This window comes from Streptomyces sp. NPDC002784 (assembly GCF_053592135.1).
On sequence record NZ_JBSFVD010000003.1, the window covers coordinates 110495 to 167015 of the forward strand.

Below are 56521 nucleotides of genomic sequence, written 5' to 3' on the forward strand. Positions count from 1 at the left end.
CGACCACCTCGACGTCGGCGCCGAGCCGCAGCAGCTCACCGCAGGCATGCGGAATGCTCTCCGTCGGGATGACCGCCTCGCACCAGCCGTCGTCGCCGGCGGCCCTCGCGGTGGCGTCGACCGCCCGCACCACCTCCGGGGGCATGTTGTCGGGCAGGCGTTCACGGCCCCGAGGGGACAGCCGGACGGTGGCGGTACCGGTGTAGCGGCGGGCCTGGAAGTCGTCGAGGTACGCGCTCCAGTAGGCGCCCAGGTCGAAGTCACCGGGCCGGTCGAACAGTTCGTCGCTCAGGGCCGCGTCCAGGATCTGGGCGGCACGGTAGGTCGCGACGCCCTTCGGGGAGGCGGCCACGAGGTACCAGGTGCCCGATTTGAGGACCAGCCCGTAGGGGTGCAGACGGCGGTTCACCTCCTGCGGGGCGCGCCAGCGGTGGTAGCGCACGTCCACCGCGCGCCGGGTGAGCACCGCCTCGACGAGGAGCGGCAGCTGCGGTGCCCCTTCGGGTTCCCGGTACCAGCCGGGGGCGTCGAGGTGGAAGACCGCCGCGGTCCGCGCCGCCTCCTCGCGCAGTCCGGCGGGCAGCGCGGCCAGCAGCTTCAGCCGGGCCGCGGTGACCTCGCCCGCGAGGCCCAAGTCGGCGGCGGGACCGGGCAGTCCGGCGAGGAACAGGGCCCGTGCCTCGCCCTCGCTCAGCCCGGTCAGCCGGGTGCGGTAGCCGTCGAGGAGCTGGTAGCCGCCCCGGCGGCCCGGCTCCGCGTAGACCGGCACCCCGGCGGCCTGCAGACGGGTCAGATCGCGATATGCGGTGCGCACGGACACCCCCAGCTCCTCGGCGATCGCCTGCGCGGACAGGCGGCCCCGGGACTGGAGCATCAGCAGCACCGACAGCAGTCGGCCGGCGGACATGGCGGCATTCTCCCCCGGAAACCCTGACAGGTCCTGTCACAGTGCTGGCCTACCGTCGGTCCGCGGCCCGGCTGAGCGCGCCCGTGGCCGGCATCGCGTATCCCGCAGCGCACCGAACAGGAGCCCCGCCGTGCCCTCGACCGACCTCGTCGGCCTGCCCGCCGTGATCGAACTTCGCCAGTACACGCTGCGTCCCGGGCGGCGCGAGGAGCTCATCGAGCTGTTCGACCGGGAGTTCGTGGAGTCCCAGGAGGAGGTGGGGATGATGGTGCTCGGACAGTTCCGGGACCTCGACGACCCGGACCGCTTCGTCTGGCTGCGCGGCTTCTCCGACATGCCGGCCCGCCACCGAGGGCTCACCGACTTCTACGGCGGCCCCGTCTGGGCCGAGCACGGCCCGCGGGCCAACGACACCATGCTCGACTCCGACGACGTCCTGCTGCTGCGCCCCGGGAAGGCCGGGTTCTCCTACGACCCTTCCGGGCGGCCGCCGGTGGGAGCGCCCGCGCCGGACCGGTTCGTGTCCGCCACCGTGTGGTCCTTCCCGCCCGGCCGGCAGGACGGCGTGGCGCTGGTCCGGGACGGCATGCTGCCCGCGCTCGCGGAAACGGGTCCCGCGCCCTTCGCCTTCCTGACCAGCGAGGACGCGCCGAACACGTTCCCCCGGCTGCCGGTCCGCACCGGCGAGAACATCGCCGCGCTCTTCACCTCGTACCCGGACGAGGGCGCGCACCACAAGCACCGGGCCGAGGTGCGGGCGCACGCCCGGGTACGGGACGAGATCCTCCCCGCGATCGAGCGGGAACAGTCCGCGGCCCCCCAGGAACTGAGGCTGGCGCCCACGGGCCGCTCGCTCCTCGCGTGACTCCCCGGCAGCCCGTTATTCAGGACGTGGGCCCCGGAATTCGGCTTTCACCGCCGGTTCGGAATTTCCCCGAACCCCGCTCGCATTGTGGGGATTGCAAATCGAATGAGGCCGGGCAGGCTCCGCAGTTGCCCGCCCGGTCTCATGCGGCGCAGCCGGGGGTCAGGCCGCCGCGCGCCCCGCCTTCAGTGCCGCGGCGATCTCCACGGTACGGCGGGCCTGGTGCCGGGCCGCCTGCAACTGGACGTCGCCCGGCGCGCCCGCCCCGGCCACGTGGGAGGTGCCGTAGGGGTTGCCGGACTGGAACTGGATCGGGTCGGTGTAGCCGGGGGGCACGATGATGCCGCCCCAGTGGTAGAAGGTGTTGCCCAGGGCGAGGAGGGTGGACTCCTGGCCGCCGTGGGCGGTGTTGGAGGCGGTGAAGGCCGAGTACACCTTGCCCGCGAGCTTGCCCTGGAACCACAGGGGCCCGGTCGTCTCCATGAACGCCCGGAGCTGGCTGGCCGGGTTGCCGAAGCGGGTGGGTGTGCCGAAGAGCACCGCGTCGGCCCACTCCAGGTCGTCGTGACCGGCCTGGGGGACGTCGGCGGTGTCCTGGAGGTGCTGGACCCACTCCTGCCTGAGGTTGATCACCTCCTGCGGAGTCGTCTCCGCGACCTTGCGCAGGCGCACCTGTGCGCCGGCCTTCTCCGCACCCTCGACCGCCGCCTGAGCCAGCGCGTGTACGTTGCCCGTGGCGCTGTAGTAGATGATCGAGACATTCACGGATTCCGACATCGGTTGCCTTCCTTGGTCACCTGGCTAGTGTTTCCGTTCATCAGGTACGACGACACAGCCCCGCGAAATGTGAGGCGGGCGCCCGCCTCACATTCCGGGGCCCTGTGTCGTCGGACCGTAGGGGGCGGAGCGACCGAGGGAGTCGGCGACACCATGACAGACGCATCCGGGTCCGAGGACGTCCGGCCCGACGATCCGGGCCTGAGCGCGATCATGAGCGAGCGGCGGCAGCTGCTCAATCTCACCTACCGGCTGCTCGGCTCGCTCACCGAGGCCGAGGACGTCGTCCAGGAGACGTACACCCGCTGGTACGCCATGTCCGCGCCGGAGCGGGAGGCCGTCGAGTCGCCCGGTGCCTGGCTGACGACCGTCGCCAGCCGTATCTGCCTGGACCTGCTCGGCTCGGCACGGGCCAGGCGGGAGCGTTACGTCGGTGAGTGGGTGCCGGAGCCGCTGCCCGCGGACACGCAGTGGATCAGCGGGCGGTGGGGCGGCGGTACGGCGGTCGACCCGGCCGACCGGGTCACCCTCGACGAGTCGATCAACATGGCCTTCCTCGTCGTCCTGGAGTTGATGACCCCGGCCGAGCGCGTGGCGTTCATCCTGCACGACGTCTTCCGGTACTCCTTCGCCGAGGTGGCCGCGATCGTCGGCCGCAGTGAGCCGGCGTGCCGGCAGCTGGCCTCGTCGGCGCGCCGCCGGATCCGCGCCTCGCAGACCTCCGCGGCCCCGGCGGCCCGGAGCGCCGACATGGTGCGGGCCTTCAAGGCGGCCTGGGAGGCGAAGGACATCGACGCGCTGATCGGGCTGCTGGCCCCCGACGCCACCGCGACCGGTGACGGCGGCGGCCTCGTCCAGGCGGTGCTGCGCCCCATCGAGGGCGCCGAGCAGATCGCGCGGTTCTTCGCCGGGCGGATGGACGTGGTGCCGGATCTGCGGCTGGCGGAGAGCACGGTCAACGGCCAGCCCGGTCTGGTCGCCGAGGTGGACGGCGTGCCGGTGTCGGTGCTGGCGTTCGATGTCGCGAATGACCGGATCAGGCAGATCTGGTCGGTGCTCAACCCCGACAAGCTCCGCTTGTGGCGGGAGAGTTGACGTCTATGGCGTCGGGTCGCCGCACTTCTGGGCCATCAGCAGGTACTCGTGCGAGCGGTTGGTGCGCATCGGGTCGTCGTCGTCCTTGACGGGCCAGTCGTAGAGATGGACGCGCTCGTCCCCGAGGGTGAGATGGCGGCCGAGCACGCGTGCGGCGTCCCAGGCCAGCGGGACGAACCGGTCACCGATCCGCCGGTTCTGGACGGCGATGACGGCGTAGGCGCCCGGCCGCATCACCCCCGCGACGGCCGCGAAGGCCTCGTCGAGTGCCGTCAGATAGGTGTCGTAGTCGCGCAGCGCGTACATCTGGCCCGGGTCGGGGTCGTCGAGGTCCAGGGCGGTGCCGAAGTACGGCAGGTCGCACAGGACGAGGGCCACGCTGCCGGGGTCGAGCGGCGGCTTGCGGGCGTCGCCGCAGAGCATGCGCTGGTCCGGGTAGCGGGCGACGCGTCGCCGTGCCTCCTCGGCGCGGGCCGGGTTGATCTCCAGGCCGACCCCGAGCCGCCCCTCCGCGGCGCAGGCCACGAGGGTGGTGCCCCATCCGGCGAAGGGGTCGAGGACCAGATCGCCGGGTGCGGTCAACTCGGTGATCAGCGGGCGCAGTTGGCTGACCAGCCCGCTCTGTCCGGCGACCTCCTCCCGGGCGAACTCCGGGTCCTCCTCGCCGAGCAGGCGCCAACTGGACATCCCCATGGGGTCACGCAACCTTTCCGGTGGATCGGGTTTCGGACACGACCGGTTCGGGCTCGGGCGGCAGCGGGTGCACCGCGGCCTGTGGCAGCCGGCGTTCGAGGCGCAGTACACCGAGCGCGGAGCCCGCCACGCCCGCCGTGAGCAGGAGCCACATGCCGGTGGCCGACAGGGAGAGCAGGGCGGTGAGCACGGTGGGCGCCAGCGCGATGGGCACCGCCCAGGACAGCTGGTAGACGGCGAGATGACGGCCCCGGGTCTCCTCCGGCGCGGCCTGCGCGACCAGCGCGGAGGCCGTGGCGCCGTGCAGCAGCTCGCCCGCGGTGAACAGGGCGGTCGCGGCGAACACTCCGGCGATCAGGGCCGCCCCGGTCGACAGCCCGCCGAGCACGGCGAAGGTGACGAAGGACAGCCCGAAGATGCCCGCGCCGAGCGCCACCGCGCGGGTTCTGCGGTACCTGAGCAGGAGCCGGGTGACCGGGATCTGGAGCACGGCGATGCCGACCGTGTTGACGGCGTACACGATGCCCACCAGCGAGACGGGCGCGTCGAGTTCACTGGTGAGGTACACCGGCAGCGCCACGGCCAGCACCATGTAGGCGAAGGCCGTCGGGATGTTCAGCAGGGTCAGGCTCAGGAAGGGCCGGTTGCGGGCCACCATCCGGTAGCCGCCCTTGCGGGAGATACGGCCGCCCGCCGGCCGGGCCGGCGCCTGGGGCCGGATCGTGCTCATCAGCCCGGCCGCGAGGAGATAGCCGGCGGCGGCGCCGAGGACGACGACGTAGAACCCGGAGTCGTCGAGGGCGAGGGCCGCGCCCGCGAGGAGGCCGCCCAGGCCCATCCCGGCGTTGCGCAGGCTGCGTTGCAGGGCGAGCAGCTTGTCCCGCTCGGCGCCCCGCACGATCTCCGCCACGAAGGACTGGATGGCCGGCGGGTAGGAGGTGTCGCCGAGGGCGACCGGCAGCACGACCGCGAACATGGCCAGGCCGTTGTCGACGAAGGGATAGGCGCAGAACGCCGAGGCGCGCAGCACGTATCCGCCGACCAGGACGGTCCGGGCGCTGAAGCGGTCGATGAGCACACCGGCGACCGGATTGCTGATCAGGCCGATCACCGAGGCGGCCGTGACGATGGCGCCGACCTCGGTGAGCGGCAGGCCGGTGACATGGTGGAAGTACAGCAGCGACAGCGGCAGGTACATGCCGCTGCCGGTCGCGTCGACGACCATGCCCGCCATGTACTTGAAGCGGACGGACGACAGGTACCGCCGCATCACTCCTCCTCCCCGGCCGCCGGCACGATCTTCGTCTCCGCGACGATCCGGGCGCCCAGGGCCCGCAGTCTGCGCTCGCACTCGGCGCGGGTCGGCGCCGAACCCACGGCCGCCGTGAGGAAGTCCGCGGAACCGGCGGCCGGGGGGATCACCTGCCCTTCCTCGGCGAAGAGCCAGAAGCCGCGCACCCACTCCTCGTCCGGCACGGAGGGCAGCGAGCGCACCAGCCCGGGCCGCTTCATCGTGAGCACCTGCCCCGACATGCACCGCGGCCGCAGCAGACCGCGCCCGTCCACGGCGCCCTCGGCCGCGGGCAGCGAGAGCCCCGCCTCGGCACGGGTCACCTGTACGGCGAGCTGGATCCCGAAGAGGATCTCGAAGACCTCCCGGATCTTGGCGCCGCCGGACCGGCCCGCGATCTCGCACAGCACCAGCCGGTCGTCGGGCGTGTGGAAGACCTCGGCGTGGAAGGCGTGGGTGCGCAGCCGGGAGCCTGCGGGCTTCAGCGCCGCCAGGGTCCGCTCGACCAGCGTAAGGAGCCGGGGGGTGAGCGGGTCGGCCACGTCCAGGGTCAGGTCGACGCGGGGGCCGGGGTCGACGCCGAAGGAGGCCAGGTCGTACTGGTACTGCGAGGGCCAGGCGGCCACCGTGCGGCCGTCCACCACCAGTCCGTCGACATGGCACATCCGCCCGGGGACGTACGCCTCGATCAGCAGGTCGTCCCGCGGCCCGCCCCGGTAGGCCCGCGCGAGCCGCGCTTCCAGCTCGTCCCGGTCGGCGACGATGCTGAGACCGATGGAGTTGTAGCCCTCGCGGTGCTTGAGGACGACCGGGAAGCCGTGCAGGGCGGCGAAGTCGCGGGCCTCCTGGGCGCTGCCCGGCACGGTGTGCGGGGCGACCTCGATGCCGGCCTGCCGGGCCAGCCTCTTCATCAGGGCCTTGTCGCGGAACGGCCGGATGTCCGCGCTGTGGGCCCCGTCGAGCCCGAGGCGCTCGCGCAGCCGGGCGGCCAGGGCGATGTCCGCCTCGTGGTGGGCGATGACGTGCGTGATCCGGTGCCGCTCGGCGAGGGCGAGCGCGCGGGCGGGCACGGCTTCGTCGTCGAGGGTGTCGAAGAGTTCGAGGTGGGTGAAGTCGTGGTCGAGGTCGCCGGGGAGCTGCTCCCCGGCCGACTCGATCTTGTCGCGGGCGGCGAGGACGACGAGGTCGCCGGGGTAGGGCGTGCGGTCGTCGAGGCCGGGGGCGTCGCCGCTCAGCCAGCGGCGGTAGGGGAAGGCGGCGAGGGGATTGCGGTGCAGGACGAGCACGCTCATGCCGTCGTCACCGTCCCGTCGTTCACCGGGGCAGCCTGGGCCAGGCCGGGCCGCCCGTCGGGGTCCTTCAGCCGTACCTTCAGCACGGTCCCGATGAGTTCGGCGCCGCGCCGGATCGCGGCGGTGGTGTCCTCGCCGGTGACGGCGACCAGGCCGAGGCGGTCCCAGTTGTCCCGCAGGGGCCGTACCGTCTGCCCCGGCCGGGCGCTGATTCGCACCGCGAGCACATCGGCGAGGGCCCGCGTCTCGGCCACGCCGTCGACGGACTCCACGAGGTCGCCGGGCCGTCCGACCACCGACCGTACGGCGGCTCCGCCGTGTGCCTCGGGCCGGTCGGGAAGCGCGTCGGCGAGGCCGAAGGGGGCCCCGAGGGCGAGCTTGACGGTGTCGATGCCGTAGACGCTGTGCACCAGGTCGGTGATGGCGTCGCCGGCGATCCGGTTGTGGCTCTCGACGACCCGGGGGCCGTGGGCGCCGATCCGCAGCTCGGTGTGGCAGACGCCGTCCTCGATGCCGAGCCGGTCCAGGAAGGCGACGACGGCTGCCCGTACCCGCTCCTCGGCCGCCGCGCCGAGCCGGGCGGGGACCGCGTGCCCCAGTTCGGCGAAGTGCGCGGGGTCGGTGAACTTCTCGGTGACGGCGACGACCACATGGCGGCCCGCGGAACTGAAGGACTCCACGCTGTACTCGGGGCCGTCGAGGTACTCCTCCATCAGGAAGTCCTGCAGCAGCATCAGCGTGGAGACCCGGTCCGTCCTGGTGCCCGCCAGCCGGCGCACCCCGGCCCAGACGCGGTCGGCGTCGGCGGGGCCGTCGAGGCGGTGGACGCCGATGCTCGCGGTGGCGTCGGTCGGCTTGACGATGAAGGGCCAGCCGTGGCGCTCCCCGAAGGCGTCCAAGTCGGCGCGTTCGCGCAGGGGTTGGGCGTGCACGGCGTCCGGGGTGCCGGCCAGGTGGGCGCGCATGGCGGCCTTGTCACGGAAGCGCCGGGTGACCTCGTAGCCGGTGCCGCCCAGGGCGAACAGGTCGTTGACGCGGGCCGCGTTCTCCAGGCCCGGCTCGGTGATCGAGACGGCGGCGGTGAAGCCGGGGGCGTCCCACAGCCGCTTGGCGACCGGCTCCACCAGGTCCCAGCGGGTGTAGTCGAGGACCTCCACGTGGTCGGCGAGGCGCCGCTGCTCGGCGGTGACCTTGGTGGGGTGCTGCAGCAGCAGGACGTGCAGGCCCAACTCCTTGGCCTTGGCGACGGTTTCGTCCGTGGCGCCGACGAGGAGCAGGCAACGCTCGGGAGTCATGGGTCGGTGGGGCTCCGTTCCGGTGGGCGGGGCTGGGCGTCCGTGCGCCTGTCAGTCCGACGAGACAGCGCGGCGAACTGTGAGGTGCGGGCTCGCCGCGCACCGCTCAGGACGTCGGGGCGTCCGGCGTGCCGGGCACCTCCCGCGCCTCGGGCCACCAGCTGAGGTAGCGCTCTCCGCTGTCGGGGAAGACGGTGACGACGGTGGCGCCCGAGAGGTCGTACCGGCGCGCGAGTTCCAGGCAGCCGTACGCGGCGGCGCCGGAGGAGGCGCCGACCAGCACTCCGGTGGCGGCCGCGAGGGCGCGGGTGGTGGCCGCGGCGTCCTCGTCCTCGACGGCGATCACCTCGTCGATCAGCGTGACGTCGGTGACCGGGCTGGTGAATCCGCCGTTCAGGCCGGGGATGCGGTGGGGTCCCGGCGCTCCGCCGGACAGCAGGGGCGAGCCCGCGGGTTCGACGGCCACGACGTTCAGCCGCGGGTTGTGCTCGCGCAGCCGGCGGGCGACTCCGGTCAGGGTGCCGCCGGTCCCGACGGCGCACACCAGGTGGTCGACGCGGCCGCCGCTGTCCCGCCAGATCTCCGGGCCCGTCGTCTCGTAGTGGGCCCGGACGTTGTCGGCGTTCACGTGCTGCGCCGCGTACCAGGAGCCGGGGGTCCCGGCGTGCAGTTCCTCGGCGCGCTCCACGCAGCCGGCGAAGCCGAGGGTGTGGTCGGTGAGTTCGATGCCGGCGCCCAGGATGCGCAGGGTCAGCAGGCGCTCCCGGGAGGCGTTGTCGGGGAGCACGATGCGGCAGCCGTAGCCGCGGGCCGCGGCCAGGGCGGCCAGGGCGATGCCGGTGTTGCCGGAGGTGGACTCGATGACGGTCCCGCCGGGGCGCAGGGTGCCCGCCCGTTCGGCGGCGCGCAGCATGAACAGGGCGGCCCGGTCCTTGATGCTGGACAGCGGATTCGCCGCCTCCAGCTTGGCCAGCACATGGGCGTCGTCGGGCAGCCCGGCGAGTTGCAGCCGCAGCATCGGGGTGTTGCCCACGAGTTCGTCGAGTGAGCTGACGACACTGCCGGTCGACAAGTCGGTCACGGGCCCCTCCGGATCGGCTCTGCTCGATACACCTGCCGGGGGCTGCGTACGGCCCCCTCCGTGAGCACATGCTCGCCCAGAATCCGGCGCTCCGGGTCCGCGCGGCCACGCGGCCCATGGTTCGGGTTGCCGCACTGCATCGACTGCGGGGGTCGCTCGCGCCGTCGCTCCTGGCGTGGATACGTACGTTCGTGCCGGAGGTCGAAGAGCCGTCCGAGCACGGGGGTACGTAGATGAAGAGCCAGGAAGACGTCGGCGCATGCCTGCCTGACCTGCTGACCGCTCAGGCCCGGGCCCGTCCGGGCGATATCGCCGTGGTGCACGAGGGCGAGTCGCTCACCTTCCGCGAACTGGCCGACCAGGCCGATGACGTGGCGCGATATCTGCACCATCTCGGCGTCGGCGCGGACGACTGCGTGGGGCTCTTCGTCGACCCCTCCCTGGACCTGCTGATCGGCGCCTGGGGAGTGCTGCGGTCCGGCGGGGCCTACCTCCCGCTCTCGCCCGGCTATCCCGAGGAGCGCCTCCGCCATGTCACGCGGGACGCCCGGATGAGCGTCGTGCTCACCCAGGACGACCTGCGCGGCCGGCTGGCGGACGTGCTCGCCTCCGACGCCGTCGTCATCTGCCTGGACGACGTCCTGGAGTTCAGGAAGCGCCGCTCCGGCACGGACCCGGCCGGGTTGCCGGAGGGCCCGCGGCCCGGGGACCTGGCGTACGTCATCTACACCTCGGGCAGCACCGGCAAGCCCAAGGGGGTGGCGATCGAGCACCGCGCACTGGCGCATCAGATGCGCTGGCTCGCCGACACGTTCTCGCTCGGCGCCGACACCACCGTGCTGCACAAGACGCCGATCGGTTTCGACGCCGCGCAGTGGGAGCTGCTGGCCGCCGCCTGCGGCAGCCGGGTCGTGGTCGGGTCCGGCGGTATCCACCGGGATCCGCAGCGCATCATCGAGGCCGTCACCCGGCACGAGGTGACGGCCCTCCAGTGCGTGCCCACCCTCCTGCGGGCCCTCGTCGACACCGACGAACTCGACCGCTGTACGTCGCTCACCCACCTCTTCAGCGGCGGCGAGGCACTGTCCCGGGCACTCGCGAGGCGGCTGACGCGGGCCCTGCCGGACACCGCACTGGTCAACCTGTACGGCCCGACCGAGTGCACCATCAACACCTCGGCCCACCTCGTCGACCCCGCCGCCCTCGACGAGGGCCCCGAGACCCTGCCGATCGGCCGGCCCGTGACCGGCCTGCGCTATCACATCCTGGACGCCGACGGCTGTCCCGTGGCGCCGGGTGAGACGGGTGAACTGCACATCAGCGGAGTGCAGTTGGCGCGCGGCTATCTGCACCGGCCGGAGCTCACCGCCGAGCGCTTCACGACGCCCGGCGGCCGGGAACGGCTGTACCGCACCGGCGATCTGGCGCGCTGGAACCCGGACGGCACCGCCCAGTTCGCGGGCCGCGTCGACAACCAGGTCAAACTGCGCGGCTTCCGCATCGAGCTGGACGAGATACGGCTGGCCGTCGAGGCCCACGACTGGGTGCGCAACGCCGCCGTCCTGCTGCGCACCGACCCGCGCACCCGGGCCCAGCACCTGGTCGCGTGCGTCGAACTCAGCCCCCGCGAGGCGGCGTTGATGGACCAGGGCGAGTTCGGCGAACACCATGTGTCGAAGGCGTCCAGGCTCCAGGTCCGGACCCAGCTGTCCGACCCGGGCGTCCGGGACGAAGCCGATCTGCGCGGCCGCCCCTCCTTACCCCTGCCCGGCGCCACCGCCGACCCCGAGGCACGGCGCCGGGCCTTCGCCCGCAAGACCTACCGCTTCTACGAGGGCGGCCCGCTGAAGGTCACGGACGTCCTGTCGGCGCTCGGCCGGCGCCCCCGGGGAACCGGGTCGCGCCGCCCGGAGGAGCTGGCGCTGCCCGAACTCGGCGCGGTCCTGCGCAACTTCGGGCAGCACCTCAGCGCGGAGCGGCTGCTGCCGAAGTACGCGTACGCCTCCCCCGGATCCCTCTACGCGGTACAGCTCCACCTGGAGCTCAGCGGCATCGAGGGTGTGGCGCCGGGCCACTACTACTACCACCCGGTCCGGCACGAGCTGGTGCTGATCCGCCCTGCCGCGGCGGACCGGGCCCGGCACCGGGTGCACTTCGTCGGTCGCAGAGCGGCGATCGAGCCGGTGTACAAGAAGAACATCCAGGAGGTCCTGGAGATGGAGGCCGGGCACATGGCCGGCCTGTTCGACGAGGTGCTGCCCGCCCATGGCCTGGCCCTGGCCGAGGCCCCGCACGACACCGGCCTGCCCCGCCTGCTGGGCTGCGCCGAGGACGACTTCGGCCTGGGCTCGTTCGACCTGGTGCCCTGGACGCCGGAACCCGAGCACCGCGCCCTCGACATCTACGTGCAGTTCCCTCCGGGCAGCGAGGCGGGGCCGGCGAGCGGGCAGTACCTGTACCGGGACGGCGAACTGCACCGGGTCAGCGACGCGCTGGTGCTCAAGCGGCATGTGATCGCCATCAACCAGGCCGCCTACGACCGTTCCGGCTTCGGCATCACCCTGGTCAGCCGGGCCGCCGAGCAGGGCCGGGAGCGGCTGGGTTATCTGGACCTCGGCCGGGAACTGCAGCGCCTGATGTCGAACACCGTCCAGCTGGGCTTCATGCCCGCCGGGTACAGCTCGCGCACCGGCGACGACCTGCCCGCCGCCCGCCGCATGACGGCGATCCTGCGGACGGCCCGACGGCCCACCGGGCCCTCGTACTTCTGCGTCGGCGGCACCATCAGCGAGGAACAGCTCCGCCACGAGGGCATGCACGAGGACCAGGTGCACATGAAGGGGCCGGAGGAGCTGATCCGGGACGATCTGGTCGCCTCCCTGCCCGAGTACATGCTCCCCAGCCGGATCCTGGTGCTGCCGGCCCTGCCGCACACCCCGAACGGCAAGCTCGACACCAAGGCCCTCGAAGGGGTGGTCGACCGGACGGCGGCCCGGGCCCGGCCCGTGGTGGAGCCGCGCAACGGGGTCGAGGCACGGCTCGGCGCGCTGTGGCGGACGGCCCTGCGGCGGGACTTCGTCTCCGTGCACGACGACTTCTTCGCGCTCGGCGGGAACTCGCTGATCGCGGTGGGCCTGGTCAAGCGGATCAATGAGACCTTCGGCTGCGCCCTGCCGCTCCAGGTGCTGTTCGAGGCACCCACGGTGGCGAAGCTGGCCGAGGCGGTGAGCGTGCGCGCCGCGGCGCCCGCCTCGCGGATCACACCGCTGCGGTCCGAGGGCAGCGGGCCGCCGGTGTTCTGCTGGCCGGGCCTCGGCGGGGTGACGATGAACCTGCGGCTGCTCGCGGCCCGCGCGCCCGGCGGGCGGCCGGTCCACGGGATCCAGGCGCACGGCGTCAACGAGGGCGAGTCGCCGCTGGGGTCCGTCGAGGAGATGGCCGCCGCCGACGTGGCGGCCCTGCGGCGCGTCCAGCCGCGGGGCCCTTACACGCTGTGGGGCTACTCCTTCGGCGCGCGGGTTGCGTTCGAGGCGGCGGGGCAGCTGGAGCAGGCCGGGCACCGGGTGGAGCAGGTACTGCTGCTCGCCCCGGGATCGCCGCGGCCGGCCGTCGCCCCACCGCCCTCGCCGGTGGCCGACTTCGCCGATCCCGTCTTCACCACCCTCCTCTTCTCCGTCTTCGCCGGCACGGCCCGCGGCCCGGCCGTCGAGGAGTGCCTGCGCGAGTGCGCGGACGAGGAGAGCTTCGCGCGGTTCGTCGAGCGACGGTTCCCGCAGCTGGACAGCGGATTGATCCGCCGTGTGATCGCCGTGGTACGGCGTACGTACGGCTTCACCCGTGACCCGGCCGCACGCCACGTGGCGGCGCCCGTCACGGTGTTCCGGGCGGCCGGCGACGAACCCTCGTTCCTGGAACGCTCACCGGGGCGTACGGCGGCCCCGCCCACGATCGTGCAACTGGAGACCGACCACTACGGGGCGCTGCGCGAGCCGGGCGTCGACGAACTGGTCAAGGCGCTCCGGCGCGCCACCCCTCGACCCGCGACCCCCTGGACAAGGACGGCCTGATGCCTCACGTGACCATTCAGCACTTCCCGGCGACCCTCACCGCCGAGCAGCGGCTCCAGCTCGTGGAGCAGGTGACGGCCGCCGTGCAGGAGGCGTTCGGGGTGGAGGAGCGGGTGGTCTCCATCGCCCTGGTCCCGGTCCCGCCGCAGGACTGGGACGCCCGGGTCCACCAGCCCGAAATCGCGGGCCGCCGGGAGGAGTTGGCGAAGGAGCCGGGCTACTGAGCCACGGCGACGGTTCTAGAGTTTCGAGCCAGGATCACTGGGGTGAGCGCCTTCTCGGTTGCGTCTGCCGGGGGCGTTCACCAAGGATCTGAGGGGACGGCAACGGCCGGGTTGCGGGGAAACGGGGGAAAGGATGATGACGTCATGAACGCGGGCAGCGGACAGACCCGGGACACCCTGTCCCCCGCCGACACACCGCTGGAATCCCTGCTGCGGATCGCCGACACGCTCGGCAGCCTCGAACGGTACGCCACCGAGACCGCGGGCCACCTGCTGCTGGTGGAGGGCGCCGACACCGGGGCCCCAGGCCGGATCCGGTACATCGACGGCCCGGAGACCGTGCAGGACACGATCGGTGACGCCCTGTGGCGGGCGAAGCGGGAGATCCTCACGGCCCAGCCGGACGAGCCCGGCCCCGGAGCCGCACTGGACCTGCTGCACGCGGCCGTCCGCGACCCGCTGGCGCGCGGCGTCGCCCTGCGGACGCTCTTCCAGCACAGCGCCCGCTTCTCCGAGCCCACGAAGAAATACGTGCAGCAGGTCATGGCCCAGGGCGACGTGGCGGTGCGCACGCTCCCGGAGTTCTTCGACCGGCTGATCCTGATCGACGGCGAGATCGCCTTCATCCCCGGCGGTGAACACCCGCACAGCGCGGCACTGATCCGGGACGCCGCCGTCGTCGCGTTCCTGCGGGGGGTGTTCGAGAAGGCCTGGGTACGGGCCGAGCGGTTCCCGTTCCGCCCGGTGCGGGCGGCGGACGCGGCCCGCGAGGTCGTACCCGACGTCCGCCAGGCCATCAAGGCGCTGCTGGTGGAGGGCCGTTCCGACAAGGCCATCGCGCGCCGCCTCGGCATGAGCCTGCGGTCCGTGCAAGGACACATCGCGTCCCTGCGCGAGCAGTACGGCGCCCAGCACCGCTTTCAACTCGGGTACCGGATGGCGCACGGCGAGATTATCGGCTCCGGAAATGGGTGTACGCCCGGCACCACTTCGTAACCCGACCTTGACATGGGTCTATTCGATAAACATACTCAAACTTGACATGGCCGACGTGGAATTATTCGCGACATCATTCGACGCCCCGTCGGAATTCATCCGATGGACCGAAGCGCAACCAACCAAAATGCATGGCATTGAACCCCCTTTGGCGGAATTCCGAGCGCTGGGCCCATTGGAAGCGACGGTCGCCGGCCGGCCGGTGGATCTCGGGGCGCCGAAACAGCGCAAGTTGGTCGCGTTACTCGTCAGCCGCCTCGGCCAGCCGGTACCGGTGGACGTGATGCTGGAGGCCCTGTGGGCCGACAGCCCGCCGCCGTCCGCGATGACGTCCCTGCAGTCCTACGTCGCCAATCTGCGCAGGGCGCTGGAACCGGGCCGGGCGCCGCGCACCCCGACGCGGGTCCTGCACACCAACGACCGCGGCTATCTGCTGGACGGCCACGTCGTCGAGGTGGACGTCCACCTCTTCGAACGGCGCGCCAAGGCGGGCTGGCAGGCCTGGAACCGGGGTGACCCGCAGGAGGCGTTGAGCGAGTTCGAGGCCGCGCTGGCGTTGTGGCGGGGCGAGGCCTACACGGAGGTGTCGCACTCCGTCCATGTGGCGGCGGAGGTGGCGCGGCTCGGGGAGTTGCGGCTGTCGGCCGTGGAGGGCCGCTGTGCCGCGCTGCTGGCCGTCGGGGCCCACGAGGTCGCGGTCGCCGAGCTGGAGGCCTTCATGCAGGCCCACCCGCTGCGCGAGTACGGCTGCGAGCTGCTGAGCCTGGCCCTGTACCGAGCCGGACGGCAGGCGGACGCCCTCGCGGTGCTGCGGACCAACCAGCGCCGGCTGGGCGACGAGTTGGGCATCGATCCGCGGCCGGCGCTGCAGCATCTCGAACGCGAGATCCTCAGCCACGCCCCGGCGCTGGACTGGCGTCCGCCACCCGCCCCGGCCCCGACGGCCCCGCGCAGGCCCCCGGCCGCCCCCAGGCTCCCCGCGCCCGCGCCGCCGCCGCGGCCCGTGCCGGAGACGGACGAGGAGATCTTCGTCGGCCGTGAGGAGGCGCTGCGGCACCTGACCGCGGTGTGCGCCGAGGCGGCACGCGGGCGGGGCCAGGTGGTGACGGTCTCCGGTGAACCGGGCGTCGGCAAGACCGCCCTGCTGCGGCGCTTCGCCCAACTCATCACTACCGCACCGGTGTTGTGGGGTGCCTGTCCCGGGCATGTGCCCACGCCGCCGCTGTGGCCCTGGCAGCAGGTGCTGGGGACGGCGGGCACGCACCTTCCGCGCCGCCCGGTCCCGGGCCCCGTGGCAGAGGTGCTCGACGGACAGACGCGGCAGCCCCTGGACGGCGCCGACGAGGACGCGGTCACCTTGCGGCGGTTCGAGGCGATCGTGCAGTACCTGACCGGGGCGTCGCACGCCCGGCCCCTGGTGATCGTGCTCGATCACCTCCACCGGGCCGACCCCGGCTCACTGCGGCTGCTGGCCCACCTCGCCGAGTCGGTGCGGACGAGCCGTCTGCTGGTGGCGGTGGCCTACCGTTCCGACGAGGCGGCGGCCCTGGCCGGGACCTCGGCCGCGCTGGCCCGCACGGAGATGACGCAGGTGGAGCTGGACGGCCTGACCGCCGCGGAGACCCGGACCCTGACGCACGCGATGCTCCGGCGGGAGGTGAGCGGGGCCGCCGCCGAGGAGCTGCGGTACCGCAGCGGCGGCAACCCGTTCTACCTGCGCGAGCTGCTCAAGGCCAGCGACGGCGAGGAAGGCCGGGGCCGGGCACCGGCGGTGCCGGGGCCGGTCCGCGAGGTGGTGCTGGGACGGGTCGCGCACCTGGGCCCGATCGCCGCGGAGTTGCTGTCGGTCGCCTCCGTCGCCGGCCGCGCCTTCGCCGTCGACGTCGTCGCGGAAGCCGCCTCGCTGGAGATCGAGGCGGCGCTGAAGGCCGTCGACGCGCTCGTGGCGGCCGGACTGATCGGCGAGGACCCGCAACGGCTGGGCTGGTACTCCTTCACCCACGCGCTGACCGCCGAGGTGCTGTACCAGAGCATCGGGCGGCTGCGCCGGGCCCATCTCCTGCGCCGGATCCGCGCCGCGGCCGTACCGCCGCACACGTCGACATGATTCGGCCTGCCCGCACCCCTCGCACCCGGTCCGGGGAAGTCGAGCGGGAGTCCAGCGCGCCTTGAGGCCGGCTTGGCGGATGCGCGGGCTCCGCTCGGGACCGGCATATGCCCGCTCGCACCCCTGATCGCCGGAACGCCGGGAAAGTGCCTAGTCGGCCGCTCGTCCCCGCCGCCCGAGCGGTCCCGGGCCGGTGCCGCGCGCCGGTCCGCGCCCAGTCCACGCCAAGTCAGCGCCAAGCCGGTCGACAGTCCGGCCCAAGTCGCATGGACAACACTGGTCGGCGTACGCACCGGAATGATCCGGCCAAGCCAGACACCGTGTGGGCACTGCCCCGTCGACCGCTGCCGAGCGACCACTCCCCTGCCCGGGGTTGCCCTCCCCCTCGACGCACCTCACCTCGCGTCGGCATTCCACCGGGCCGGGGTCGAAGGAGCCTCGCGTTCCGGTCACGGGACGACCCACTGGAGAAGGACTCGACGACGTACGGGGGAGAACATGAAGTTTCAGGTCCTGGGCACGTTGTGCGCCGAGATCAACGGGACGTCGATCGTCCCGACGGCCGGCAAGCCCCGGCAGATGCTGTCCCTGCTCGCCCTGTATCCGGGACGCGTGGTGCCCGTCTCCACGCTCATGGAGGAACTGTGGGGGAGCAAACCACCCCAGAGCGCGCTGGCGACCTTACAGACGTACATCCTTCAGCTGCGCCGGCGCCTGGGCAGCGCCATGGGGCCCGACACGCCCGCCAAGGAGGTCCTCGCCACCCGGCACGGCGGCTATGTGCTGGCGATTCCCCCCGACTGCGTCGACGTGCACGCCTACGAGCGCCGGGCCGCGGAGGGCCGCTCGGCGTTCGAGGCGGGCGACGACACCGTCGCGGCCGACCGCTTCCGGCAGGCGCTCACGCTGTGGCGGGGACCGGCGCTGGTCGACGTACGGGTGGGGCCGGTGCTGCGGATCGAGGTCATGCGGCTGGAGGAGAGCCGTCTCGGGACCGTCGAGCGGCGGATCGACGCCGATCTGCGGCTCGGCCGGCACACCGAACTCATCCCTGAACTCACCGAGTTGACGGCACGCTACCCGCAGCACGAGGGCCTGCACTCGCAGGCCATGGTGGCGCTGTACCGCTCGGGCCGGCAGGCGTCGGCCCTGGAGGTCTACCGGACGTTGCGCATCCGGCTGATCGAGGGCCTGGGCGTGGAGCCGTCCCCGCGGGTGCAGCGGCTGCACCAGGCGATGCTGGTGGTCGACCCCCAGCTGGACGTCGTCGCCGGACCGCGCCGCAGCTCCACGTTCGACCTCTACACCGCCTGAGACCTCGGGCCGCGCCACCGCGGCCGGTGCCCGGGGCACCGGCCGCGGTACGCGTCCGGCCCGCTCAGTCCCGCTTCACGGCGCAGATGACCACACGGTTGATGATGGCGTCCGCCGGGATGTCGGCGGGATCCTTGGCGGTCACCTTCGTGACCTCGAACCCGCACTCCTCCAGCCAGCTCCGGTACGTCGACAGCTTCTGCAGACCGCCGCGCCCCACCACACAGCCGAGGATGTAGGCCGGGAAGAAGTCCGCCTGGAGGTCGTCGGGGTCCGTGATGTCCTCGGGGTACACGGGCGCGAGGACCACGACCTGCCCGCCCGGCTCCAGGGCCCGGTGGGCGTTCCTGAGGATGGTGAGGACCTCGTCCTTGTCGTACATGTCCACGAAGTGCTTGAGCAGCACCACGTCATAGCCGCCCGGGAGGGACTCAAGGACGTCACCGGCCACGAACGAGCACTGCTCCGTCACCCCGTGCTCCTCGAAGGTCCGCAGGCACGCGGCCTCCAGGGCGGGCTGGTCGAAGGTGGTCACCCGCAGGCCGGGCGAGCCCTTCAGCTGGCAGGTCATCACGGCCCCGAGGCCGTTGCCGCCGCGCGCGTCGAGCACCCGCGCCCCGGCCGGGACGTCGAAGCTGCGGAAGAACCAGGGATAGACACTGGCCGTCTCGTTCTGCGCCAGCGGCCCCCACGCGGAGCGCACCTCCGGGACCACGGCCGCCGCCTCGAACATCGTGCCCTCGAAGCCGTAGAGCTCCTTGAGCCCGACCGCGCTGCCGGTCGAGATGGACTCGGGCAGGTAGTACAGCTGCCGCATCATGCCCGTCTTGATCATGCCCATGAAGGTCAGGACGCGCTGGAGGTCGGCCTCCGGGACGTCCGCGAGCGCGGCGAGGGTGTAGCCGCCGGTGGTCTCGTCCAGGGCGACGAAGCCCTCCTTCAGCGGCAGTTGCAGCACCTGCTCCACGGCGTCGGGCTTCGCGCCCACGGCCGCGCCGAGCTCGGCCGCGGTCAGGGCGCCCTCCTTGCGCAGGGCGTCGACGATGCCGAGCTCGAAGCAGGCGTACAGGGTCATGAACCGGGTCGGTCCCACCATGTACTCGCGCATCCGGGCCAGTACCGCTTCAGGGTTGGACACAGCGTTCCCCTCGGATCGACCTGTGGGGCCAGGCCCCGCTCCAGTGCTGCTACCGAGTATCGGGAGCGGATCTGGAGCGCCGGTAGAGCGGTGCTGTGGTGCGGCCCGGGTCCGGGTCACCTGCCGTAGCGGCGGTCCCGGACGGCGTACGAACGCAGCGCGCGCAGCAGGTCTATCTCGCGGAAGGCCGGCCACAGGACCTCGACGAAGTGCACCTCGGCGTAGGCGGACTGCCACAGCAGGAAGCCGGACAGCCGCTGTTCGCCCGAGGTGCGGATGATGAAGTCCGTGTCGGGGCCCGCCGGGGAGTAGAGGTTGTCGGAGATGTGCTGGAGGTCGAAGTTCTCGGCCAGTTCGCGCGGGTCGCCGCCGGCGGAGATGTGCTTGTCGAAGGCGGAGCGCACCGCGTCGATGATCTCGCGGCGCCCGCCGTAGCCGACCGCCACGTCAACCTTGAGGCCGCCGCGGCCGGTGGTGCCCGCGACGGCGTCCTTCAGGGACCGGGCGGTCTCCCCCGGCAGCAGGTCCAGCGCGCCGATGACGTCGATCCGCCAGTCCTCGTCGGCCGCGCAGATGCTCGCCACGGTCTCCTCGATGATCTCGAGCAGGGGCCCGAGTTCGGCCGGCGGCCGGTGGAGGTTGTCGTCGGACAGCATCCACAGCGTGACGTGCTCGATGTCGGCGGCGTCGCACCAGCGCAGGAAGTCGCCGACCTTCGCGCCGCCCACGCGGTAGCCCTCACGGACGTCGTCGTGCCCGGCGCCGCGGGCCCAACGGCGGTTGCCGTCCAGCATGATGGCGACATGCCGTGGTCGTGGCTTGCCCTCCAGCTTGCGCGCCAGCCGCCTGACGTACAGGGCTTCCAATGCCGACCGAAGCGCCCTCAAGGCCACGTGCCATGTCCCTTCGTCCCCACCAACCGCCAATGGGGGCCACCGTATCCCCCGTCGGGGAGCTTCAGCCATCGACGCTGTTCAGGCGGCGGTGGGCGGGGCGGAAGGGGGCGGGCTCAGGAGGTGCGGTAGGCGACGCGGCGGGCCATGTCCGCCAGTTCCGTTCGCCACACCTCGTCCAGGGGGGCGTCGGCGATGGCCTTGCGGCCCCGTTCGACGAGGCCGTCGATGTGCCGCTCGACGTCGCGCGGGACACCCGTGTCCACCAGACGGCGGCGCACTTCGTCGGGGGTGTGGCCCGGCTCGGTGATCAGGGTGTGGATGTGCTCGTCGCGCTGCATCGCCCAGCCGAGCAGCAGGGTCATCTTGTGCTGGGTGAAGTCCAGGCCGGTGGGCTTGCCGGTGTCCGCGGAGTCACCGAAGGCGTCGAGCAGATCGTCCCGCAGCTGGAACGCCTCGCCCACGGCCTCGCCGTACTCCTCGAAGGCCGCGGCGAGATCGCCGCGGCCCGCCGCGCCCGCGCCCACCACGAGGGGCCGGTGGATGGTGTACCGGCCGGACTTGATGCGGGCGATCAGGCGGGAGGTACGGGGGTCCGCGCAGAACTCGGCCGCCGCGTGGACGTCCATGTACTGGCCGATCATCACCTCGGAGCGCAGCCGGTGCCACTCCGGGAGCGCCGGGCCCGGTGCCCGCGCCATCAGCTCATCGCTGTAGACGAGCGCCAGGTCGCCCACGAGCAGGGCCACCCCCTCGCCGTACCGGCGTGACTCCCCCTGCCAGCCGCGGCTGCCGTGCAGGCGCGTGTACGTGGTGTGGACGGTGGGCACGCCGCGCCGGGTGCCGGAGTCGTCCAGGACGTCGTCGTGGACGAGGGCGGACAGGTGCAGCATCTCCAGGGCGGCGCCGGCCGCCACGATCCCGGGGTCGTCGGGGTCGCCGCCGGCGGCGAGATAGCCGGTGACGCAGAAGGCGGGCCGGATGCGCTTGCCGCCCGAGGCGATCAGCGCGGACAGCGCGTCGATGGGGACGACCGTCCCCTCGTGCACCCCGGCCCACAGATCGCGCTCGGCGGCGAGGAGGGACCGCAGCCTGTCCTCGACACGGCGGAGCAGGTCCGCGCGGAGAGCCACCGCCTCCTGGGCGGTGCCGGTGCTGATGTCCGAAGTCACGGATATCTCCTGGGGGTTCGGATGAAGGGCATGGGAGCGGGCCGCGCAGGGTGAATCTGGAGTTCCCCTTTAGCGCCGATCGACCGCGGATACAGAACGTTGACACCCCGAACCGCCCCGTGGAAATCTCCCAGTGCGCCCGGGGCCGAATTCGAGATCTTCAGCCGCGACTTTCCGCTCTTCCCACGAGCCTTCGCCTCGCCCACGGCTGTGCAAATCCACTGGGACGGTTCACGTCATTCAAGACGGCCGACGGACAACCCGCCTCCGAAAGGAATCGCATGGATTCTCACGCCTGCCCGAAGAATTCTCTCCAGGAACCAGGCGGGGCGATCGAATCCGGCCTCTGCGCCTCGCGTGTCCGGCAGTTGGAAGGCGACCTGCGCGCGCTGCCCGGTCTCTACCAGGAGAGTCTGCACCACGTCTTACCGACGTCCCGCCGACCGCACCACACCCGGGTCTCGGGGAGCCGGAGCCGGGACCGCCTGAACATGTCCGCGCTCGACGCCCGGCACAACATCCTCGCCGTCCTGGAGTCGTGGGCCCGGTACGTCACCGACGAACTCGGCGGTGCCGCCCCCGCCCGCTCGGTGCCGGACCTGGCACGTTTCCTGCTGCGCCACCTCACGTGGCTGACCGGGCAGCCGCCCGCGGCCGATTTCGCGGACGAGATCGACGCGCTGCGGCGGGAGTTGCTGTGCACGATCGACCCGGAGCCCGGCGAACCCCAGGTGGCCACCCGGGAGTGCGTGGTGGCCGACTGCGCCGGAAGGATCACGACGTCACCGCGGCCGGCCGGGGACCGGACGAGCATCCGGTGCTCAGCGGGGCACACCTGGGAGATGCACGAGTGGATCACCCTGCGCCCGCTCATGGAGCGGCGGCGGAAGGCTGTCGGCGCATGACGAAACCACCACGCCACCGGCTGGTGCCCACCAAGGTGGCCGCGCTCGCCGCGGGGGTGTCCGAAGCGACGATCCGCAAGTGGGTGAGCCGCGGCAAGATCACCCGCTACGGCTCCCCCGGCCGCTCCGAGTTCGACATCGACGAGCTCACGGAGATCGCCCTGCGCCGCCGGAGCTAGGTGCCGTCGTGGCGGCCGGGCCTTGGTCTAGTCCTCCGTCCAGTCCTTCGCCGGCCGGCCCGGCGTGGGCAGGGGGCGGGACAGGGCGCGGTCGACGAGCGGGCCCGCGGCGCCGGTGTAGGCCGCCGGTTCGAACAGGTCGGACAGTCGGGCGTCGGCGAGGGCGGCCGACGCCCCGCCGTCCTGCCGCAGCAGCTCCGCCAGCGGCTCGCCGGTGCTCGCCGAACGGGCGGACGCCTCGTTCAGCAGATCGCGGGCCCGGGCCTTGCCGAGGACGGGGGCCAGTACGGCGGCGATCCGCTCGGAGATGATCGCTCCCCCCGTCATACGGGTGTTGGCGCGCATCCGCTCCGGATCGACGGACAGGTGGGAGACGAGTTCCACCGTCTGGTGCGCGGCGCCCCCGGCCAGCCGCAACAGGGCCCGCAGGGGCTCCCATTCGGCGTGCCAGGCACCGGCGGACCGTTCGTCCTCGCTCGGCAGACAGCTCAGTACGGTCGCGGCGAGCTGGGGCGCCTGCAGTGCGGCGGACCTGACGGCCGTGGCGAGCACGGGGTTGCGTTTGTGCGGCATCGCCGAGGACGCGCCCCGGCCGCTGGGCGCCGGCTCGTGCACCTCGCCCACCTCGGTCCGGGTCAGCGACAGTACATCGACGGCGATCTTGCCGAGGGCTCCGCACAGGAAGGCGGCGGCCGTGGCCGTGTCCACCACGGGCGTGCGCAGCACATGCCAGGGCAACAGGGGTGCGGACAGGCCCAGTTCGGCCGCGAAGAAGTCCGTCAGATCCCGGACGTAGGTGGCGGGGTCGGCTCCGGGCGCGTGGGCGAGGTAGCCGGCCAGGGTTCCGGCGGCGCCCCCGAGCTGGACGTCGGCGCTGAGCGCGTCGAGCTTGTGGACCGCGTCCAGGACGAGATGGCGCCAGCCCGCCGCCTTGAGCCCGAAGGTCGTGGGCACCGCGTGCAGGGCCAGGGTGCGGCCCGCGATCAGGGTGTCCCGGTGCTCCCTGGCGAGCACGGCCAGCGCCTGCTCGACGCGTTCGAGGTCGGCGCGGATCAGCCGCACGGCCCGGCTCACCACCAGGACGGTCGCGGTGTCGAGGATGTCCTGGCTGGTGGAGCCCCGGTGCACGTAGCGGGCCGCCTCCGGGTCCCGGTCCGCGACCAGCGCGGTGAACTCCCGGACCAGCGCCACCACGGGGTTGGCGGACTCGCGTGCCTGCCGGGCCAGGGCGGCCAGGTCGAGCCGGTCGGCCCGGGCGGCCTGAGTGATGACCTGTGCGGCGGCCACGGGCACGGTGCCCAGGCGGGCCTGCGCCCGGCTGAGTGCCGCCTCGGCGTCCAGCATGGCCTGGAGCCACGCCCCGTCGTGCACCGCCTCCACGACGGGGGTGGCCGCCCAGACCGGGGACAGCAGACCGGCGTCGCCGGTGGGACCGGTGTCAGTGGGCATGGGTGAGTCCTTGGTCGGTGGGCGCTTCCTGTCCGCCGCCGGATGTGGCTGCTTCCTGTCCGCCGCCGGATGTGGCTGCTTCCTGTCCGCCGCCGGATGCCGTGGTCTTGTGGTCGGCGCAGGCGAGGGCCGCGCGGGCGATGGCGTCGGAGTCGGTGAGGGTCACGGAGTTGACGCCGGGGCGGATGCCCGCGGCCGTCACCCAGTGCACCGACTCGGTGGGCACGCCGAAGGCGAAGCGCCGCGGATGGGCCCGTCCGGCCGCGTCGATCAGGCGGAACGGCCGCCCGGTGACGGCGAGTCCGTCGCTCTCGTACGCGCCGCCGGAGCGGGTGCGGATGCGGTAGGCGGCGCACTGTCCGGTGGCGAGCAGCCGGCGCAGCAGCCGATCGCCGGTGCGGCGCAGGGTGATGTCGGGCAGGCGGGCCTCGATCAGGGCGTCCGCCCGGACCTCGGAGCCGGGCACGAGCGGGGAGGCGGCGGTGTACCCGGTGCCGTCGACGGCGACGCACAGGCCGGGCCCGATCACGTGCAGCACGCCGGCCTCGATCAGGGCGATCATCTCCTCGACGCGCCGGGCGGGCGGTCCGATGGAGAGGAACGCGTTGAGCGGGGTGTACCAGGCGTCCAGGTCGGCGCGGTACGACTCGCCGTGCAGGCCCCCGTGGTCGACGGCGAGCCGGACCTCGTTGCGCAGGTCGCGCAGGACGTCCAGGGCGGCCTTGAGCGGGCCGCTGACATTGCCGCACCTGGCTTCGGCGACGTCCTTGCGCAGGTGGTCGAGGAGCCAGTCGGTGAAGTCGCGGCGGCCGGTGAACTCCCGGTCCCGGTAGGGCCGGGCGAGCAGTTCCCAGTCCCAGCGGTACTTCTCGCTGATGCCGTACGCCGACAGCACGGCGTCCTTCTCCCGCTCCCCCGGTCCGGCCGCCAGGAAGTCGTCCTGGAGCTGCCGTGCCCGGGCGATGTGCCCGCGTGAGGTGAACAGCGTGCGGTAGTAGACGGCCTCGACCTCGCGGGAGATCAGGGGCCACAGATCCTTCCGGAAGTCGAGTCCGGAGCGGGCGTGGGTGCGGCGCAGCTCCGCGACGCGGTCGGCGGTGAGCAGCAGCGGCTCGTGCCGGCCGTGCGGGCCCTTCTCGTTGTCGCCGCGGGCCTGGTACGGGATGCCGCGCCGGGACCCGGCGTACAGGTGCGGCTCCCGGCCGCTGGGGTGGTAGACGAGCCGTCCTCCGGTGCGCGAGAAGGAGCCGCCGCGGCCGGCGGTGAGCTCGGCCATGTGGTCGAAGAAGTTCAGCCCGAGCCCGCGCAGCAGCACCCTGGTGCCGGGGGCCAGCACGTCGAGGTCGACGTCGGCCGGGTTGGCGGGGGCGATGTGGATCAGCCCCGCCCGGCGCGAGCGGGCGCCGAACTCCCGCTCGGCGGTGTCGGCCCGGGCGGGCAGATGGCCTTGGCAGAGGATCACGGCGTGCAGGCCCGCGAGGACGGAGCCGTTGTCGAGGACGAGCCGCTGCAGGGTGGGGTCCTCGGCTTCCGGGTCGTCGTCGAGGGAGACCGCGAGGGCGGTGTGCGAGGTGACGCGCAGCCCCGGGGGCGCGTTGTCGACGACGTGCCGGTACGCCCAGCGCAGGTACCGGCCGTAGAAGGCGCGGGTGGGATAGGTGTCGGGGCCCAACTGCCGTGCCTCGTCGAGGACATGGGGCGGGCAGTCGTGGCGCAGGCGGCCCGCGAGGAGCGCCTCGGCCCACTCGTGGAGGCTGGGGCCCGGTTCCAGCGGGCCGCGCAGGTCGACGGAGGCGTCGGTGAACACCGATATCTGTCCGGCCACGGTGTTCATGAGCAGATGGCGGGACTGGTCGGTGCGCCACACCTTCCCCGCGCCCGGCGGGTAGGGGTCGACGACATGGACGTGGACCGTGCTGCCCTCGGGCATCGCGCGGGCGTTGGCGCACAGCCGTTCGACCACCGAGAGGCCGCGCGGCCCGCTGCCGATCAGGCCCACCGTGCAGTGTCTCGCTGTCATGGTTCCTGCTTCCGCCGGTGTCTTCACCACTCGACCAGCGCGAATCCCGCGGCCATGCCTCCGCCGAAACCGGCGAGGAGGATCAGGTCGCCGGTTCGGAAGGCCTCGGCGCGGGCGGCTTCCGCGAGGGTGATCGGGATGGAGGCGGCTCCGGTGTTGCCGTAGTGCGTCAGGGTGCGGTGCATGGTGGCCCGGGGCAGGGCCAGGGAGGCGAACAGGGTGTCGAGGAGGACGCCGTTGGCCTGGTGCGGGACGAAGTGGGCGATGTCGTCGGGGGCGATGCCGCTCTCGTGGAGGAACTGCTTGGTCAGCAGGGGCAGTCGGTCCTCGACGAAGCCGCGCACCGCGCGGCCGTCCATCCGGAAGTACTGCAGTCCGGCGTCCAGGGCGGCCCGGTCCAGGGGCAGCCGGCTGCCGCCGGCCGGCACCTCGATCAGGTCCGACAGCTCCCCGAAGGTGTGGGTGGCGAGCGCGCGGACACGGCCGCCCCGGCCGGGGCCCAGGACCATCGCGCCGGCGCCGTCGCCGAACAGCACGACCGTCCTGCGGTCGGCCGGGTTCAGGATGCGCGAGTACACGTCGGCGCCGATGACCAGGGCGTGTCCGCCCCGTCGGGCCAGGATCCCCTCGGCCGCGGCGAGCGCGAACACCTCGCCGGAGCAGACGGCGTTGACGTCGAACGCGGCCGCGTCGACGGCGCCGAGCAGATGCTGCACCCGGGCGGCGGTGGGCGGCTGGGGCCGGTCGGGTGTGGAGGTGGCGACGACGATCACCGTCAGCCGGTCGGCGGTGATGCCGGCCGACCGCAGCGCGTCCCGTCCGGCGGCCGCGGCCAGGTCCGAGGTGGCCTGCCCGGGGGCGGCCCAGCGGCGTTCGCGGATGGCGGTCTTGCGGACGACCCACGCGTCGTCGACGCCCGCCGCGGCTCCGGCCTCGTCATTGGAGACGACCCGGTCCGGCACATGAGCACCCGTACCGAGCACCCCGACTTCGGTCATGCGCCCGTCTTCCCCTCGATCGGTCTGGATACGGCACGGCCGGCTAGCGCGTCTCGTAGATCCGCTTGTGGTCGCGCACGGCCGCCAGCCGGAAGGGTCCCGTGGTCTCGGCCGGGGTGCGGTGGTCCCCGCCGTCGGCGGGGAAGGAGTGCTCGTGCAGGGCCCGGTAGCGGGCGTAGTCCACGGCGGTGCGCCGGTCGATCGCCGCGCGGTGCGCCTCGGTGCGCAGGTGGTCCCGGTATCCGGGTACGGCGGTGCCGGCGAAGAACTCGGCGACGCTGCCGGAGCCGTAGCTGAGGAAGCCGACGGCCTGCCCGGTCAGGTCGTCGGCCTGGTCGAGCAGTGCGGCCAGGGCCAGGTAGACCGAGGCGGTGTAGCTGTTGCCGATGACGTTGTTGTAGGCGGTGGTCAGTCCGAGGTCGCGGATGACGCGGTCCTCGTCGACGCCGTGCCCGCAGTAATTGAGGAGCTGGCGGTGGGCCTTGTACGCCATCTTCGTGAACGGCTGGTGGTAGCAGAACGCGGCGAACTCGTCGAGCGCGCGCCCGCCCTGCTCGGTGTAGTCCTTCCAGCTGCCCTGCACCGCCAGGAGGTAGGCGCCGATGGACTCCTGTCCGTCGACCAGGGCGGCCTCGCGGTAGTTCGGCCGCCAGAAGTCCATGACGTCGGCGGTGAACACCCCCGAGGGCTCCTCGATGCGCACCAGCGCGGGGTCGGCGCCGACCAGCATGGCCACGGCGGCGGCGCCCTGGGTGGCCTCGCCGGGGCTGTCCAGCTCGTACTTGGAGACGTCCGCGGCGATCACGAGGACCCGTTGCGCCGGGTCGCGGCGCACCAGGCCGATGGCGAACTGGAGGGCGGCCGTCGCGCCGTAGCAGGCCTGCTTGAGTTCGACGACCCGGGTGGCCGAGGGCAGTCCGAGGAGGGTGTGGACGTAGATCCCGGCGGCCTTCGCCTGGTCGATGGAGGACTCCGTGGCGAGGATGACGGTCCGGATCCCGTCGCTGCCGTGCCGCTGGAGGATCGGCGCGGCGGCGGTCGCGGCCATGGTGACGATGTCCTCGTCGGCGGCGGGCACGCTCATCGACCGCTGGCCGATGCCGTGGTGGTACTTGCCGATGTCGGTGCCGTTGTGCTCGGCGAGGACGGTGTGCGCGAGGACGAACTCGGCGGTCGCGAACGACAGATCGTGGATGCCGGTGGCGCGGTCGTCGGCCATGTGCCTAGACACCTGCCTTCGCTGTCTCGTGGGCCCGTTCCATCTGCACGTGGGCGCGCATGAGTTCGCCCGGGTTCGTCTGCGCGGCGAGCAGGGAGAGCTCACCGCAGAGCACCGTGGCCGCCGCGATCACGGCGAGGCGGCGGGCGTTCTCGCCGGGGGCGCGGTCGGCCAGGCAGCCGAGGCGGGCGAGGTTCGTCTCGACGAAGTCGAGTCCCTTGCCGTTGCCGACCGAGCCGACGATGAGGTTGGGCAGGGTGCAGGCGAAGTAGAGGGCGCCGTCGCGGTCCTCGGCCATGACGACGCCCTGGGAGCCCTCGACGATGTTCGCCGCGTCCTGTCCGGTGGCCAGGTAGAAGCCGAGCAGCATGTTCGCGAAGTGGGCGTTGGCCGAGCGGATGCCGCCGGCGAGCAGGGTGCCGAGCAGGTTCTTGCGGATGTTCAGCTCGACGATCCCGGCGGCCGTGGTGCGCAGGACGCCCTCGACCACGTCGCGCGGGACGAGCAGTTCGGTGACCACGTTCTTGCCGCGGCCCAGGATGCCGTTGACCGCGGTGGCCTTCTTGTCGGTGCAGTAGTTCCCGGAGATCGATCCGTAGGCGATGCCCGGGATCGTCTTCAGCAGGTGTCCGAGCAGCGCGTCGGAGGCGAGGGTGGCCATGTTGTGGCCGGAGGCGTCGCCGGTGCTGAACTCGAACCGGATGAACAGCAGGTTGGCGTTGATCTCGTGGCGGACGCCGATCAGTTCGGCGTAGCGGCTGCCGGTGCGCACCACCTCGCGCAGCTCGTCGATGCGGGCGTCGATGGTCCGCGCGGCCGTGAGCGCCGTCTGCGCGTCCAGCGCCTCCACGAGCACCGAGCGGGTCATGCGCTCGTCGACGAGGGTGGCGACGATGCCCCGCTCGCAGAGCATGGAGACCTTCGCGCCGCGGCCCACGGAGGGCCACAGCGGTGACTCGTAGGTGGCGAGCGGGACCGGGGTCTCGGTGGTGGCCACGTTCCCCGAGATCCGCAGGGGGCCCACCCAGCGCATCGGGACCCCGGCGATCGCGTTGTCGGTCATGGTGTGTTTCCCGTCATCTGGTGGCGGACGTCAGGCTGCCGGAGCGGCGGGCGAGGGGCCGGGTGTCGATGCCCCGGTCGGCGCAGAAGTCGCGCAGTTCGCCGTGGATCAGCAGGTCGCAGTGGGTCAGTGCGGCGGGGGTGGGGGCGCCCAGCACGGTCTGGAGGGCGGCCAGTTGGTCGAGCCAGGTCCGGATCCGTGCGATCAGCGCCGCCACTCCGTCGTCGAGGAGGGTGCGCAGGAAGGTGCCGGAGACGCCGACGCCGGACGCGCCGAGCGCCAGCGCGCGGGCCACGTCGAGGGGGTGGCGCACCCCGCCGGAGGCGAGGACGGGGATCGGGGCGTCCTGCGCGTCCAGCAGACAGGCGGCGGTGGACTGTCCCCAGCCGTTGAGGTAGGCGTAGTCGGCGAGTTCGCGGCGGCCGTTCTCGATGCGGGCGAAGTCGGTGCCGCCCCGGCCGCCGAGGTCGGCGATCCGTACGCCGAGGCTGTCCAGCAGGCGCACGGTCTCGCGGCTCAGCCCGAAGCCGACCTCCTTGACGATCACCGGGACGCCGGCGCCGGCCGCGATCCGCTCGATCTGCGGCACCCAGGACGCGAACGAGCGGTCCCCTTCCGGCATCACGGTTTCCTGCACGGTGTTGACGTGGATCTGCAGGGCGTCGGCGCGCAGCAGGTCGACGGCGCGGCGCGCCCTGTCGACGGAGGCCGTGGCGTTGACGTTGGCGATGACGAACCCGTCCGGGTTCTCCTCGCGCAGCACGCTGAACGTCCCCGCGCAGCCGGGGTCCTTGAAGTAGGCGCTCATGGAGCCGGACGCGATGGGCACGCCGGTCTCGCGGGCGGCGATGCCCAGGTCGCGGTTGATGGCGCCGGTGCGCTCGCTGCCGCCCGTCATGGCGTTGATGTACAGCGGCACCGGCCAGGACAGGCCGGCGAAGGTGGTGGCGAGGGAGACCTCGGGCCGGTCGAGTCCGGCCAGGGCGTGGTGGACGAAGGAGATCTCGTCGAACTGGTTGCGCCCGCTGTGCTGTTGCTGCTGCTCGACAGCGAGGCGGACATGGTCGTCCTTGCGTTGACCGATCATGGCTGGTTTCCTTCCGCGGCGGGACGGATCGGCAGGGGCGTCACCCCGGCCGAGGCCCACCGTTCGCGCAGTAGGGCGATGTCCCGTGGGGCGGCGGCGTCCAGCAGCGCGATGCCGCAGTCGCCGCCGCCCGCGCCGGAGGGCTTGGCCGCGCCTCCGACGGCTTCGGCGGCCTCGCACAGCGCCGTCAGCCGGGGTGTGAAGACACCGAGGGCGGCCTCGTCGTCCAGCAGCGCCAGCTCCCGGCGGGCCTGCCGGACGCGGGCCATGAGCTCCGGTCCGTCGCCGCGCTCCAGAGCCTCGGCCGCCGCCTGCACGCAGTCGGTGGTGGCGCGGACGAACCGCCGGTGGGCGGCGGTGCCGCGCCAGGGGCGCCGGTGCAGCTCGGACACCAGGGACGCCGTCGAGGCCGGGTCTCCGGTCCAGCCGACCTCCAGGGAGAGCTCTTCGGGCGGCGGCAGCGGCCGTACGTCGAAGCCGGGCCAGGGCGCCCGCAGGGCCGCCTCGACGCCGTGGTCGCGGGCGAGGTCCCGTACGACGGCCCGGTCGGGCGCCCGGTAGGCGATCCAGCCGCCCCAGGTGCTGGCGGCGAGGTCGCCGCCGGAGCCCTTGGGGTCGAGCCGGGCGGTGGCGAGCAGGGCGAGCCGGAAGCGTTCCTCGTCGGACAGGGTGAGTCCGCAGTACGCGGCGACGGCGGCCACGGTGGCCACGGTCACCGCGCCGCTGGATCCCAGGCCGTACTTGGTGCCGCGGTCGTGCAGGCCGCTGACGACGGACAGGCCGAACTCCGGTGCCGCACGGCCGCGTTCGGCCAGCAGGTCGGCGACGGTCTCGATGGCGGACAGCACATGGGCGAGCCCGGTGTGCGGGCCGAGCCGGCCCTCCCGCCACCGCAGGCGCGCCCCGGCCGGGCCGAGGTCGGAGGTGATCCCGACGCCCGGCTCGGCCGGATCGGTCACCGTGACGGTGACGTACCGGTCGACCGCGACGAGGATCGCCGGGGTCCCGGGCTCGACGACCGCGTACTCCCCCGCGATGAACAGCTTGCCCGGAGCGCTCCGCCGGATCACCGGCCGTCCTCGCCCGACAGGCGCGCCCCCGGGCCGGGTCCGGCGATGTGCACCGAGCCGTCGGGGGCGGCCGCCCGCACCGCCTCGGCGACGCGGGCGGCGTCCGCGCGGCGGCACAGCACCTTGACGTTGGGTCCGGCGTCCATGGTGGCGTAGGCCGGGACGCCGTCCTGGCGGAGCCTCAGGACGGCGTCGAGGACGGTCAGGCTGGCCGGCGCCAGATAGCGGACCGCCGGACGGGCCGCGAGCATCGTGGCGTGCATGCCGAGGGCGTTGCGTTCCGCGATCTCCCCGACCGCCTCGATGTCACCGGCGAGCAGGGCCGTCCGCATCTCGGCCAGGTCGGCCTTGCTGGACAGCGCCCACGGCTCGTAGAGCGGGGAGGTGTCCACGGTGCGCCGCATGGCCGTCCGGCTGGAGACGGGCTTGGGGCCCGCGTCGACTACGGCGACCACCAGGGCCGGGTCGAGACCTCCCGTGGGCACGGGTTCGGCGTAGGAGCCGAGGTCGGCCTCCTGCCCGGTGCCGGAGCCCGCGTGCCACACCGCGAAGCCCCCGAAGACCGACCGGGACGCCGAACCGGAGCCGCGCCGGGCGAGCCGGGACAGGGCGGTGGCGTCGAGGCCGAGCCCGTACGCGGCCGCCGCGGCGACGGCGAGGGCGGCGAACCCGCTGGCGGACGAGGCGAGGCCGGCGCCGGTGGGAACGGTGTTCTCGCTGTCCACCACGGCCCGCTGCGTGCTCCCGGCCCGGGCCCGCACCAGGTCCAGGAAGCCGACGACGCGGCGCAGCGGCTCGCCCTCGGCGGAGCTGCCGTTGAGGGTCACCACGTCGTGCCCGGCGTCGGGGTCGAGGCGGACGGAGGTGGTGGTGGGAAAGACGTCCAGGGTCATCGACAGGCTGTCGACGCGGGGCAGGACCAGGTGCTCGTCCCGCTTGCCCCAGTACTTGATCAGCGCGATGTTCGGGTGCGCGACGGCGGTGGCCCGTCCCGCGGTGCGCCGCTGCCGCTCGGCGGCGAGGGGCGTGGGGAGGTCAGCGCGCATACTCGCCCGGCCCTCTCAGCGGTACGACCCAGGTCTGCACGGCACCTGCCGCGTACAGCTCCTGGGTGACGTCACCGGCCTGCTCCCCGCGCGTCAGGGCGAGGACGCAGCCGCCCAGGCCACCGCCGGTGATCTTGGCTCCGAGGCTGCCCGCCGTGAGCGCGGCCTCCACCAGGGCGTCGATGCCGTTGGTGCTGAGTCCGGCCGCGCGCAGCAGATCGTGATAGTCCGTCAGCCGTGCGCCGAGCTCCTCCGGTCTGCCGTCCGCGAGGGCGTACCGGGCCTCCTCGGTGAGCCGCGAGGCGCGGTCCACGAACCTCTCCCGCGCTCCGGCGTGCTGCGCGAATCCCTCCCGCAGCAGCTCGACCGCGTCCTTCGTACGGCCGACGACACCGCTGTCGGCGATGACGAGCAGGCCGTAGCAGCCGATGGCCAGTTCCTGCGCCTCGCCCTTGTGGAACAGCAGCGGTCCGGCGGCGCCCACCGTGCGGGCGTCGACGCCGCTGGAGCGGCCGTGCGCCATGTTCTCGGCCGTCTGGACCAGGTCGAACGTCTCGTTCTCCGTGATCTGGCGGTCGTAGAGGTCGGCGAGGGCGTGGACGACGGCGCGGGCGCAGGCCGCGCTGGAGCCGAGTCCGCGGCCGTGCGGGATGGCCCCGTCGACGGTCACCTCCAGGTGCGGGCTGCCGTCCACGCCCGTGGTCGCCATGAACTCGGTGATCAGCCGGCGCAGCCCGTCGGACGCCTGCGTGACCATCGGCCGGGACGGGGAGCCGGTCATCGTGAAGGACACCCCGCCCGGTCCGTCGGTGACCCGGGCGGTCGCGGTGACCGTCAGCTGCGGTACGGGAACGGCGAGCGCCGGAGCCCCGTAGACGACGGCGTGTTCCCCGAGCAGGACGGCCTTGGCGTGGGCGCGGCCGGTGCCGACGGAACCGGCCCGGCGGTCGGTCGGCGCCCCCTCCGCCGACGTGGACACAGTCACAGCACTCAACTCCCTTGTCGTTTCCGCGGTCAGCGGGGCTGGGGGACCATGAGCAGGCGGCGGGGATGGAGCGTGGTCTCCGGCGCGGTGCGGATCTGGTTGCCGGGCTCGGTGGCGAGCTTCCATTCCCGGGTCACGCCGTCGAGGATGACCTGGAGTTCCTGCCAGGCGAACATCTCCCCGACGCAGCCCTTGGAGCCGATGCCGAAGGGGATGTAGGAGGCGTCGACCTTGCCGGGGTTGAGGGAGATCCAGCGGTCGGGGTCGAACCGGTGCGGATCGGCGTAGCACTCCGGGTCGCGGTGCAGCAGGTACGAGCTGAACACCACGTTCGTGCCCGCGGGCAGCGCGTGGTCGCCGAGGGTGACGTCCGCGAGGGTCTTGCGGCAGGAGATCCACACCGGCGGATAGAGCCGCAGGACCTCCATCAGGAACCGCAGGGTGTAGCCGGGCGCGTCGTGCGCCTGGGCGGTACTGCCGCTGTGCGTCAGGTCCTTGAGGAGCCGCTCCTCGGCCAGGGGGTTCCCGGACAGCACGTACAGCGCCCAGGACATGACGGAGGCGGTGGTGACCGTGGCCGCGGTCATCATCATGACCACCTCCTCGCACACCTGCTCCGGCGTGAGGAGAGGCTTGCCCGTCTCGTCTCGGTCCGCGAGGAGTGCGGCGAGGTAACCGCCCGTGCCCTCGGGCCGGTTCGGCAGGTCGTCGATGCAGGAGGCGAGCAGGTCCCGGAACTCCTGGCGCGCCTGGGACAGGCGCTGGGACGCCCCCGGCCGCGCCGCCCGGGCCGCCGAACTCCCGTACAGCGGCTTCCTGATCATTTCCCAGGCCAGGGCGGACAGCCGCTCGCCGAGTGCGGCCGTCGTCCCCGGAGCGAGTCCGGGGATGAGCGTGCTCACCGAGATCGTGCAGGTGATCCGGCACATCTCGGCCTGCACGTCCACCACTTCGCCCGAGCGCCAGGCGCAGACGACGTCACGGACGATCTCGCGCATCGTGGGGACGTACTCGTCGACCTTCGTCGACCGCAGGAAGGGGTGGGCCAGCCGCCGGTAGTGCCGGTGCATGGCCTCGTCCTCGGAGAGCATGCCGACCCGGCTGAGGTTCCTGGCCTTGCGGAAGAGTTCGCCCTTGCCGTAGTTCTTGCTGTCGCTCACCAGGATCCTGCGGACCAGCACCGGGTCCCGGACGAATACGGCGTCGACACCGTCGACGGTCAGGCGGCGCAGCCGGCGGCCTCTCAAGAGGCTCTCCATCCGGCTGAACCGGAATTCCGGGCCGCTCTGCTCACTCATCGCCGTCATTCCTCCTACACCTTGTCGCGCGCGGCGATGTAGGCGGCGTTGAGACGGCTGACGGGGCGCCAGCGGTAGTAGGACTGGAGCTTGTAGTACTCCTCGCCGGAGGACGTCACGGCGGCGTAGACCATCTTGGGGTCGTCGACGCCGTACGGAACGCTCTTCACGAAATGCTCGATCTTGGTGCCGAGCCGCGCGAAATACGCCATCGGGTCGTCGGTCTTCACCCCGTAGGAAATCCGCTCGATGTCCGGGGAGTCCCAGTTGTGGGTGGTGTAGATGCCGAACGACTTCTCGCAGAAGGCGAACATCTGCTCACTCGGGCTCGGCAGGCCGAGGTCCCGGTGCATCGCGAGGACGGTCTCCTTTTCGTAGCATTCCGCGGGCGCCCTCAGGTAGGCGTTCATCGTGCGGCTGCGGTAGTCGATGCCGATGACGTCCACCTTGTCGGCCAGGCCGTACCGGGTGAAGAAGTCGAGGCTCCCGGCCAGGCTCGGGGGCATCGACGGCAGACCGGTGAGCCGGTCCAGGGTCTCGTGCTCACCCGCCGGGAAGTACACCCAGATCTTCTTGAACCCGGTCGTGACGCCGAAGTCGATGCCGTAACTGTCGATGGGGCACAGCTGCTGGAGGTCCGGGAGCAGGCCCGCGATGGGGTGCTCCGGCTTTTCCATCAGGCCCTTGGCCAGGGCGACTTCGTAGGGGTCGGTCTCCTTGGGCAGCGTGAAACGCGCGTCGAGATCTCCTTCGTGCCGTGCGTTGGTGGCCACCCTGAACGCGATCACCGCCTCGGCGAGCTGTTCTTCGAACGCGGCCAGAATGGGCCGGACGACCTCGCGCGAAGCGGTCACGTCCAGCAGGCCGGCTGACTTCTCGATGGCGGAGAGGAAACCCTCCACCGAGACATCGACTGCACCCGACATCATTGCTCCCAAGAGTTCCGTCTCGGATCCTGTGGTCCTTGCTCACTTGCGCCTGTTCTTGAGCCGGTCCGCCAGCGCGAGGCGCTGCACCTTCAAGGTCCCGGTGCGCGGGAGTTCGGCCTCGGGGATCTGGACCGGGTCGGCCAGCTGCGGGAAGTCGGCGACGGCCGCACGCCACCGGTCCAGGTCGAGCGGCCGGTCGCCGTGGGTGCACAGCACCGGGACGGCCTCGGCGTCGGGGCCGTGGACCACCACCAGCTCGCTCAGTTCGGGCATCTTGTCGAGGACCAGGTCCTCGACCTCCAGGGAGCTGCGCACCCCGGGGATCATGTCGACCTCGCGGTCGAGCATGTGCAGACAGCCGAACCTGGTGAAGTAGCCGACGTCTCCGGTCGGCCACCAGTCGCCCTCGCGGTTGCTGTCGTAGCGGTCCTGCTCTCCGAAGTACGTCTTGGCGAGGCCGGGCCAGGAGACCTGGATGCGGCCGGGGTTGAGTTCGGTGGGCCGGGTGCCGTCGCGGCTGACGACGCGGACCTTCGCCGAGCCGAGCGGCATTTGCCAGCCCACGCAGCGGCCGTTGGCCTTGTGGGCGGAGTGCCGGAAGTAGGCGCGGCCGACGGCGGGGCCGACCTCGCTCTGCCCGTAGATCTGGAAGAACAGGGCGCCCGGCCGGTCGGACGACTTGAGCAGCCGGCTCATCGTCCGCGGGTGGATGGCGTCGAAGGTGCTGCTGAAGTACTTCACCGAGGCGAACGGCCTGCGGGGGTCCTCGGCCAGACCTTCCCACGCCATCAGCGAGTTGGGCAGCGCCTCGATGAGTCCGGGCCGGTTCTCCAGGAGCAGTTCGGCGACCGTGTCCGGGTCCGACTCGTTCATCAGCAGCACCGGCATCTCCTTCAGGAGGGCCAGGGCCATCGCGGCGACGTTCCGGGAGTGCACGAAGGGGATGGCGATGGCCACGTTCTCCCGCTGCCGCATGAGGGAGAGCAGCCGCCACTGCGGCTTGAGCCGGATGCCCTGGGTGCGGGGCGTGTGCACGACCAGCTTGGGCACTCCGGTGGTGCCGGAGGTGTGGGTGATCACGGCGGCCTCGTCGATGGGCCGCACGACAGGCTTGACCCGGGGTGCCTTGGCGAGCCGGGACAGCGAGACGGTCCCTTCCCGCTCGCCGTTGACGACGATCACTTCCCGGGTGAGGTCGGCCAGGGGCAGCTCGGCCAGCGCGTCGAGCTTGTGCTCGTCGGTGAGCAGGTTCGGCCGGTGGACCCGCTGCAGCAGGGCGCCGACCGTCACCGCGTCCAGGCTGGGCGAGAGCAGCACGGGCACCGCGCCGATGCGGGACGTGGCACAGGCCAGCACCCACACATCGGCGTTCGCCTTCTTGTGGATCACCACGTGTTCGTCGGGCCGCACCCCGGCGGCCCACAGCCGCGCGGCCAGGTCGTCGACGATGTCGGCGAGCTGAGCCGTCGTCAGATGGCGGCCGGTCTCGGGCAGTACGTCCAGATCGTGGTCGAGCGTGAGCGGCGTCGAGTCGTTGACGGCCGCGGCCATGGCCGGCAGCAGGCCGATGTGCAGACCGCGCTTCTGGATCGATCGATAGGCCACGGAGCCCTGCATCGGGGCTGCCTCCTTCGGGGGGAGTGGGTGGATGGCGTCGCTCAGCGGGCGAGGACCAAGGTGGCGGGCGGCGCCGAGTGGAAGGAGACGCTCGTGAATCCGGCCTTGGTCAGCCACTCCTGGTAGTCGCAGCGGCGCCAGGTGCTGCCCTGCTTGCTCTTGAGGAGCATCTCGGCGGCGAAGATCAGCGGGAAGGCCGGGCCGCCGCGGTCGTCGTCGACGACGTAGTCGTTGACGACGAGGGTGCCGCCGGGCTTGAGCGCCTGCCGGAGCCGGGTGAAGACCTCGACGTTGCTCTCCGGCCCCTCCTGGTGGGCGATGTGGGAGTACACGGCGATGTCGAACTCGGCGGTGCCGAAGTCGGTGCTGTGGAAGTCGCCGTCGACGGTGGTGAACCGGTCGGCCACGCCGCGCTCGGTCAGCAGCCGGCGGGCGATGGCGTTGATCGGCTCCCAGTCGAGCTGGGTGGCGCGGGCCTCGGGGTTGGTCTCCAGCCAGATGCCCGAGTAGACGCCCGAGCCGCCGCCGACGTCGAGGACGGAGATCGCACCGGCGTCGGCCAGCCCGAGCAGTTCGGCCGCGAGCGTCGCGGCGGGCATCGACTGGGCGGCGATGGCCGTGACGATCCCTTCCCAGTGCGGGTTGTTGGCCACCTCCACGACCGACTTGGCCACCGGTCCCCCGATGCGGACCACCTCGGCGAGGTCGGCCAGGCTGCCCATGTGGGTCAGCTTCAGCTTGGCGAAGCTGCTCAGCGAGGCGGGCTTGCCGTCGACGAGGTAGGCGGACGCCTCGGCGCTGTTGCGGTACCGGCCGCCGGACAGCTCGACCAGGCCCACGCTGACCAGCCCGTCGAGCAGGGTCTGTGCGCCCCGCTCGGAGATCCGGGCCCGGTCGGCGAGTTCGGCGGCCGTGTCCGCGCCGTTGTCCAGGTGGGTGAAGAGCGAGTGGGTCGCCGAGGCGGCGAGGATGCCGGTGGCCCAGTAGCCGTTGATCAGCCGCATGACGGTGTCGGGCGACGGCTGCGGGTTCGTCATGCTGCCCCTCCCAGGGTCCGGCCGGACGCCGGTCGCAGCGCGCCGCGCAGCGCGCCGGCGACCCGTTCGACCTGGTCCGGGGTGAGTTCCGCGTGCATGGGGATGGCGAGGTTGCGGGCGAACAGGTCCGCCGAGACCGGGCACTTCTGGTCCGACCGGAACACCGGCTGCACATGGGTCGCCCACGCGCCCTGTCCGCAGCCGATGCCCTGCCCGCGCAGTTCGGCGGCGACCGCCGAGCGGTCCACGCCGGCGTCCAGCGTCACGATGTACGACTGCCAGGCATGGGTACGGTCGCCGGGCACGTGCGGCAGCGTCAGGAGCTCCTCGTCGGCGAGGAGTTCGCCGTACTGGGCGGCGACGGCGTTGCGACGGTCCAGCAGCTCCTCCACCCGGCTCAGCTGCACCTGGAGGATCGCCGCGGCGATGTCGGAGAGCTTGTAGTTGTAGCCGATCTCGGTGAACTCCGGGATGGGCAGGCCGACGACCTTCCCCAGGTCGAAGATGCTGCCGATGCCGAAGGAGGACCGCAGCCGCGCGTCCGCCCCGATCCGCGGGTCCCGGGCCAGCAGCGCGCCGCCCTCACCGCTGGTGGCTCCCTTGCGCCCGTGGAAGGACAGACAGGCCACCTCGGCGAGCGCGCCCGCCGGGCGGCCCTGGTAGGTGGCGCCGACCGCGCAGGCGGCGTCCTCGACGACGAACAGGCCGTGCCGGTCGGCGATCGCCTGGAGTTCCGTGTAGTCGGCGGGGATGCCGAGCGTGTCGACCGCGATCACCCCGACCGTGCGGGGCGTGATCAGGTCGGCGACCGCCTGCGGGTCGACGGTGCCGGTGTCGGCGCGTACGTCGGCGAAGACCGGTACGGCGTCGACGTAGCGCACGGCCTGCGCGGGCGCCGGGAAGGTGTAGTCGGCGACGATGACCTCGTCGCCCGGCTCGATGCCGAGCGCGAGGAGGGCCAGGTGGAGCGCGGCGCCGCAGTTGCTCGCCGTGACGGCGTCCCCGACGCCGTACTTCTCGGCCAGCTGGGCCTCCAGCGCCTTGCCGCGCGGGCCCTGTCCGGCCGGCCAGCCGGAGGCGAACACCTCGGCGACGGCGTCGAGTTCACGCTCGCCGAGGCTGGCGTGGACGAGGGGGATGGGGTGCATCGCGGTCACCTCTCGCTCTGGCCGGGCATGCCGGCGGCCGTCGGGGGCTGGAAGCGCAGCGGGGTGATCTGGCCGACGTCGTAGCGCCGGCGCATCGCCTCCACGGCCGCGGGGTCCACGGCGGTGCCGCGCGACCAGATCTCGGCGATCTCCTCGAAGTACGCCTCGTGTTCGGGCGAGGGGTAGCTCTGGAAGAGCATCTTCACCGGCTTGTCCGTGGCGTTGCGGAACGCGTGCGGGGTGCCGGGCGGGACGAACATGCAGCTGCCCTCGGCGGCGCGGACGACCCGGTCTCCCTTGGGGGACTCCCAGTGGTGCCAGGTGTCGTCGGTGCGCTCGACCGGCTCGAAGCACAGCAGGTCGAGCGTGCCCTCCAGGACGTAGAAGAACTCCTGGGAGCGCTGGTGGACATGGGCCCCGACGTCGAATCCGGGCGGCACGACCACCTCGAAGATCGATACCGAGGAGCCCATCTCCTGGGTGGCCTTGAAGGTCACCGACTGCGCCGGGGTGACGAGTTGTCGCCCGGCGCCGGCCGGGAGGATGAGGTCGGTCATGTACTCCGCTTCCTGTGTGCGCTGCGTTTTGCTGTGTGCGCTGCGTTCAGGCGAAGGTCTGCGGGACGCCGTCGGCCGCCCAGGTGCCGAGCGCCATCTCGGCGGTGATGCCGGGGCCGAACCCCGCGATCAGACCGGTGGCACCGGGCGCGGGGGGCTCCTCCTCGAACAGCCTTCGAGCGGCTTCGAGTACGACGGCGCTGGCGATGTTGCCGTACTCGTTGAGGGTCGACCAGCTGTGCCGGAACACCTCGCGGTCCACGTCGAGGAACTTCGCGAGGTCGTCGAGGATGCGCGGACCGCCGGCGTGGATGATGTAGAAGTCGAGCTTTCCGGCGTCCCAGCTGTGGTCCTTGGCCAGCTCGCGCAGGACCGGGGCGAGCGGCTCCATGGTGCCGGGCACCCGGCGGTCGAGCTGGAAGTGGAATCCGGTGTCCTTGACCGCGTAACTGATCCAGTCCTCGGTGTGCGGGATGAGGTAGGAGGCGTTGCGCTCCAGGTCGATGCCGACCCCGCCCTCGCCCCGTACGACGGCGGCGGCGACCGCGTCGCCGAACAGGCCGTCGGAGAGCAGCGAGCCGATGTCGTCCGCGTCGGGCTGGTAGCACAGCGAGCACAGTTCGCAGGAGACGATCAGGACGTTGCTGCCCGGGTGGGCGGCGCAGAAGTCGTGGGCGCGGTTGATGGCCGCTCCGCCCGCCGCGCAGCCGAGCTGGGCGATGGGTATCTGCCGGGTGTCGGAGCGGAAGCCGAGGTTGTTGATCAGCCAGGCGGTCAGGGACGGCATGAGGAACCCGGTGCACGACACGTAGATGATTGCGTCGATGTCACGGGTCCTCAGGTCGGCGTTGGCGAGGGCCTGTTCGATGACCTGGGGGGTGCGCTTCTTGGACTCGGCCTCGTAGATGCGGTTGCGTGCCTCGAAGCCCGGGTGGTGGAGCGTCTGCTCGATGGGCTGGACGAGGTGCCGCTTCTTGACCCCGGTGTTCCGGATCAGCCTGAGGGCCAGGGGGAGTTGGGGCTTGCCGGCGTGCGCTCGCTCCGCGAACTCCAGGGTCTCTTCCAGGGTGATGACGTGTTCGGGCGCGTTCATCGCCGGCTTGCATAGCCTCGGCATATCGGGGATCCACTTCCTCAGAGTCTCGACAGCAAGGGCAGTGGAGCGGTGCGCTGATGGCGGATCAGCGGACTGAAGGAGGCCCGCCGAAGCGTCAGGCGGGCAGGAGCAACTCCCGGTCGCTGCCGGACAGCACCGGTCGCGGCCACGATCGGCCGGGCTACGGGAGGAAGTGTGCGTGGGAAGTGCCGGTCAACTGACCGAAGGAGACAGCCGACTTGGGCTGTTTTCGGGCAGGGAAGGCGTGCGGAAATAGTGACACGGGAGGGGCGCCGACGCCAAGGAGAGCCTGGGGTGACTCAGGTCACACCCCGAGGGCGCACCGTGGCATGGTGGCTCCACGCATAACCGCACCCAAAACTATGTAGTCCCACCACATGTGCGCTCCACCTGCGGGTTTCTACGGTGTGCCGACACGTACCCGTCCCCACCGCACACGAGGAAGTGGCGCACATGGCCTCCGCAGCAACCGCTCCACCAACCCCCGCCAGCCTCAAGCGCATCGTCGCCGCCAGCCTCATCGGCACCACCATCGAGTGGTACGACTTCTTCCTGTACGGTGCCGCCGCCGCCCTGGTCTTCAACACGCTGTTCTTCCCCGACTCCGACCCCCTGGTCGGCACCCTGCTCTCCTTCCTCACCTACGCCGTGGGCTTCGCCGCCCGCCCCATCGGCGCGCTCGTCTTCGGGCACTACGGCGACCGGCTGGGACGCAAGAAGCTGCTGGTCCTCAGCCTGATGCTGATGGGCGGCGCCACCTTCGCCATCGGACTGCTGCCCACGCACGACACCATCGGCACCGCCGCTCCGGTGCTGCTGACCGTGCTGCGGCTCGTCCAGGGCTTCGCGCTCGGCGGGGAGTGGGGCGGCGCGGTCCTGCTGGTCTCCGAGCACGGGGACGCGCGGCGCCGCGGGTTCTGGGCCTCGTGGCCGCAGACCGGGGCTCCCGCGGGTCAGCTCCTCGCCACCGGCGTGCTGGCCGCGCTGACCGCGCTGCAGAGCGACGCCGCCTTCGAGTCCTGGGGCTGGCGCGTGCCGTTCCTGCTCTCCGGCGTCCTCGTGATCGTCGGCATGTGGATCCGGCTGTCGGTGGACGAGTCGCCGGTGTTCAAGGCGGCGCTGGCGCAGGCCGAGGCCCGCAAGGCCGAGCAGGTCGTCGAGAAGGCGCCGCTGGTCGCCGTGTTGCGGCACCACTGGAAGGACGTGCTCATCGCGATGGGCGCGCGGATGGCGGAGAACATCTCCTACTACGTGATCACGGCCTTCATCCTGGTGTACGCCGTGGAGCACACCGGTCTGGAGAAGCAGACCGCCCTGAACGCCGTCCTGATCGCCTCCGCGGTCCACTTCGCGGTGATCCCGGGCTGGGGCGCGCTGTCCGACGTGTGGGGCCGGCGTCCGGTCTATCTGCTGGGCGCGCTCGGGATGGGCGCCTGGGCGTTCCCCTTCTTCGCCCTCGTCGACACCGAGAGCTTCGGCCTGCTGATCGTGGCGGTGACGGTGGGTCTGGTCTTCCACGGGGCGATGTACGCACCGCAGGCGGCGTTCTTCTCCGAGATGTTCGCGACGCGGATGCGCTACTCGGGCGCGTCGATCGGCGCGCAGTTCGCCTCCGTCGCGGCGGGTGCTCCGGCGCCGCTCATCGCGACGGCGCTGCTGGTGAAGTCCGACGGCTCGACCCTGATCTCGCTGTACCTGCTGGCCGCGGTGGCCATCACCCTGGTGGCCGTCCTGGTGGCCCGCGAGACCCGCCACCGCGACCTCGCCCAGATCGGCGCCACGTCCTCCGGGCGGGACGCCGCGCCGGACAGCGCCTCGGACACCGCCTCGGTCCGCTGAGGAGGCCCGACCCCATGGCTCAGCCCCCGACCGGGATGCCGGTCGGGGGCTGAGCCATGTCCTCGGACCGCTTACCTCGTCAGCCGGTGCAGCCGCAGCGCCATCTGGATCTCCAGCGCACGGGCCGGGGTCTGCCAGTCGTCGCCGAGGAGGCGGCCGATGCGTTCCAGGCGCTGGGCGACGGTGTTCACATGGACGTGCAGGTCGTCCTTGGTGCGGGCGGGGCTCATCCCGCTGGCGAAGTAGGCGTCGAGGGTGCGGACCAGGTCGGTGCCGCGCCGTTCGTCGTAGGCCACGACCTGGCCGATGGTGCGGTCGACGAAGCCGGTGATGTCCCGGTCGCCGGAGAGCAGCAGTCCGACGAAGCCGAAGTCCTCGGCGGCGGCCCCGTCTCCGCGGCGGCCGAGCAGCCGGAGGGCGTCGAGGCAGCGGCGGCCCTCCTCGTAGGCGGCGGCCACGGCGTCCGGGTTGGCGGCGAGGTCCTTCAGCGGGGCGGAGGCGCCGACGGTGACCGGCTCGTGGACGGCGGTGCCCAGGTGGTGGGCGGTGCGGCGGGCCAGGCCGGTGGCGGTGTCGCCGGTTTCCAGCGGCAGCAGCAGGACGGTGCCGCCGTCGCGGGCCGCGGCGAGGCCGTGCCGGGTCGCGGCGAGGTGGGAGGCGGCGGACCACAGGCGCCGGCGGGCGGCGGCCTCCTGGTCGGCGTCGGCGGCGGCGCCGTCGAGGCGGGCGGCGAGCACCACATGGGTGGCGTCCAGGTCGGCGTCGAGCCGGGTGGCGCGCTCGCGCAGCAGGCGCGGATCACGGTCGCGGCCGTCCAGCAGGTCGTCCAGCAGCTCGCCGCGCACCCGCTGTTCGGCCTCGGCGGCCGAGCGCCGGGCGAGCAGCAGCAACGAGGTGACCATGGCGGCGCGCTCCAGGGTGCGCTGGTCGACGGGGTCGAGCCCGGGATGGCCGCGCAGCACGAGCGCGCCGAGCAGTTCACCGCCCGCGGACACGGCGGCGATCCAGTCGTCCTGGTGCCGTACGGCGTGCCCTTCCGCGCGGGAGGACTCCAGCGCGCGGGCGGGCGCGCTCTCGGTGAACTCCACGGTCCCGTCGAGGACTTCGGAGACGGCCGCGGCCACGTCGTGCACCCCGCCGCCGCGCAGCACGAGTTCGGCGAGCCGGTCGTGCACGTCGGAGGCGCGCTCGATGACTGCGCTGCGGTCCCGGATGATCTCGTTGGCCCGTTCCAGACCGGCGAGGGCCGAGCGGGTCTCGGTGAGCAGGTTGGCGGTGTCGATGGCGGCCGCGGCCAGGGCGGCGAAGGAGCCCAGCAGCGCGATCTGCTCCCGCTCGAAGACCCGGGCCCGCCGGTCCGCCGCGAACAGCACGCCGATGACGTGGGGCCCCAGCATCAGCGGCACCCCGCAGATCGCCACCAGGCCCTCGTCCCGGACCCCGGAGTCGATGCTGAGGGTGTGCCGGAACCGGTCGTCCTGCAAGTAGTCGTCGGTGACGTACGGGCGGGCCGTCTGGGCGACGAGACCGCCGAGCCCCTCCCCCATGCCGAGGCGCAGCTGCTGGAAGCGGGCGGCGACCGAGCCCTCGGTGACCCGCATGTAGGTGTCGCCGCGCTGGGGGTCGTTGAGGCTGAGGTAGGCGACATCGGTGCCGAGCAGCGACCGGGCGCGCTGCACGATCGCCTGGAGCACGGCGTCCAGGTCCCGCAGTCCCGCGAGGTCGTGGGCGGTCTCGAACAGCGCGGACAGCTCGGCCTCGCGGCGGCGCCGTCCCTCCAGCTCCGAGCGGACGCGCAGTGCGAGCAGCTTGGCCGCCTCCAGCGCGGCGATCCGCTCGGCGGGCTGTCCCTCGGCGCGGGCGAGCAGCACCGGCTGCTCGTAGGCGTCGGCCGAGGCGCCGCGGGCCAGCAGCTCCAGGAACGGCGCCTCGGCACCGCCGTCCGGCGCGGGGCCGGCGGAGCGCTCCTCGGACTGCACGTGATCGCGGGACATGCTCACAGGATTCCTCATCACACCACCACCGGGTCAGCCCCTGTGGACAACCCGCGTCCCGCGACCGCTCAGTGCGCCGTCCAGCCGCCGTCGAGGACGAGGGACGTGCCGGTCACGAAGGACGCCTGGGGACTGCACAGATACGCCACCGCCTCGGCGACCTCGTCCGGTTCGATGAGCCGCTTGAGCGCGCTGTCCTGGAGCATGACGTCGGTCAGGACGCGCTCCTCGGGGATCCCGTGCGCCCGGGCCTGGTCGGCGACCTGCTTCTCGACCAGGGGGGTGCGCACATAGGAGGGGCACACACAGTTCGAGGTGACGCCATGGGGGGCGCCCTCCAGGGCGGCGGTCTTGGAGAGGCCCTCCAGACCGTGCTTGGCGGACACGTAGGCCGCCTTGTAGGCGGAGGCGCGCAGGCCGTGCACGGAGGAGATGTTGACGATCCGGCCCCACCCCTGGCCGTACATATGGGGCAGGGCGCCGCGGATGAGCCGGAAGGGCGCCTCCAGCATCACGGTGAGCACCGTGTGGAACACGTCGGGCGGGAACTCCTCCAGGGGCCGCACCAGTTGCAGTCCGGCGTTGTTGACGAGGACGTCGGTGCCGGCGGCGACGAGTTCCGCGGCGTCCAGGTCGGTCAAATCGAGGGGGTGGGGTTGGACGGTGCCCGCGAGGCCCCGGCACTGTTCGGCGAGCGCCTCCAGGCCCGCGGCGTCCCGGTCGACCGCTCTGACCTTGGCCCCGGCGGCCACGAGCCGCAGGGCGCAGGCGCGGCCGATGCCTGAGGCAGCACCGGTGACGAGGGCGGTGCGGCCGCCGAGGTCGAGCGAGGGAGCGGGGGGCGCCGGGCGGGCGTGGGACGCGGTCATGCCCCGACCCTAGGCAGCGCTCCTGAACCGCCCCATGTGGTCAGAACCCATACTTCATTCGAAAGTCGTGGGTTCGAACCATGTGGGTTCGTCGGACAGGGCCTGTTTGATGCGGAACAGCTGGCGTTCGCCCATCGGGGGCAGCGCGTCCACCTCGTACCAGCCGACGTCCAGGGACTCGTCGTCGTTCACGCGCGCCTCGCCGCCGACCGCCCGGCAGCGGAAGGTGATGTCCATGAACTGGCATCGGTCGCCGTTGGAGTAGGCGACTTCCTTCCCGGAGCGGACGAGCACGACCCGCTCCACGACGCAGCGCACCCCGGTCTCCTCGTACACCTCCCGCACGGCGGCGGTCGCGGGCTGCTCACCGGGGTCCGGGATGCCCGAGATCACCGTCCACTTGCCGTTGTCCGCGCGCTGCCCCAGCAGGACCCGCCCGGCGTCGTCGAAGACCACGGCGCTGACGCCGGGCAGCCACAGGAGCTGGTGGCCCGCGGTGGCCCGGATCGTGCGGATGAAGTCAGGTGTCGGCATGCCCTCGACCCTAACGGGCCGGTGCGGTCCGCCTCGTGCGCGCACCGGCGGCGAACGCCCAGCCGAGTCCGCCCGCGGCGACCAGCACCAGGGCGATCTCCGGCAGGACGCCGAGCCGGGTGGCGGGCGTCTCGGAGGAGCGCAGCGGCACCTCCTGCACCAGGGAGTCGGCCACGAACATGCCGGTCCGCTGGGTGATCGTGCCGTCCGGCATGATGATCGCGCTGACGCCGCTGGTCACCGGGACGGTGACGGTCCGGCTGTGCTCGACGGCCCGCACCCGGGACATGGCGAGCTGCTGGTAGGTCATCTCGCTGCGGTCGAAGGTGGCGTTGTTGCTCGGCACGGAGATCAGCTGGGCGCCGGCGGTGACGGTGTCGCGCACCGCCCAGTCGAACGCCGCCTCGTAGCAGGTGGCGAGGCCCACCTCGGTGCCGCCGATGCTGAACACACCCGGCTCGCTGCCCCGGCTGAAGTCCTGGCGGACCATGGACGTCCACTCGGAGTTGATCGCCCCGATCATCGACCGCAGCGGAAGGTACTCGCCGAACGGCTGGATCTGCCGCTTGTCGTAGGTCTGGAGCGGGCCCTCGACGGGGTCCCACAGGATCTGCTCGTTGAGCAGCTTGCCGTCCCGCTTCACCACGCCGCCGACCGAGATCGGCACCCCGACGGCCTTGGCCGCCGCGTCGATGACCGCGCGCGCGTCGGCGTTGGCGAAGGGGTCGATGTCGGAGGAGTTCTCCGGCCACAGCACGAAGTCGGGCTGGGCGGCCTTGCCCGCCTCGACCTCGGCGGCCAGCCGCTCGGTCTCCCGCGCGTGGTAGTCGAGCACGGCCCGGCGCTGGGAGTTGAAGTCGAGGCCCGCGCGCGGGACGTTGCCCTGGATGACCGCCACGGTCACCGTGCCGTCCTCGGCCCGGTCGCTGACCAGCGGCCGGGCGGCCAGCGCCCCGGCGACGGGGACCGTGACGCTCAGCAGGGCCACCGCGGCGGCCGACCGCCGGACGGTCCCGGTGCGCCGCCGCCGCACGGCGAGCCGGACCACGTCGTACAGACCGAAGCCGCACAGGACGACCGCGAAGCCGAGCACCGGGGTGCCGCCCACCGCGGCGAGCGGCAGGAAGACGCCGTCGGCCTGGCCGAAGGCGATCTTGCCCCAGGGGAATCCGCTGAACGGCGCCCGCGCGCGTGCCGCCTCTCCCGCGACCCACAGGGCCGCGGCCCACAAGGGCGAGCCGGGCAGCCGGGAGACTCCGGCGATCCCCACGCCGACCAGCGCGACGAAGACCGCCTCGATGACGACCAGCGCGAGCCACGGCCCGGGGCCCACCTCCACGCCCGTCCACACCAGCAGCGGCAGCAGGAAGCCGAGACCGAAGAGGTAACCGAGACCGAGGGCCGCCTTCCAGCCGCGGCCGCGCAGCACCCAGGCGAACCCGGCGAAGGCCGGCAGTGCCAGCCACCACAGGGTGCGCGGCGGGAAGCTGACGTAGAGCAGCACTCCGGAGAGCGCCGCGGTGAGAGGCGGGAGCAGGCGGTCGAGCCACACCCGGTGCGGGGCGGGCGCGAGCGGCTCCACCTGGTCCGACTCGTCCACGGGGGTTGCGGTGACGGTCACTGTGGGAGTGTACGGCGGGCCGGCCCGGCGCCGACAGCGCGGCCCTGGGGGCGGCGGCCCGGTGTGCCCCATCGCTCCTCCCCAAGACGTCCACAAATCGTCCATCAGCCGTTACGGTGTGCCGAGCACATGTCGTACGAGCCGGTCAGCACCATGTCGGAACGTTTCGTCATGGTTCGGGGGCGACCGGGTAGCGGGGGTCGGGGTGGGTGCCACGGGGATGACGTCTACGGTCGGTTCCGAGGGCGCCAGAGACATCGGTGAGAGACGCAACGCTCTGGACGCGGCGGGCGTCGTCGTGCTCGGTGCCTGCGCCGCCTGGTCCCTGGTCACGGCCACCGTCCAGGACGGCCGGCCCGAAGGTGTGCTGCTCGCGATCCTGGCGGTCGCCGCGGGTTACGCGGCGGGCCGGATCGGCGGAGCGCTGCTGCCCGTCGCCGCACCCGGCGCCGCCGCGCTGGCCGGAGTCGCCCTGACGGTGACCCTCCCGCACCTCGGCCCGGATCCCGAGATCGTGCCGCCGCTCGGCCAGGCCGGTGCCACGGCCGCCCTGCTCACCCTGTCCACGGGCGCCGCCTGCTGCGCGGCCTGGGCCGCCACCGCGCCCGCCCTGCGGCTCACCCTGCGCCTGCTGGCGGCCGGGATCGTGCTGACCGCGGCCGCCCTCGGCTCCACCACCGGCTTCGTGGTCTGTGCCACGGTGCTGTTGTGCTCCTTCGCCGCCGGCCGGATGCGGCACCGCGGTGTCGGGGTCGCGGGACTGGCCGTGGCCACGGCCGTGGTGACCGGCCTGACCTGGGCGGTCGCCGGGCGGGCGGTGCCGGACGGGTTCGCCGCGTCGGTGGAGGGCCAGCTGACCGGACACCGCCTGGACCTGTGGCACGACGCCTTGGAGCTGGCCCGGCAGGACGCCGCCCTGGGCGTGGGGCCCGGCCGCTTCGGCGAGCTCAGCACGACCGCCACCAGCACCCTCCTGTCCGACGGCAAACCGCACTCGGCGCCCCTGCAACAGGCGGCCGAGCAGGGGATCGTCGGGGTGGTGCTGCTGGCGGCGGCCTTCTGCTGGATGCTGTTCGCGCTCTGGCGCGCTCCCCGCCCGACACCGGTCGTCCTCACCGCCGGTGCGGCGCTGACCGGCCTCGCGGCGATCGCCGCCGTGGGCAACGCGCTCAGCTTCACCACGGTGTCGGTGGGCGCGGGACTGCTGGCCGGAGTGGCCACGGCACGCCCGCTGCCCGAGGCGCCGCCCGCGGCCGTGCCGGAGCCGAACTCACCCCGCGCGGCGTGAGATCAGTGCGCGGTGCCGGGCGCACCCGCGCGCAGCCGGTCCCGGATGAACCGGACCGCGGCCTCGGCGTCGTCCACGGTGATCGTGAACGTATGCCCGTCCCACAGCCGCAGCACCACGCCCTCACCGCGCCGTACGACGACCGCGGTGCCCTTCTCCGGCCGCCAGCGGTAGCCCCAGCCGCCCCAGTGGCGCGGGGTGACCAGCGGGGCGAAGTCGGCGCCCGCGACATGCGACAGCGGGATGCGGCGGCGCGGCACACCCATGTGGCCGCAGCGCACCTCGAGTGACTCCCTGTCGACCTTCAGGGCGACATGCACGAACGCCAGGGTGCCGAAGAGCACCAGCAGGCCCGCCGCGATGCAGCCGACGACGGCCATCGCGAGCGGGGCGACGCCGGAGGTCCAGGCCGAGTCGACGGCCAGCTCGATGCCGAGCGCCATACAGGCGGCGCCGATCAGCGCCAGCAGCCACTGGACGCGGTTGGTGGCGCGTCCGGTCCAGACGTCGGGGTACGGCGCGTGCTCGGCCCGGGGGTGCTCCCTCATGGCATTGAGGTTACTCAGGTTTCCCTGCGTTGCTACCTCGTGGCGCAGGGTGACTGGTCCGGGTGGGCGTCCTGCGGACGGCCGCCGGTCACCGGGTGGGGGTGACCGCCCGCAGGAGCCGGCCCGCCTCGTAGGCCAGGGCGGCCTCGGGCAGGGCGCCCTCGCGTCCGCTCAGCAGCACCGTGACGGTGCCGCCCGCGTCGGCCTCGGGCGCGGGCTGCGCGCCGATCCGGCGCAGCGCCTGGGCGGCGACCGCTTCGGCGGAACCGCGCAGGACGAGCGGCGGGCGGCCGGGCTGCTGGACGGCGGCCCGGATGCGCTCGGCGACCAGCTCGTAATGGGTGCAGCCGAGGACGACGGTCGTCACGTCGTCGGGGGTCAGGGCGGCGGCCGCGGCGACGGCGGCGGTGATGGCGTCCTCGTCCGCGTGCTCCACGGCCTCGGCGAGCCCGAAGCAGGGCACCTCGGTGACCGTCACCCCGTCGGCGAAGTCCCTGATGAGGTTGCGCTGGTACGGGCTGCCGGTGGTGGCGGGGGTCGCCCAGATCGCGAAGGGGCCGCCGCCGGCCGCGGCGGGCTTGATCGCGGGGACCGTGCCGATCACCGGAATGGCCGGTTCGAGACGGGCGCGCAGGGCGGTGAGGGCGTGCACGCTCGCGGTGTTGCAGCCGACGATCAGCGCCTCGGGCCGGTGCGCTGCCGCGGCCTCGGCGACGGCGACGGCGCGCCGGGTGAGATCCTCGGGGGTCCTCGGTCCCCAGGGCATGCCGTCCGGGTCGAGGGAGAGGACGAGATCTGCGTCGGGCCGCAGCCGTCGTACCGCGGCGGTGGCCGCGAGCAAGCCGATTCCGGAGTCCATCAGCGCGATCTTCACCCGGCCACGATAGTCGATGGGCCCGTGCGGGCCGGTGGCGTGGGGCAGACTGCGCGGGGTGAGCGCCTTCGTGTGGATCGCCGTCGGATCACTCGCCGCCTGGCTGTGGCTGCTGCTGTGTCAGGGCTTCTTCTGGCGCACCGACGTACGGCTGCCGGCCCGGCGGGAACCGCGCGCGTGGCCGTCCGTGTGTGTCGTCGTACCGGCGCGCGACGAGGCGGCGGTCCTGCCCGACAGCCTCCCTTCGCTGCTGGCCCAGGACTATCCGGGGCGGGCCGAGATCTTCCTCGTCGACGACGGCAGCCGCGACGGCACCGGGCGCTCGGCGCGCGAGCTCGCCGACCGGTACGGGGGTCTGCCGCTGACCGTGGACTCCCCCGGTGAACCGCCCGCGGGCTGGACCGGCAAGCTGTGGGCGGTGCGCCACGGCATCGGCCTGGCACGCGCGCGTGACCCCCGCTACCTGCTGCTGACGGACGCCGACATCGCCCACGCCCCCGACAGCCTCCGCCGGCTCGTCGCCGCCGCGGAGACCGGCGGCTTCGACGTGGTCTCGCAGATGGCCCGGCTGCGGGTGGAGAGCGTGTGGGAGCGGCTGGTGGTGCCGGCCTTCGTGTACTTCTTCGCGCAGCTGTATCCCTTCCGCCGGATCGGGAGGAAGGGGAGCCGCACGGCGGCCGCGGCCGGGGGCTGTGTACTGCTGCGCGCGGACGCGGCCGAGCGGGCCCGGATCCCGGACGCCATCCGGCACGCCGTGATCGACGACGTGGCGCTGGCGCGGGCGGTGAAGGGGAGCGGCGGGCACATCTGGCTGGGCCTCGCCGACGGGGTGGACAGCGTGCGGCCGTACCCCCGGCTGCACGACCTGTGGCGGATGGTCTCCCGCAGCGCGTACGCGCAGCTGCGCCACAGCCCGCTGCTGCTCGTCGGTACGGTCGCCGGGCTCGCGCTCGTCTACCTGGTCCCTCCTCTCGCCCTCGCGGCGGGGGACACGGCGACGGCGACGGCCGGGGGGCTCGCCTGGCTGGTGATGACCGGGACGTACGTGCCGATGCTCCGCTACTACCGGCAGCCGCTGTGGCTCGCTCCCCTGCTGCCGTTCACCGCGTCGCTGTACCTGCTGATGACGGTCGACTCCGCGGTGCAGCACTACCGGGGGCGCGGCGCGGCCTGGAAGGGCCGCACCTACGCCCGTCCGGACGCGGTGCCCGAGGAGGGGTGACTACTTGCGGCCGGGCGTCCAGTTCATGCCCCAGCCGTACGCGTAGTCCACGGTCCGCTGCGGGCTCACCCCTCGCTCGGGCACCAGGTAGCGGGCCTCGCGCTGGACGACGAGGTCGCTGCCGGTGTTGGTGATCAACGCCAGCGCGCACACCGTGGAGGGCACCGTGCACTCGTCGAGCGAGAAGTCGACCGGGGCGCCGAACTGGGGCGTGAGGGTGACCGTGGCGTTCAGGTCGGCGAAGGAGCGCGCCCCCTCGTAGATGGTCACGAAGACCAGGATGCGCCGGAAGGCCCGCTGCTGGTCCAGGTTGACGGTGAGGTTCTCACCGGTGGCGACGGCCCCGGTGCGGTCGTCGCCGTCGAGGTGGATGTACGGCGGCTGGTGCAGCGAGCCGTAGGCGTTGCCGAGGGCCTGGACGACGCCCTTGCTGCCGTCGGTGAGCTCATACAGGGCGCACAGGTCTAGATCGAGGTCGTTGTGCATGGCGATCGGTCGGCCCAGCTTGCTCGCCCAGCCCGAGAACTGCTTGCGCACCTGCCAGTTGAGGTTCACCCGCAGGGCGCCCGAGGTCCCGCCCTGCTTGGTCAGCGAGACCGAGGGGGCCGCCTTCGTGAGCGTCACCTTGCTGAGGCTGACCGGGGACGCCTGGGGCGGGGGCGGGGCGGTCGCCGGCATGGCGGGTGCGGCAGGCATCCTCGCCGCGGGAGCGGCGGGGGGCGTCGCGGGTGCAGCGGGCGCCGGGGGTGCCGCCTGCTGCGGCTCGTCCACGGTGATGCCGTAGTCGACGGCCAGGCCCTCCAGGCCGCTGCTGTAGCCCTGGCCGACGGCGCGGAACTTCCACGCGCCCTGCCGGCGGTAGAACTCGCCGAGCACGAAGGCCGTTTCGACGGTGGCTCCGGCGCTGTCGAACCTGGCCACCGAGGTGCCCTGGGCGGCGTCCTTGACCTCGATGGCGAGATCGGGGACCCGGCCGAAGGAGCCGCCGTCGGAGGAGGCGGCGAGGATGACGGTCTCGATCGCGGGCTCCACGCGCGCGAGGTCGACGAGGAGGGTGTCGGTCACCCGGCCGCCGGCGTCCCGCTTGCCCTCGTGCCGGACCGCGCCCGAGGCGTGCGCGGGCTGGTTGTAGAAGACGAAGTCGGCGTCGGAGCGGACCTTCCCGCCGACCAGCAGCAGCGCCGAGGCGTCGGCGTCGGGCACCCCGGGCCCGGAACGCCAGCCCAGTTCGACGCGCAGCGCCGTCGTCGGCACCGGAACGTTCGATCCCTTCGGCATTGACATGTCCGCCCCCATCACGTGTCAGCGCGCCAGGTCGTGCCCCGGCCGGTGTCCTTCGGTTCCGTACAGGGTCAACCTATTCCCCGCGCGCGGGGAAGCGGCACCGGAGGGACCCGGGAAGATCGCCGGCCAACCGCCGGTAACCCCCTCGGAACTTGGCCTTTACCGGATCGGAGTGCCGGATGGCGTCCCTTTTCGTCAAGTTCGCTCGCATTGGGGATCCCGCGTCACCGCCAACACGGAAATCAACCCTCTTATCGGTCTCCCCAACCAGCACATCGTGGGCTTAACTTATGTGCCATGACCTCCCCCCGCTCCACTTATGGTGGCGGCTACTACTCCGCCTCCTTCCCGGACACCCCGATCTACGACTCGCTCGTGGCCGAGCGGGGCACCCCGCAGATCGCCCCGATCCGGGTCCCCGCCGCGTACGACACGAGCAGCAGCCATCTGCCCGCGCTCCCCTCGGCCCTGCCCGCCCTGCCGGCGGCACCCTCCCAGCCGTCCTACGGCAACGGCTACGGCTACCCGCAGGCCCAGCAGCCCGCGCCGCTCCAGCAGGCCCCCGCCGCGTACATCCCGCAGCAGGCGGCCGCGCCCCGCGGCTATCCGGGTCCGCAGCCCCAGCAGCCGCGCCCGGCGGCCCCGACGGGCTACGAGGCGATGCGTCCGGCGGCGCCCCGGCCCGCGGCGCCGGTGTACCAGGACCCGTACAACAACCAGCAGTACCGCGGCTACTGAGCCGTTCCCCGGCCGGTCGGTGCCACCTGGCACGATGACCCCATGGGGAATGCGCGACTTGAGTCGATACACGTTCATCCGGTCAAGGCGTTCCGGGGCACCGAGCCCCGGGAGGCCGTGGTGGAGCCCTGGGGGCTGGCCGGTGACCGTCGCTGGATGCTGATCGACGACGGGGGAAAGGTCGTCACACAACGCCAGCAAGCACGTCTCGCGTTGGCCGCCGCCGAGCTTCTGCCCGGCGGCGGCCTTCGGCTGTCCGCGCCCGGCATGGAGCCGCTGGCCGTCCGGGTGCCGAAGCCCGCCGGCACCGTCCCGGTGGAGATCTTCCGCGACAAGGTCCAGGCGGTGCCCGCCGAGGACGACGCCGTGCACGCCTGGTGCAGCACCTATCTCGGCATCGCCGTACGCCTGGTGCACCTGGACGACCCGGCGACGCGCAGGCCCGTCGACCCGGAGTACGCGCTGCCCGGTGAGACCGTCAGCTTCGCCGACGGCTACCCGCTGCTGCTTGCCTCGACCGCCTCCCTCGACGCCCTCAACACCCTGATCGCCGAGGGCGATCACGCGGACGAGGGGCCGCTGCCCATGAACCGGTTCCGGCCGAACGTCGTCGTCTCCGGCACCGCCGCCTGGGCCGAGGACGAGTGGTCCCGTCTCGCCATCGGCGACGTCACCTTCCGGGTCGCCAAGATGTGCGGGCGGTGCGTCGTCACCACCACCGACCAGGGCACCGCGGGACGCGGCAAGGAGCCGCTGTCCACCCTCGGACGCCACCGCCGCATCGGCGGCAAGCTCGTCTTCGGGCAGAACCTGGTGCCGCTGACCGGCGGCACGATCCGGGCCGGGGACCGGGTCGAGATCCTCGCCTGACCCACGATGGCGAGATCCTCGCCTGACCCGCGGTGGCGGGAACCACGCGTGACCCGCGGGGGCGGGAACCACGCGCGGCGGCCCGCGCGTTGAGCCTTTCGCGAGCAGTTCATGAGAGGTTCGGGCGCGGGTGATGTCGCTCTCCCTTCGGCCGGGATCGGGCGTGAGCGGCTCCGCCGGGGGTGGTCACGGAGCGGGAGGGGGTGCGGGACGGTGCGGGCCATCAGTGGGCTCTGGCGCTGGCGGCACAACCCGCTGCGCCGGGCGACCGATCTCGCCGAGGCCTGGGTCGCGCTGTGCGCCCTGCTGCTCCTCCTCGTCCTCGCCCCCGTGGCCGGCGCCCTGGCCGGCGCCGCCGCGCAGGAGGCGCTGCAGGAGTCGGTACGCGAGCAGCGGGCCTCCCGGCACCAGGTGACGGCCACCGTCGCCGGCACCCTCGGCGGCTCCCCGCTGGACGCCGACCCGGAGACCGCCGCCTCGGGCCGGGAGGTGCGCACCCGGGTGCTGGCCGACTGGACCGCGCCGGACGGCACCGAGCGGCACGGCGCGGTCACGACGCGGATCGACGATGCGCAGCCGGGCGACCGCTTCCCGCTGTGGACGGACCGTCAGGGCCGCGTGGCCGCCCGCCCGCTGGACTCCGCGACGGCGACCACGCATGCCGTGCTCGCCGGGTTCGGCGCGGCTCTGCTGGTCATGGGCGCCGTCGAGAGTTCCAGACGGCTGATCGTCTGGCGCATGGTCCGCCGCCGGTACGCCCGTTGGGACCAGGCCTGGGACCGGGCCGGACCGGACTGGGGCCGGACCGGCGCCGGCAGCTGACCGCGTTCCGCCTCTGGTCAACCCGAGGACTGCGCGCACGCTACGGTGGACCGGCCGAGTCTTCGGCGAAGATCCGCGCGGGCCGGTCACCGGCGCGCCGACGCGTCCCGAAGGCGACGAGCCGTCAGTACGACCGAGGTGGGGGCACAACAACGCCATGGCACAGGGCACGGTCCAGGTGACGCACACCGGCACGTCGCGGTGGCGGCGCCGCACGGGTGAGTACGCATCGCTCGCCGCAGCGCTCCAGGCCGCGGCCGACGGTGACGTCCTCACCATCGCGCCCGGTACCTACCGGGAGAACCTCGTCGTCCAGCGCCCGGTGACCCTGCGCGGCCCCGAGGGCTCCCCCGGCTCGGTGCGGATCGCCCCGCCGGACGGTGTGCCGCTGACCGTGCGGGCCTCGGCGGTGATCCAGGACCTGCATGTGGAGGGCCAGGACTCGGCGGCGCCCGCCCTGCTGATCGAGGAGGGCGCGCCGGAGCTGGCCGACATCCGGATCGTCACCCGTTCCGCCGCCGGCATCGAGGTGCGCGGCGGTGCCCGGCCGACCGTGCGGCGCTGCACCGTCGACAACCCCGCGGGCGTCGGCATCGCCGTCCTCGACGGCGGGGGCGGGGTGTTCGAGGAGTGCGAGGTCGTCGCGGCCGGCCAGTCCGGTGTCGCCGTGCGCGGCGGGGGCCACCCCCGGCTGGAGCGCTGCCGGGTGCACCACGCCGGCGCGGGCCTGACCGCGACCGGCGAGAACTCCGCGCTGGAGGCGGTCGGTTGCGAGGTCTACGAGGTGCGGGGCAGCGGTGTCCAGATCACCGGCCGGGCCACCGCGCACCTCACCGACTGCGATGTGCACCGCACCGCGGCCGACGGGGTCACGCTCGACACCGACGCCGTGCTGACCCTCGCCGACTGCCGGATCCACGACATCCCGGAGAACGCGGTCGACCTGCGCTCCCGTTCCGTGCTCACCCTGACCCGCACGACGGTGCGGAAGTTCGGGCGCAACGGCCTGTCGGTGTGGGACCCGGGCACCCGCGTGGACGCCAACCAGTGCGAGATCTTCGACAGCACCGGCGACTACCCGGCCGTC

At 72.7% G+C, this 56521-nt stretch carries 49 protein-coding genes (2 of these 49 cut by a window edge); 16 read left to right on the forward strand and 33 right to left on the reverse strand.

What is annotated here, in order from left to right; translation table 11 throughout:
* Positions 1-907 carry the 5' portion of a helix-turn-helix transcriptional regulator gene (locus ACWD1Z_RS07855; protein WP_451116502.1) on the reverse strand. Its footprint begins 125 nt before the window's first position, so 907 of the gene's 1032 nt are visible here — the first part of the coding sequence; it begins with the start codon at positions 905-907; its stop codon lies beyond the left edge, outside the window.
* Positions 908-1037: 130 nt separating this feature from the next.
* Here ACWD1Z_RS07855 and ACWD1Z_RS07860 point away from each other — a divergent pair, with 130 nt between their 5' ends.
* A complete protein-coding gene (locus tag ACWD1Z_RS07860; protein ID WP_451116504.1) occupies positions 1038-1772 on the forward strand; it encodes an NIPSNAP family protein in 735 nt (244 codons plus the stop codon).
* 162 nt (positions 1773-1934) lie between these two features.
* Here ACWD1Z_RS07860 and wrbA read toward each other — a convergent pair whose 3' ends face one another.
* Positions 1935-2549, reverse strand: a complete 615-nt coding sequence (wrbA, locus tag ACWD1Z_RS07865) for an NAD(P)H:quinone oxidoreductase (RefSeq protein WP_389417866.1) — start codon at positions 2547-2549, stop codon at positions 1935-1937.
* A gap of 153 nt (positions 2550-2702) precedes the next feature.
* On the opposite strand from wrbA, the gene sigJ reads away from it, so the two are divergent.
* Entirely contained in the window at positions 2703-3644 is a 942-nt protein-coding gene (gene sigJ / locus ACWD1Z_RS07870) for an RNA polymerase sigma factor SigJ (RefSeq protein WP_451116505.1), read from the forward strand.
* A 3-nt stretch (positions 3645-3647) separates the two neighbouring features.
* On the opposite strand, the gene ACWD1Z_RS07875 is transcribed toward sigJ, so the two are convergent.
* The 5 genes from ACWD1Z_RS07875 to ACWD1Z_RS07895 all read right to left on the reverse strand — a co-directional run bounded on the left by ACWD1Z_RS07875 (position 3648) and on the right by ACWD1Z_RS07895 (position 9296).
* On the reverse strand, positions 3648-4337 hold the full coding sequence (locus ACWD1Z_RS07875) for a TRM11 family SAM-dependent methyltransferase (RefSeq protein ID WP_451116507.1): 690 nt from the start codon (positions 4335-4337) through the stop codon (positions 3648-3650).
* Between the two features lie 4 nt (positions 4338-4341).
* Positions 4342-5607, reverse strand: coding sequence for an MFS transporter (locus ACWD1Z_RS07880; RefSeq protein ID WP_451116509.1), 1266 nt, complete (start codon positions 5605-5607; stop codon positions 4342-4344).
* Positions 5607-6920, reverse strand: coding sequence for an ATP-grasp domain-containing protein (locus tag ACWD1Z_RS07885; protein ID WP_451116511.1), 1314 nt, complete (start codon positions 6918-6920; stop codon positions 5607-5609). Before ACWD1Z_RS07885 ends, ACWD1Z_RS07880 begins: the two co-directional genes overlap by 1 nt.
* The gene (locus tag ACWD1Z_RS07890; RefSeq protein ID WP_451116513.1) at positions 6917-8215 is read right to left on the reverse strand and encodes an ATP-grasp domain-containing protein; all 1299 of its coding nucleotides are present in this window, start codon (positions 8213-8215) and stop codon (positions 6917-6919) included. Before ACWD1Z_RS07890 ends, ACWD1Z_RS07885 begins: the two co-directional genes overlap by 4 nt.
* Before the next feature lie 106 nt (positions 8216-8321).
* Positions 8322-9296: a PLP-dependent cysteine synthase family protein gene (locus ACWD1Z_RS07895; RefSeq protein WP_451116515.1), complete on the reverse strand. Its 975-nt coding sequence runs from the start codon at positions 9294-9296 to the stop codon at positions 8322-8324.
* A 233-nt stretch (positions 9297-9529) separates the two neighbouring features.
* On the opposite strand from ACWD1Z_RS07895, the gene ACWD1Z_RS07900 reads away from it, so the two are divergent.
* The 5 genes from ACWD1Z_RS07900 (at position 9530) to ACWD1Z_RS07920 (ending at position 18004) form a co-directional block, all read left to right on the forward strand.
* Positions 9530-13363: an amino acid adenylation domain-containing protein gene (locus ACWD1Z_RS07900; protein ID WP_451116517.1), complete on the forward strand. Its 3834-nt coding sequence runs from the start codon at positions 9530-9532 to the stop codon at positions 13361-13363.
* Complete coding sequence (locus tag ACWD1Z_RS07905) at positions 13363-13587, forward strand: tautomerase family protein (protein ID WP_451116518.1); 225 nt, start codon at positions 13363-13365, stop codon at positions 13585-13587. Before ACWD1Z_RS07900 ends, ACWD1Z_RS07905 begins: the two co-directional genes overlap by 1 nt.
* A gap of 144 nt (positions 13588-13731) precedes the next feature.
* Complete coding sequence (locus ACWD1Z_RS07910) at positions 13732-14583, forward strand: LuxR family transcriptional regulator (protein WP_451116519.1); 852 nt, start codon at positions 13732-13734, stop codon at positions 14581-14583.
* A 127-nt stretch (positions 14584-14710) separates the two neighbouring features.
* Positions 14711-16690 (forward strand): BTAD domain-containing putative transcriptional regulator, encoded by a 1980-nt coding sequence (locus ACWD1Z_RS07915; protein ID WP_451116521.1) that lies wholly within the window; start codon positions 14711-14713, stop codon positions 16688-16690.
* A 498-nt stretch (positions 16691-17188) separates the two neighbouring features.
* The gene (locus tag ACWD1Z_RS07920; RefSeq protein WP_451116523.1) at positions 17189-18004 is read left to right on the forward strand and encodes an AfsR/SARP family transcriptional regulator; all 816 of its coding nucleotides are present in this window, start codon (positions 17189-17191) and stop codon (positions 18002-18004) included.
* 64 nt (positions 18005-18068) lie between these two features.
* Here the strand turns inward: ACWD1Z_RS07920 and ACWD1Z_RS07925 are convergent, their stop codons facing one another.
* The 3 genes from ACWD1Z_RS07925 to ACWD1Z_RS07935 all read right to left on the reverse strand — a co-directional run bounded on the left by ACWD1Z_RS07925 (position 18069) and on the right by ACWD1Z_RS07935 (position 21207).
* Positions 18069-19142, reverse strand: coding sequence for a methyltransferase (locus tag ACWD1Z_RS07925; protein WP_451116525.1), 1074 nt, complete (start codon positions 19140-19142; stop codon positions 18069-18071).
* 116 nt (positions 19143-19258) lie between these two features.
* A complete protein-coding gene (locus ACWD1Z_RS07930) occupies positions 19259-20029 on the reverse strand; it encodes an isoprenyl transferase (RefSeq protein ID WP_351981600.1) in 771 nt (256 codons plus the stop codon).
* A 122-nt stretch (positions 20030-20151) separates the two neighbouring features.
* Positions 20152-21207, reverse strand: a complete 1056-nt coding sequence (locus ACWD1Z_RS07935) for a polyprenyl synthetase family protein (protein WP_451116527.1) — start codon at positions 21205-21207, stop codon at positions 20152-20154.
* 281 nt (positions 21208-21488) lie between these two features.
* Between ACWD1Z_RS07935 and ACWD1Z_RS07940 the strand changes: the two genes are divergently transcribed.
* Together ACWD1Z_RS07940 and ACWD1Z_RS07945 are read left to right on the forward strand one after the other, a co-directional pair.
* On the forward strand, positions 21489-22112 hold the full coding sequence (locus ACWD1Z_RS07940; protein ID WP_451116528.1) for a hypothetical protein: 624 nt from the start codon (positions 21489-21491) through the stop codon (positions 22110-22112).
* On the forward strand, positions 22109-22291 hold the full coding sequence (locus ACWD1Z_RS07945; RefSeq protein ID WP_451116530.1) for a hypothetical protein: 183 nt from the start codon (positions 22109-22111) through the stop codon (positions 22289-22291). The genes ACWD1Z_RS07940 and ACWD1Z_RS07945 overlap by 4 nt, the downstream gene beginning before the upstream one ends.
* Positions 22292-22318: 27 nt before the next feature.
* Here the strand turns inward: ACWD1Z_RS07945 and ACWD1Z_RS07950 are convergent, their stop codons facing one another.
* Genes ACWD1Z_RS07950 through ACWD1Z_RS08025 form a run of 16 tightly spaced genes read right to left on the reverse strand, consistent with a single transcriptional unit; the run spans position 22319 to position 40931 of the window.
* Complete coding sequence (locus ACWD1Z_RS07950; RefSeq protein ID WP_451116532.1) at positions 22319-23740, reverse strand: class-II fumarase/aspartase family protein; 1422 nt, start codon at positions 23738-23740, stop codon at positions 22319-22321.
* A complete protein-coding gene (locus ACWD1Z_RS07955; RefSeq protein WP_451116534.1) occupies positions 23730-25760 on the reverse strand; it encodes an FAD/NAD(P)-binding protein in 2031 nt (676 codons plus the stop codon). Before ACWD1Z_RS07955 ends, ACWD1Z_RS07950 begins: the two co-directional genes overlap by 11 nt.
* A gap of 23 nt (positions 25761-25783) precedes the next feature.
* A complete protein-coding gene (locus tag ACWD1Z_RS07960) occupies positions 25784-26758 on the reverse strand; it encodes a 3-oxoacyl-ACP synthase III family protein (protein WP_389417848.1) in 975 nt (324 codons plus the stop codon).
* A gap of 43 nt (positions 26759-26801) precedes the next feature.
* Entirely contained in the window at positions 26802-27977 is a 1176-nt protein-coding gene (locus tag ACWD1Z_RS07965; protein ID WP_451116535.1) for a hydroxymethylglutaryl-CoA synthase, read from the reverse strand.
* Between the two features lie 4 nt (positions 27978-27981).
* The gene (locus tag ACWD1Z_RS07970) at positions 27982-29040 is read right to left on the reverse strand and encodes a hydroxymethylglutaryl-CoA reductase (RefSeq protein ID WP_451116537.1); all 1059 of its coding nucleotides are present in this window, start codon (positions 29038-29040) and stop codon (positions 27982-27984) included.
* A 13-nt stretch (positions 29041-29053) separates the two neighbouring features.
* Positions 29054-30127 carry a type 2 isopentenyl-diphosphate Delta-isomerase gene (fni, locus tag ACWD1Z_RS07975; RefSeq protein WP_451116539.1) on the reverse strand — a complete coding sequence of 358 codons (1074 nt, stop codon included), beginning with the start codon at positions 30125-30127 and terminating at the stop codon, positions 29054-29056.
* Entirely contained in the window at positions 30124-31197 is a 1074-nt protein-coding gene (locus ACWD1Z_RS07980; protein WP_451116541.1) for a phosphomevalonate kinase, read from the reverse strand. Before ACWD1Z_RS07980 ends, fni begins: the two co-directional genes overlap by 4 nt.
* Positions 31194-32243 carry a diphosphomevalonate decarboxylase gene (mvaD, locus tag ACWD1Z_RS07985; protein ID WP_451116543.1) on the reverse strand — a complete coding sequence of 350 codons (1050 nt, stop codon included), beginning with the start codon at positions 32241-32243 and terminating at the stop codon, positions 31194-31196. The genes ACWD1Z_RS07980 and mvaD overlap by 4 nt, the downstream gene beginning before the upstream one ends.
* Positions 32233-33228, reverse strand: a complete 996-nt coding sequence (gene mvk, locus ACWD1Z_RS07990; protein WP_451116544.1) for a mevalonate kinase — start codon at positions 33226-33228, stop codon at positions 32233-32235. Before mvk ends, mvaD begins: the two co-directional genes overlap by 11 nt.
* A gap of 29 nt (positions 33229-33257) precedes the next feature.
* Entirely contained in the window at positions 33258-34526 is a 1269-nt protein-coding gene (locus ACWD1Z_RS07995; protein ID WP_451116546.1) for a cytochrome P450, read from the reverse strand.
* A 14-nt stretch (positions 34527-34540) separates the two neighbouring features.
* Entirely contained in the window at positions 34541-35455 is a 915-nt protein-coding gene (locus ACWD1Z_RS08000; RefSeq protein WP_451116548.1) for an aromatic prenyltransferase, read from the reverse strand.
* Positions 35456-35494: 39 nt separating this feature from the next.
* Positions 35495-37072 (reverse strand): class I adenylate-forming enzyme family protein, encoded by a 1578-nt coding sequence (locus ACWD1Z_RS08005; protein WP_451116550.1) that lies wholly within the window; start codon positions 37070-37072, stop codon positions 35495-35497.
* 41 nt (positions 37073-37113) lie between these two features.
* On the reverse strand, positions 37114-38109 hold the full coding sequence (locus tag ACWD1Z_RS08010; protein WP_451116551.1) for a class I SAM-dependent methyltransferase: 996 nt from the start codon (positions 38107-38109) through the stop codon (positions 37114-37116).
* Positions 38106-39257 (reverse strand): DegT/DnrJ/EryC1/StrS family aminotransferase, encoded by a 1152-nt coding sequence (locus tag ACWD1Z_RS08015; protein WP_451116553.1) that lies wholly within the window; start codon positions 39255-39257, stop codon positions 38106-38108. Before ACWD1Z_RS08015 ends, ACWD1Z_RS08010 begins: the two co-directional genes overlap by 4 nt.
* A 5-nt stretch (positions 39258-39262) precedes the next feature.
* A complete protein-coding gene (locus ACWD1Z_RS08020) occupies positions 39263-39814 on the reverse strand; it encodes a cupin domain-containing protein (RefSeq protein ID WP_451116555.1) in 552 nt (183 codons plus the stop codon).
* Between the two features lie 46 nt (positions 39815-39860).
* The gene (locus tag ACWD1Z_RS08025; RefSeq protein ID WP_451116557.1) at positions 39861-40931 is read right to left on the reverse strand and encodes a type III polyketide synthase; all 1071 of its coding nucleotides are present in this window, start codon (positions 40929-40931) and stop codon (positions 39861-39863) included.
* A gap of 453 nt (positions 40932-41384) precedes the next feature.
* On the opposite strand from ACWD1Z_RS08025, the gene ACWD1Z_RS08030 reads away from it, so the two are divergent.
* Entirely contained in the window at positions 41385-42770 is a 1386-nt protein-coding gene (locus tag ACWD1Z_RS08030) for an MFS transporter (protein ID WP_451116559.1), read from the forward strand.
* A gap of 71 nt (positions 42771-42841) precedes the next feature.
* Here the strand turns inward: ACWD1Z_RS08030 and ACWD1Z_RS08035 are convergent, their stop codons facing one another.
* From ACWD1Z_RS08035 to lnt, 4 genes are all read right to left on the reverse strand, one after another.
* Positions 42842-44764 (reverse strand): helix-turn-helix domain-containing protein, encoded by a 1923-nt coding sequence (locus ACWD1Z_RS08035; protein WP_451116561.1) that lies wholly within the window; start codon positions 44762-44764, stop codon positions 42842-42844.
* Positions 44765-44832: 68 nt separating this feature from the next.
* Entirely contained in the window at positions 44833-45633 is an 801-nt protein-coding gene (locus ACWD1Z_RS08040; protein WP_451116562.1) for a 3-hydroxybutyrate dehydrogenase, read from the reverse strand.
* 54 nt (positions 45634-45687) lie between these two features.
* Entirely contained in the window at positions 45688-46167 is a 480-nt protein-coding gene (locus ACWD1Z_RS08045; RefSeq protein ID WP_451116564.1) for an NUDIX hydrolase, read from the reverse strand.
* 10 nt (positions 46168-46177) lie between these two features.
* Positions 46178-47788, reverse strand: coding sequence for an apolipoprotein N-acyltransferase (lnt, locus tag ACWD1Z_RS08050; protein WP_451116566.1), 1611 nt, complete (start codon positions 47786-47788; stop codon positions 46178-46180).
* Positions 47789-48008: 220 nt separating this feature from the next.
* Between lnt and ACWD1Z_RS08055 the strand changes: the two genes are divergently transcribed.
* A complete protein-coding gene (locus ACWD1Z_RS08055; RefSeq protein WP_451116568.1) occupies positions 48009-49076 on the forward strand; it encodes an O-antigen ligase family protein in 1068 nt (355 codons plus the stop codon).
* A gap of 2 nt (positions 49077-49078) precedes the next feature.
* Here ACWD1Z_RS08055 and ACWD1Z_RS08060 read toward each other — a convergent pair whose 3' ends face one another.
* On the reverse strand, positions 49079-49624 hold the full coding sequence (locus ACWD1Z_RS08060) for a hypothetical protein (protein ID WP_451116569.1): 546 nt from the start codon (positions 49622-49624) through the stop codon (positions 49079-49081).
* 88 nt (positions 49625-49712) lie between these two features.
* Positions 49713-50498, reverse strand: coding sequence for a glutamate racemase (locus ACWD1Z_RS08065; RefSeq protein ID WP_451116570.1), 786 nt, complete (start codon positions 50496-50498; stop codon positions 49713-49715).
* A gap of 16 nt (positions 50499-50514) precedes the next feature.
* On the opposite strand from ACWD1Z_RS08065, the gene ACWD1Z_RS08070 reads away from it, so the two are divergent.
* The gene (locus ACWD1Z_RS08070) at positions 50515-51720 is read left to right on the forward strand and encodes a glycosyltransferase (protein WP_451116571.1); all 1206 of its coding nucleotides are present in this window, start codon (positions 50515-50517) and stop codon (positions 51718-51720) included.
* Here the strand turns inward: ACWD1Z_RS08070 and ACWD1Z_RS08075 are convergent, their stop codons facing one another.
* Positions 51721-52998, reverse strand: a complete 1278-nt coding sequence (locus ACWD1Z_RS08075) for a TerD family protein (RefSeq protein WP_451117129.1) — start codon at positions 52996-52998, stop codon at positions 51721-51723.
* A 303-nt stretch (positions 52999-53301) separates the two neighbouring features.
* On the opposite strand from ACWD1Z_RS08075, the gene ACWD1Z_RS08080 reads away from it, so the two are divergent.
* The 4 genes from ACWD1Z_RS08080 to ACWD1Z_RS08095 form a co-directional block, all read left to right on the forward strand.
* Positions 53302-53742 (forward strand): DUF6643 family protein, encoded by a 441-nt coding sequence (locus ACWD1Z_RS08080; protein WP_389417825.1) that lies wholly within the window; start codon positions 53302-53304, stop codon positions 53740-53742.
* A gap of 42 nt (positions 53743-53784) precedes the next feature.
* Entirely contained in the window at positions 53785-54612 is an 828-nt protein-coding gene (locus tag ACWD1Z_RS08085; protein WP_451116573.1) for an MOSC domain-containing protein, read from the forward strand.
* Positions 54613-54825: 213 nt separating this feature from the next.
* Positions 54826-55434, forward strand: a complete 609-nt coding sequence (locus ACWD1Z_RS08090; protein ID WP_451116574.1) for an Rv1733c family protein — start codon at positions 54826-54828, stop codon at positions 55432-55434.
* Between the two features lie 157 nt (positions 55435-55591).
* Positions 55592-56521 carry the start of a right-handed parallel beta-helix repeat-containing protein gene (locus ACWD1Z_RS08095; RefSeq protein ID WP_451116576.1) on the forward strand. It continues 1509 nt past the right edge of the window, so only the first 930 of its 2439 coding nucleotides appear in the window; the start codon lies at positions 55592-55594; the stop codon falls past the right edge of the window.

Excerpts from the sequence above, each read along its gene's own strand:
- ACWD1Z_RS07880 (WP_451116509.1), bottom strand. The coding sequence starts at position 5,607 with ATGCGGCGGTACCTGTCGTCCGTCCGCTTCAAGTACATGGCGGGCATG.
- ACWD1Z_RS08025 (WP_451116557.1), bottom strand. The coding sequence starts at position 40,931 with ATGCCGAGGCTATGCAAGCCGGCGATGAACGCGCCCGAACACGTCATC.
- sigJ (WP_451116505.1), top strand. The coding sequence starts at position 2,703 with ATGACAGACGCATCCGGGTCCGAGGACGTCCGGCCCGACGATCCGGGC.
- ACWD1Z_RS08000 (WP_451116548.1), bottom strand. The coding sequence starts at position 35,455 with ATGATGTCGGGTGCAGTCGATGTCTCGGTGGAGGGTTTCCTCTCCGCC.
- ACWD1Z_RS07950 (WP_451116532.1), bottom strand. The coding sequence starts at position 23,740 with ATGCCCACTGACACCGGTCCCACCGGCGACGCCGGTCTGCTGTCCCCG.
- ACWD1Z_RS08080 (WP_389417825.1), top strand. The coding sequence starts at position 53,302 with ATGACCTCCCCCCGCTCCACTTATGGTGGCGGCTACTACTCCGCCTCC.
- ACWD1Z_RS08005 (WP_451116550.1), bottom strand. The coding sequence starts at position 37,072 with ATGCAGGGCTCCGTGGCCTATCGATCGATCCAGAAGCGCGGTCTGCAC.
- ACWD1Z_RS08030 (WP_451116559.1), top strand. The coding sequence starts at position 41,385 with ATGGCCTCCGCAGCAACCGCTCCACCAACCCCCGCCAGCCTCAAGCGC.
- ACWD1Z_RS07900 (WP_451116517.1), top strand. The coding sequence starts at position 9,530 with ATGAAGAGCCAGGAAGACGTCGGCGCATGCCTGCCTGACCTGCTGACC.
- ACWD1Z_RS07995 (WP_451116546.1), bottom strand. The coding sequence starts at position 34,526 with ATGAGTGAGCAGAGCGGCCCGGAATTCCGGTTCAGCCGGATGGAGAGC.
- ACWD1Z_RS08055 (WP_451116568.1), top strand. The coding sequence starts at position 48,009 with ATGACGTCTACGGTCGGTTCCGAGGGCGCCAGAGACATCGGTGAGAGA.
- mvaD (WP_451116543.1), bottom strand. The coding sequence starts at position 32,243 with ATGCGCGCTGACCTCCCCACGCCCCTCGCCGCCGAGCGGCAGCGGCGC.
- ACWD1Z_RS08085 (WP_451116573.1), top strand. The coding sequence starts at position 53,785 with ATGGGGAATGCGCGACTTGAGTCGATACACGTTCATCCGGTCAAGGCG.
- ACWD1Z_RS08015 (WP_451116553.1), bottom strand. The coding sequence starts at position 39,257 with ATGCACCCCATCCCCCTCGTCCACGCCAGCCTCGGCGAGCGTGAACTC.
- ACWD1Z_RS07940 (WP_451116528.1), top strand. The coding sequence starts at position 21,489 with ATGGATTCTCACGCCTGCCCGAAGAATTCTCTCCAGGAACCAGGCGGG.
- ACWD1Z_RS07955 (WP_451116534.1), bottom strand. The coding sequence starts at position 25,760 with ATGACAGCGAGACACTGCACGGTGGGCCTGATCGGCAGCGGGCCGCGC.
- ACWD1Z_RS07970 (WP_451116537.1), bottom strand. The coding sequence starts at position 29,040 with ATGACCGACAACGCGATCGCCGGGGTCCCGATGCGCTGGGTGGGCCCC.
- ACWD1Z_RS07965 (WP_451116535.1), bottom strand. The coding sequence starts at position 27,977 with ATGGCCGACGACCGCGCCACCGGCATCCACGATCTGTCGTTCGCGACC.
- ACWD1Z_RS07960 (WP_389417848.1), bottom strand. The coding sequence starts at position 26,758 with ATGACCGAAGTCGGGGTGCTCGGTACGGGTGCTCATGTGCCGGACCGG.
- ACWD1Z_RS08060 (WP_451116569.1), bottom strand. The coding sequence starts at position 49,624 with ATGAGGGAGCACCCCCGGGCCGAGCACGCGCCGTACCCCGACGTCTGG.
- wrbA (WP_389417866.1), bottom strand. The coding sequence starts at position 2,549 with ATGTCGGAATCCGTGAATGTCTCGATCATCTACTACAGCGCCACGGGC.
- ACWD1Z_RS07875 (WP_451116507.1), bottom strand. The coding sequence starts at position 4,337 with ATGGGGATGTCCAGTTGGCGCCTGCTCGGCGAGGAGGACCCGGAGTTC.
- ACWD1Z_RS07885 (WP_451116511.1), bottom strand. The coding sequence starts at position 6,920 with ATGAGCGTGCTCGTCCTGCACCGCAATCCCCTCGCCGCCTTCCCCTAC.
- ACWD1Z_RS08020 (WP_451116555.1), bottom strand. The coding sequence starts at position 39,814 with ATGACCGACCTCATCCTCCCGGCCGGCGCCGGGCGACAACTCGTCACC.
- ACWD1Z_RS08035 (WP_451116561.1), bottom strand. The coding sequence starts at position 44,764 with ATGTCCCGCGATCACGTGCAGTCCGAGGAGCGCTCCGCCGGCCCCGCG.
- ACWD1Z_RS07910 (WP_451116519.1), top strand. The coding sequence starts at position 13,732 with ATGAACGCGGGCAGCGGACAGACCCGGGACACCCTGTCCCCCGCCGAC.
- ACWD1Z_RS07920 (WP_451116523.1), top strand. The coding sequence starts at position 17,189 with ATGAAGTTTCAGGTCCTGGGCACGTTGTGCGCCGAGATCAACGGGACG.
- ACWD1Z_RS08010 (WP_451116551.1), bottom strand. The coding sequence starts at position 38,109 with ATGACGAACCCGCAGCCGTCGCCCGACACCGTCATGCGGCTGATCAAC.
- ACWD1Z_RS08040 (WP_451116562.1), bottom strand. The coding sequence starts at position 45,633 with ATGACCGCGTCCCACGCCCGCCCGGCGCCCCCCGCTCCCTCGCTCGAC.
- ACWD1Z_RS07890 (WP_451116513.1), bottom strand. The coding sequence starts at position 8,215 with ATGACTCCCGAGCGTTGCCTGCTCCTCGTCGGCGCCACGGACGAAACC.
- ACWD1Z_RS07915 (WP_451116521.1), top strand. The coding sequence starts at position 14,711 with ATGCATGGCATTGAACCCCCTTTGGCGGAATTCCGAGCGCTGGGCCCA.
- ACWD1Z_RS08045 (WP_451116564.1), bottom strand. The coding sequence starts at position 46,167 with ATGCCGACACCTGACTTCATCCGCACGATCCGGGCCACCGCGGGCCAC.
- ACWD1Z_RS07945 (WP_451116530.1), top strand. The coding sequence starts at position 22,109 with ATGACGAAACCACCACGCCACCGGCTGGTGCCCACCAAGGTGGCCGCG.
- fni (WP_451116539.1), bottom strand. The coding sequence starts at position 30,127 with ATGATCGGTCAACGCAAGGACGACCATGTCCGCCTCGCTGTCGAGCAG.
- ACWD1Z_RS08070 (WP_451116571.1), top strand. The coding sequence starts at position 50,515 with ATGGGCCCGTGCGGGCCGGTGGCGTGGGGCAGACTGCGCGGGGTGAGC.
- ACWD1Z_RS08075 (WP_451117129.1), bottom strand. The coding sequence starts at position 52,998 with ATGCCGAAGGGATCGAACGTTCCGGTGCCGACGACGGCGCTGCGCGTC.
- ACWD1Z_RS07905 (WP_451116518.1), top strand. The coding sequence starts at position 13,363 with ATGCCTCACGTGACCATTCAGCACTTCCCGGCGACCCTCACCGCCGAG.